Consider the following 53,045-nt stretch of genomic DNA (forward strand, 5'->3'; position numbering starts at 1 on the left):
GCACTCGCGCGGCCGGACGACGAGGTCAGTTGGAATCGTGTCCTCCTGATGCGGTACCGTTTGTGCGACAAAGACCTCCGCACGCTCAACGCGGGCGATGACTCGCTCGTGGACACGCTCCGCGAGACACCGCTCGACGAGTTCGAGGAGCCTGACCGCGTCGCGGAGGCCCGTAAGCACGTCACGGAACTCCTCGACATCCGGGATTCAGCGTCGCTCAGTCACCTGTACCGCGAGCTCACAGACGTCACGAATATCGAGTGGTATCTCAGCGAGCAGGAACGCCGGGACCTCGCCCAGCTGGAGGACATCATCGAACAGTACGGAGATAGCACTGTTCAACCACCGCTCACCCCGGAGTTCATCGACTCGCTCGAACACTACGACTCCCTGTTCGACGAGAGCGGTTCTTCCCCGACGAGTCAGCCGGATGTTGCCGATGACGCGGTCAACGTGATGACCGTCCACAAGAGTAAGGGCCTGGACTTCCCGGTCGTCCTCATCCCGCAAGTTACGGCCGACGAGTGGTCACCGAGCTCACGAACCTACGATGCGCTCGAAACCAGCCTCTCGGACGGCGCAGAAGCGGCGTTCGCCGAGGACTTCGTCGAGCGTGACGCCCGTGAAACACGTCGTGTGTTCCACGTCGGGATCACGCGCGCCGAAGACGTCCTCGTCCTCCAAGGCGGCACCGAGGGCGACGACGATACTGCGGACGTACACCCGGTTTCAGAGGCGGTTGACGAGATACTGCCATCTCGAATCCCGTGGCAGCCAGAGCGAGGACAACTCCCGATCTGGACCGACGTGCTGGAATGCCTCCCGGATAACGCCGTAGACTGGACAGACACGCTTGCCAGCGGGACCGTCGGGAACATTGGTGGGACCGTCAATCACGACGGCGAAGAACTCACCGTCGAGGCAGCGCGCGACCGCGTGTTAGCCCTCGCAACAGCCAGCCTCAGCGGCGATCTCTCTCCGAGAACCGAGCGGGGGACACTCCAAGTTGCGTCGCTGACCGGCCCGTCAACGCCGTCACCGTCGCTCTCGCACAGCTACACTTCCCTGGCAGCCTACGAGGAATGCCCGCGGAGTCACTACCTGGACTACGTGGTCAACGCGTTCCCTGACTATCAGGACACCATAGGCACGAGCGGTGCTGGGGACGGTGTCTCACAACGCGAAATCGGGTTGTTGTTCCACGACACTGCAGAGCAAGCCGCAAAGCAAGATGCGGAACGCCGTGAGCAGTGGTACGGAATCTGCGAGCGACTCGCCAGTCACCGCCGCGCTGCGGACGCGCTCCCAGGGGCGATACAGTGCATCGACCGGTACTTCGAGTTAGATCTTCCCAGCTACGAGATTGTTGACGCGGAGCGGGAGTTCGAACTCGACATCGATGGACACGAACTCGTCGGCTACATTGACGCTGTCTACCGGACGCCAGACGATGAGCTGGTCGTCATTGACTACAAGGCGACCGAACGCCACCGCGATTTGGAGGACGACAAGCAACTCCCAATCTACTTGTTAGCATGTCGTGACCTGTACGACGACCCAGTGATGCGTGCTGGGTACGCGTACGTCGGCGAAATCGGGCCGAAGGTTGAAACGCGAACGTTCAGTGGCAGTGATCTGCAAGCGGTCAGGGACGACGTGACGACGTCGATGACTCGCATTGCCGAGTTCTCGTTCGGACGGTACACTGCTGGTGAGCACTGTCAGTGGTGCCAACACAACCAACTAGCCTGCGCGCCGGACTCGTTCACTGTCGGTCCAGGGTTCGAGGAGTGACCAGTCGAAACCGGGGAATTGGACGGACGGTAGTCCCGGCTCTCCGGCCTTGTTTTTCCCGAATCTTTCACCGGGCTTGATTCGGTACTCTGTTCACAGTCCAAGCAACTCTCGGTTGGGTCTGGTTGAGTCGTTTTGAGTTCGTGTCGTCTGCCAAGTTCCGCGCATCCTCGGCGGTGTGGTGGCATTACAAAGATTTCATCGAGGAAAGGAGGGATTCCCGGTGGTGCGCGCAGTGTGTTGATCGATTCACTGTCTTTCCGTGGGTGAAGTTACAGATAAATTGACATTATTGGCGATATGGTCGTGCTGTCAGTCGGGCAGGCATGCTGTCAGTCCGGATTTTGCCTTTTAACGGGCTGTGACGTTAGAAATGACGGTATCTCAGGGCTAACCCTTTAATACGACCAGATAATTTCCCGGTTTGCGATGAAACGCGTCATCGACCGGAAACTGTACGACACGGACCGAGCCGAAGAAATTGCCCAGCATACCCCAAACAGGGATCGAGGTGACTTCTACTACCTCATCGAAACGCTATACAAGACCTCAAGCGGGGAGTATTTCCTCCACGGTGAGGGCGGTGCGGCGACCAAATACGCCAAGGCGTGTAGCGGGGGCGGCACGACTGGCGGTGCGGAGATCGAAGCTCTCGACGAGGAAACAGCGCTGGACTGGTGCGAAGAACACAGCATCGACGGTGAGATCGTCGTCGATGAATTCGATCATCTGATCGAAACGTAGCTCCAGCGGCTGCCTCGGAAATCCACTCCTCTCTGAGTGGCGGCGCACTGTGGATCGTTCCCGCAGCGAGGTGTATGATAGACCCAGAAGTCAACAGACTCCACCGTCGAGGAGCGAGTTCCAACGCTCGTGCCTATACGTCGACACCCAGCCCGTCCCTGGTTACGAGCGGCGGGACAGATCACTCACCGGTCACCCCAGTGGGAGTAGAAGCGCGTCACAACGAACAGATCAACGCCGTCATCCGGCAACTCACGACTGACGGCCACGACATTCCGTCGCCGTTCTCGAAGAGGGAACTGTACCGTACTGCTGCCAGCGAAGGGTTTGAAGTGTGGAAGCCAGCGGTGAAGGACCGGTTCACCGACCGTGTGCTTGACCGACTCAACTACAAGTGGGATTCAGTCTCCCAAACATTCACTCCCGTCGTCACGCAGGAACTCACCGAGGATATTCGAAATGCGGCGGGGACAATCACTCCTGCGTTCGACACTGGCCTGTCGGCATCACTTCGCAAGCAAGTTGACAAGTGGTGTGATTTGCATGCTTTCGATTCGTTCGCAACTGGTGCGGCACAGCGAACTGTTGCGCGCCACGGCGTCCTAAGTGTACTCTTGAAGGCGGTGCTCTACGAATGGTATCAGCGTCGCGGCGTCGTTGACCCCCTCTCAGATGCAGAACCACAAGCGTTCCAAAACGCGCATGAACGGACAAATGACGTAGCGTTCGATACGTTTGTTCTCGATCACATTGCAGAGCTAGCTGATAGGGACGAACTGGCATCCGTGGTTGCTCACCGGGACCGGTTGCTCTACTCCACCCGACCAGCTGAAGACATTGGGCGAATCTACGCAGCACTCACGCCAAACGAGTACCGACAGTCACTCGGCCAGTTCCGGACCCCACCCGAAATCGCAGAGACGATGCATTCCTGGGCTGGCCGGGATGGGGGTCATCTCCTTGATCCGGGGATGGGGGCAGGTGTCCTGTCGAGCCCGTACCATCCACGTTGGGAGCTGAACACTGGTCCAGCGCACGTCGATGGGGTTGATCGCAGTTACCTCTCACGGCTCATGGGTGCTACCGCGTTAACCCTCTCCGGGCAGTCAAATACACCACACGCACGTGACTTCCTCAATCTTGAGCCGGACGACCTGCAACGTGACATCGGGGGGATCGTCTGCAATCCGCCTTACACGAGTGGCGATGCGCTGCCCAAAGAATACAAAGACCAGATGAACGCGAGGCTGGAGGAAACGACTGGGATTGACATCAGCGCTCGATCAGCGCTCTATACGTACTTCCTGTACCACTCTCGGTCGTTTTTGTCTTCAGGTGACCATGCAGCATACCTCACACCGGATAGCTTCCTCACGACTGAGTATGGAACACAGCTCAAGCAGTTCCTGCTGGATGAGTTCGCACTCAACGCGCTCGTGCAATTCGATCCTGAAGGAGAATCGGTCTTTGAGGACGCTCAGGTCACTGCCCTCATCAGCTTCGTAGAAGCGACCACTGACGATCCGGACGGAGTCACGCGCTTCATTCGCGTGGACGAGTCTATTGATTCGAGTGCGCTTCGTGAAGCAGTTCAACATGGTGACGAGGGCGAGACAGACTGGGGATTCATCAATCACGTCCAGCAACAAGCGCTCTCACCGGACCGGAATTGGGCTTCGCTGTTCAATCCATGTGACGTCGATACATCCGGACTGACGCCGCTTGATGAACTCGTTACCATCCACCGCGGGAAGTCAACCGGGGACGTAGACCTCTTCTGCCTGACCCAGGATGATGTTGATGAGTACGGCATCCCCGAGCAAGACCTCGCCCGGCTCATCCGCCAGCCAAAACTCGTCAACGGATATGACTTCCGCGACGAGGACTGGGAGAGCTTACGAACTGCTGGAGAGGAAGTGTGGCTCTTAGACCCCGATGAACTACCTGCTGTCCGAGAGTCACAGTGGGAATTCAATAAGCAATTCCACTACGACGCAGATTCGTTGCCACGGAACAGCGCCGGTGAGGTCACAAGCACCGTGTCATATCTGCGGGACGGCGTACGCAAATGCGGAACAGCGGGGGCGAACGTACTCAAAACCCGTCCCTACTGGTATCGCCCCCGTCGACAAGCCTCGCCTCGGGTGTTGGTCCAAGACGCAGGCAGGGACGAATTCACCTTCGTGCTCAACGAGACGACAGCGAGGAACATCCACAACTTCCGCGGATTCTACGACGTGCCCCTCGACGAAACTGAACTGAAAGCGTTGCTCGCATACTTGAATAGTCCCATTGGACAGCAAGTGATTCAAACACAGACCCAGACGCAGCAGGGCGGCTACGAGAAGCTCAGCATCAGCGCGCTCAAAACACTCCCCGTTATCGACCCGAGATCAATCGATGGGTCACTCGTAGAGACTCTCGCAGGACTGTTTGACGAACTACGTGAAACTGCCAGAGAGAGCGGAGACCGTGAGGTGGTCTTGAATCGTCTCAACAGTGTGGTTCGGCAGGTGCTGTGAATTCAACTAATTACGCTTTGTCGACAAGACCTATATTTGTTGCCGGGGAAGTCGTTCTTAGAAAATAGTTCCATGCCAAACCACGTTGCGACGTACCCGACCGACGATCAGTTGGAGCGCTGGAAGCGTGAGGCCAACAAGATGGATATGTCGTTCTCCGAATGGGTACAGGGAATGGTCGAAGCGGGGATGAAGAACTTCACCCCCACGGTCGAACGTGACGAGGGCGTTCACGAACTCCGGGAACAACGGAACGACCTCCGTAAGGAATTAGAAACCACGCGGACGCGCGTCCGGGAGTTAGAAACCGCGCTCTACCAAGGAGAACGAGAAGCGATAGCCGAGTACGTCGAAAACAATCCAGGTGTCGAGTACAGCGAGATCGTCCAGCACATCATGAATTCGACTCCCGAACGGGTGAGTCGTCAATTGGACGTTCTTGACGGTGAACGTGTACAGCGCGATGGGGAGACATTCTATCCGACTGAGGGTGGAGAGTAGTGGTTTCAACAAAGATTGAGGAGCGGTTAGGAGTGTACAAGTCGATTTCAGAGGTGCCGACTGAGTACCGTCTGGAGTCGTTTGCCGCCGGCATCGAAGGCCAAGACGTCTGGTCGGAGTGGAACGAGATCCATTCTGATTCCAAGTGGAAGCGTGCGGAGGCACGTCGCGTCAAGGACCGGTGGAACGACCATCTCGAAAGTACGGGGAGGCACTACGCATTGGCAACGCCGGAAGACGTGGAGTCGTTCGTCGCTGGACTCCTCGACGAGGTTCAGCTTGAACGGGCGTACAAGCCGTACTGGTTGTTCCTTAAGCGGTTCTATCACTGGCTTGTTTGGCACACCGAGTACCCGCACAGATATAATCCAGTACTGATGGCTTCGGCCAACTATCCGGCGTGCGGTGAAGTCTGGGACTACGTTATGTCATTCGACAGAGATTCATTCAAATGACAAACGAAAAACGAAGAGAGATCGCTGACGCCTTCGGGAAAGACTTAGATCCTCTCTCGAAGTTAGAGCAGACCTTCGTCGAACACGAACTCAAACCATTCGACGCGGCACTGGACGATCTCATCGATTACGAAACAACGCCACAAGGAACCATCAACAACTATACGACGCCAATCAGACAGTGGAAGACCTTTATGGAACGCCATAATCGGCACCCAGCATGCCCGGCTGAACGCCACGTCGTCGAGTTCATCACCTACCTCCGGAACGAACGCGAAAATTCGGACAACACGATCAAACCGAAGATTCGGCATTTGAATAGCGTGTTCAAATACTGGCAGTCCGACTCGGCGTTCCCACACGACGACGCGTTCAACCCGTTCGAGAAGGAGTTGCAGAAAGGGTACCTGTCACCCGAAGAGGCGAAAGAACCGCCGCGAGTCTCAGTACCTGACCTCCGCGAGAAACTGCAAGACGTGAACCACTGGCGAGACCGGACCGTCATCGTGACGCAGCTGAAGCTCGGTCTCCGCGCAAGCGAACTGTGTAACATCAAGCTGTCAGAAATTAATATCCGGCATCAAGAACTGCGGGACCACTACGATGAGATGGGGACACACAGGCGAGTACGCGACCGACCAAACTCGGTCTACATCCCCCCAGATCGAGAGCTGAACAAATCGAGTGTCCCCCGAGTGCTCCCGTTAGACGACGAGCTACGACTCCTCCTCATCGAATATCTACTAGTGAGGCCCGACAACGGGAAACCATGGGTGTTCCTCTCCCCGACCCGTCACAACCAGATGAACAACTCGAAGGTCAACGAAATCTGGAAAAATCACTTCCACCCGGAATACCAATTTGACGAGGACGACCCATACCGAAGTATCACCTCCCACTTTGGCCGGCACCGGTTCTCGACCTTCTTCCGGAACGAACGGGGTTGGCAGGAAGAAAAAGTCCAGTACATGACGGGGCACAAAGGCAGCTACGACAGCGACGAACACGACTCGCTCTCCACGTACGTCCACACGTACTACGAAGACATCAAAGATCGATACCTCGACGAGGTGTATAAGTTCGGACTCGGTGTCTAACTCTCAGACGGCCCGAGGTATCCCCACGCCAGAAGGCGGTCGCCGTCCCCCTCGACCCATCGCTCACCGATATCGTCACGGTAGTACATATTCGGCATCACGATGTCATCGATCCGGTCGTACGCCTGCTCACGCGCCGCCTGCATCGTCTCTCCTTTGCCCGTCACGACGATTGGCATCCCGTTATCCCCCGCAGCGCGCCACTGCCCGTCGATCTTCTTCGCGTCTTCAAGATGGATTCCCTCCCGACTCTCAGTCTGAAAGACCACGGCCGCATTCCGGGAGTTCTCATCGTACGTCTTCTCGTCATCGAACGGGAAGGGTGGCAGGACGACGCGGACGCCGATCTGGTACCCATTGTGGACTTCCAATTCTGGGTCATTTCCATGCGCGAGGTCGTAGAAGAACTCCCCCGTCGACGACTCAATAGACTCTTCCTGGAGTGCGATTGTCGGGTACCCGAACCGCGGGGTGAACTCCAACGGATAAATGCCGTTCTCGTTCACGATGCAGTTGATGTCGATGCTCCCAACGTAGCCTTCGTTAGCCAGCCAACCTTCGAGCTTGCCGAAGGTCTCTTGGAACAATTTGTTCTGAGAAGCCCAGAACATCGAGGTTCCCATCTCTCCGGTGGATGGTCCGATGTTTCCTGGGAATAATTTCTTATGCTCAAAATTGAAATTGACCTGATCAATGAACTCCTCACCGTTGAAGAACCCACAAATAGCGATCTCGACGCCCTCGACTTTCCGCTGTAACTGGAACCCTTTCATCCGATGCCCCCACGCCTTCTTGTAGGCCTTCAAGACGTCAACAACGTCACTACCATCGTCTTCGTTGCCGACATAGAGGAGCCGTTTGACGTTCTGGACTTCTCCGAGTGGTTTGATGACGTAGGGGGCTGGGTTCTCCTGGACATGCTGGATACCCGCATCGAAGTCGTGGAAGATGTGGTGCTCGATGGTATTGACACCGTGATCTTCGAGGATCTCCATCGCGTAGCCACGGTCTTCTTCGAGGTGGTCAGTGTTCGGCGTTCCTCCAACGACGGCCTTCCCTTGCTCACGGAGTTCGTTCGCAAGTTGACCTGTGCCGACATCCGAGCCAACCCAGATGTCGTCGAAAATGATGACATCAGCCCACTCAACATCTGCCCGCCAGTCATCCGTTTTCGGCACGAAACCATCGCCGATCTCCTTGTCGCTCTCGGCTTCGATGTGGTACTTCACGTCATGGCCCTCGCGGTGAACCTGCCACGCGAGGTCGGTGATCAGTGCGGCGTCGGCGGAAATGAACAGGAAGTGCTTGGATTCCATTGTTGAGGTTTAAGCAGCGGTAATTTCGGTTTGTGTAGCGACACTCTGCGGCGAATTATATAATAGATCCCGGAAATGGTGTTCGAAGTTGACGCAGACCGGCGTGACGAACCGTCTCCCGTCGAAGAACGCACCCACCGCGACTTCGACGCCGTCGGCACGACGCTGGAGTTCGAACCGCTCTATCTTCTCGCCCCACGAGCGTTCGTACGCCTGCAGGACGCGAATCACGTCCGACCCGTCGTCCTCCTCGCCGACGAACACCAGTCGCTTCACGTTCTGGACCGTCCCGCTCGGTTTCACGACGTACGGCGCGGGGTTCTCGCGAACGAATTCGACGGCGTCGCCGAAGTCGGTGAACTCGCGGTGCGGCAGCGTCTTCACCCCCACCTCGCGCAGTTGCTCCTGTCCGAAACTCCGGTCGTCCTCCAACCGGTCTGTGTACGCCGTCCCCCCGACGACGTGGTGGCCCTCCTCTCGCAACCGCTCTGCGGCCTCTCCGTGACCGAACACGTCGTCGAAGACGACGGTGTCGGCCCAGTCGACGTGCGCCTCCCAGTCGGCGACTTTCTCGACGAAGCCGTCGGCGATGGACGCCTCGTCGTCGTTCTCGATGAAGTACCGGACGTCGTGACCCGCTCCCCGAACCCGCCACGCGATATCGCCGATGAGTCCGTCGATGGAGACGAACAAGAAGTTGGACATGGACGGAGCCACGAGCCGTGTGCGCAAAAATACATACGTCCGGTGGCGAGCGAACGATAGCCGCGTCTGCACCCGATTTCTCGTCCGACCGCACGAGGCCGTACGGTCGAGTGAGTGACGACTTGCAGATGCGACGATACCCTCAACGGCCCGTCTCGACGGTCTCATCGCCGGTGAGACGACGTAGTTGCAGCGAGATTCCGAGGGCGGCGACGAGGAGAACCGCGAGGTTGAACGCCGCCATCACCGGCGCGCGATACTCGGGCACGACGAACGTCGTGACGGTGCGTCCAATCGCGGCGTACAACTGCACCGCAGACACCGCCGCGAGGAGGAGCAGTCCGCCGAGAACGGCGTAGTTCAACGCCGTCGTCAGTCGCTGGACGGTCGAGGGGGCCTCACCGCTGCCGCCCGCGTCCGAACTGGTCTGTTCGCGGTTGGCGTCGTCCGTCTCGTCGTCTGCTGTCTCGGTCGTCATGGCTGGTGTCTCCGTGCGAGTAGCGCGGCCGCGAGGAGGGCGACGAACGCGGCGACGACGCCGAATCCGGGTTGGGACGTGCTCGTCTCCGCGGCGTACGCGGTTCCCGCTTCCGTCGCGGTCCGACCGGCGGCCCCGCCGGACTCGAAGTCCTCCACGCGGAACTCGACTGCCTCTTCGGTCTCGTTCACCGAGATACGTTTCGTCGGGTCGAGGTTCGCGGCGGTGCGGGCGGTTCCGAGGACGACGCCGTCTCGCATCAGCACGGCGTCGAGGTAGTAGTTGTACTCCGCGGGCACCGTCGCCGTCGCCGTCGTCGTCGCGGTTCGGCCCGGTCGAATCGCCTCCACGTCGGTCGTCGTCCGCGCGGCGACGACGTTCGAGTCCGCCTGTCGGAGGACGAACGTGACCGAGAGGTCCTCGGAGGGCGAGTCGCCCGCGTTCGTCAGCGACGCCGACAGTTCGAGCGTCGTCCTGTTCTCGCCGGCGTCGGCGACGGAGAACGCCAGCGGCGGGAGCGCCTCGCGGTCGCTGAACGAGACGGTACTCCGCGCGTACGTCGGCGTCAACGCCTCTAACCCGCGGACGGTTCTCGCGCCTTCGTCGATGCGTTCGTCGTCGCGAAACAGCACCGTCTCGATGCGGTAGCCACCGCTCCGCTCGACGGTGACGTTCGCCGTAACGGGCGTCTCGCCGTCGCCGCGGAGCGTCCCCACGTCGACGGTCTCCGTCGTCTCGACCAGCCCCGACTCGGCGTCGACGACACGGACGAAGAGCGTCACGTTCTCCGTCGGGTTCCCCCAGTGTCGAATCCGCGTCTCGACGCCGAGGGTGACCGTCTCCCCGCGGACGGCCGACTCGTCGTACCCGATACTCGTCTCGCGGAGTTCCGCGGCCCCGGGGCGAACCGGCCCGTTCTCCGTGGGGTCTGCGAGGACACCGGGGACCGTGAGGACTCCGAGGAGGGCGACCACGACGACCCCGACGGCGGCCCCTGCGAGGGCGGCGTCGCGGTTCATGTCTCGATAGAGACGAGAATCCGGCATAGGTTTTGTGCCGCTGACACGTTCTCGTTTCCGCTCTCGCCGAACCGGTCGCGGAAGCGAGGATTTTTGTCGTCTGCCGACGCGTCGTGCGATATGACAACGTACGTGCTGGCGACGAACCACGTCGACACGAGCGCCGTGCTCTGTGACTACCTCCTCCCGCGCCTCTCCGAAGACGACGCGGTCCACGCCGTGAACTCCCACCCGGGCGGTGACGACACGACGAGCGAGGACGTGCGCGACGGCGAGGACGCGCTGAACGTCGTCACCTCGCGACTCGGCGGGTTCGCGACGGTGGAGACGCACCAGTTCGTCCGGGGCAACGAGGTGGTCGAAGACGTCCTCGGCTACGTCGAGGACGTCGACGCCGACGAACTCGTCCTCGGAATCAGAAAGCGGAACCCGACGTCGAAAGTCGTCTTCGGCAGTACGGCCCAGAAACTCCTCTTGAACTCGAACGTTCCGATGGCCGTCGTCCCCCTCGAACAGGTGGAGTGAGAGCGTCGGCCGTCGGCGGCGGGGTCGCTACGCGTCGTTCGCGCCGTCTGCTCCGGCCGTGCCGTCCGCACCGGCCGCGTCGTCGACGCCGCCGTCGGTGACGGAACTCTCGCCCTCCAGCACTTCGTCGGCCAGCGTCGGGACGAACGTCCCGATGTCGGTCACCATCCCGATAGCCTGCGAACTGCCACGGTCCAGCAACTGCGTCACCGTCGCGGGGTTGATGTCCACGCAGACGACTTTCGTCGTGGACGGGAGGCAGTTGCCGACGGCGACGGAGTGCAACAGCGTCGAGAGCATCAACACCATGTCGGCCTCGTGGGCCTGCTTACGGATGGCGTTCTGCGCCTCGACGGCGTCGGTGATGGTGTCGGGGAGGGGACCGTCGTCGCGAATCGACCCCGCGAGGACGTAGGGGACGTCGTTCTGCACGCACTCGTACATGATTCCGTTCTGGACGAGGCCGTCCTCGACGGCGGCCTCGATGCCGCCCGCGCGGATGACCTCGCTGATGGTGTAGATGTGGTGTTTGTGACCTTTCCGCGGGTGTTCCATCGTCTCCATGTCCATCCCCAGCGACGTGCCGTAGAGGCCGCGTTCGATGTCGTGGGTGGCGAAGCCGTTCCCGGCCGATATCATGTCGACGTAGCCCTCGCGGACGAGTCGGGCCAGGTCGTCGGCCGCCCCGGCGTGGATGAGGGCGGGCCCGGCGACGACGAGTATCTTCCCACCGTTCGCCTTCGTCTCGACCATCGCGTCGGCGACCTGTCTGATGAGCGACTCGGAGGGTCGTTCCGAGGAGACGCCGCCCTGCATGAAGCCGAACGGGCCGGAGGAGTCGCGGGGACGTTCGGGGGGGTCGACGCGCACGCCCGCGTCGTCGGTGACCACGAGGTCGCCCGCTTCGATGGCGTTCAGCACTTTCGTGTACGCGCGGACGCCATCGTCCGTCTCCTCGATGACTATCGCGCAGTCCATCTCGATGTCGTGCACGTCGATCCACTCCCCGTCGTAGCGGACGGTCGTCGGGTGGTTCGTCGTCGAGTAGAACCCGTGCGGGACGACCTGGTCCGCGGGCGCGGGTTCGACCCGCGCGTCGACGGGGTCGGTGAGGTTCGCTCCGATCTGGTGGAGTTCGTGCAGAATCTCTCGCAGGTCGTCGGTGCTGTCGGCGACGACGGCCATCCGGCAGTACGACGTCTCGTCTTTGTGCTTGCCGACGGTGAACTCCTCGACTTCGAAGTCGCCGTCGAGGTCCATCACCAGTCCGAACGCTCGTTGCATCATCCCCGAGTCGATGATGTGCCCCTCCAGTTCGACAGTTCGTGTCGCGGTCATCGTCGAAGGTGCGCGCGGGCGTCCTAAGAAGGTCACGCACCGGGAGTCGGTCCGCCCTACAGTTCGGCGTCTAAGAACGCCCGAGCGTGGCCGAAGACGTGGTCCAGCCCGGACCCCTCGTACGCGTCGAAGTGTCCGATGGGGAGGCGGACGAACGTCGCGTTCGCGAAGTCGTTCGCGGCCGACTCCACGGCGTCGACCGGCACGACGTCGTCGCGCGTCCCGCCGAGGAGGAGAACGGGGCAGGTGACCGCGTCCGCGTCGTCGCCGGCGGAGAACCGGAGGAGGTTCGAGAGCGACCGCGCGGGCGTCTCGTTCGTCCACGCGCTGTCGGCGGGGACGGTGTCGAGGTAGCCCCGCCGGGCACCCGGTGCCGAGACGAGGGCGAACTCGTCGGAGTCGCCGACGACGGGGACGGTGTGCGGCGAGAAGACGAGCGATTGGAGTCGGTCGCGGACCCCCGCGAGGAGCGACTTCACGAGGAAGCCTTTCCCGCGCGTGCCGAGGAAGGCGCGGCCCGAGAGGACGGGCGTCTGCGCGACGACGGCGCGGACGCTCGGGTCGTCGGCGGCCACGTCGAGGGCGTGGCCCCCGCCGACGTCGACGCCCCAGAGGACGAGTCGAGAACCGTCGACGCCGTCGGCGTCGCGGGCGCCTGCTATCGCGGCCTCCCAGTCGGTTCGCTGTCGAGACGGCGAGACGAGGTTCCGCGGTTCGCCCTCGCTGTCGCCGTGGTTTCGATAGTCGAACAGGAAGACGGCGTAGCCCGCCTCGGCGAGGCGTTCGGCGTAGGCGGGCAGTCCGAACGACCGTTCGCCCGCGAGGCCGCCGGCCATGACGACGACGGGTGCGTCGGCGGGCCTGTCCGGGCGGTAGAGCCAGCCCGTACAGTCGCCGTCGCCGCTCTCGAACTCCATCGTCACCTTCGAGAACGACTCTCTGGAGGGTCTGTCGGACCCCTTCGTCGTCTCCCCGTCGTTCTCGTATCGCTTCGCGCGCTCCCACTCGCGACTCGCCGTCGGTCGGGTCACGCCGACACCTCCTCGTCCAGCGTCGACAGCACCAACTCGGAGAGGTCCTCGTCGCTCAGCGAGTAGTCGAGGTACCGGCGGAGCCAGTCGGCCTCCGCGTGCCACGTCCCCTGTACGTCGTTCTCGTGTCTGAGCACCGTCGCCTCGACACGCGCGGGGTCCCACTCGCCCGCCTCGGCGCGGTCGATGAAGGTCGTGAGGACGCGACCCATCTCGGTGTGGTTCACGTGCACGTCGGGAAACGTCGTCAGATACGACAGCGTCACCCGGTCCGCGTCGACGTGGAGTGACTCCACGCTGATTCCGTTGCTCCGGAGGTCGCCTTCCACGCCCGTGATGGCGTCGTTCATACACTCCCCTTCTGGGGGGAGCGGCTAAACGTTTACCGCGAGACACGTCTCGCCGGGCGGTTTCGAAGAGAGAAACCAGCGCCGTCGCACCGAGAGTGGTGGACTCATCGGGGGTGGGTCTCACCGGGGTGCGAGCGCTATCGGTCGACTCGGTGACTCGACCAGGTGGGCGTCGGCCGGGGGGTAGGCAGGCCCCGGCTGACACCCGTTCTGACCTCGTACGGGGGTAGGCAGTCCCGCGTGAGCGCTGTCGAGCGCCGACGAGGCCCTCGGGGGGAGCCCCGCCGAATGTAGCCGTCGTCGGACGGCCCACCGTCGGTGCCGATAGTGGCGTGGTGGATAGTGTGTGCGGGGCCCGCGTAGACGGGACGCCCCCACACGTCGGCCCGCGAGGCGGGCTTCGGGAGACCGCGCCCTCGCGCCGACGATATCCGATTAGATAACGCGTGATATAAGTTTTCCTACGAGAGTATCAATAGTGATAGCTGTCCTCTCACCGCTCTAGATACGGCTTTCCAGACGCCTCTGGGGCGCTATCGACTGTCTCGGCGTCGGCGTTCTCGCTCTCCCGTACGATAGACACGAGTTACCAGTTCGCAATCCGAGTCCTCACGGTCGATACCGTCGTCAGGGGTGAACTATACTTACTCGAAGCACGACGACTCGCCTATGACGCCGATAGAGTTCGACGACGTACGCGTCGACGCCTACATGACGACGGACGTCGACACCGCTCGCCCCGACGAGTGGGTCACCGACGTCGTCGACAGACTCAAAGACGGCGTGGAGTACGGCGGACTCCCGGTCTGCGACGACGACGGACGCCTCCTCGGGTTCGTTGGCGCGATAGACCTCTTGGAAGTGCCGGGCGACGACCCCGTCGAGGCGGTGATGAGTCGCGACGTCGTCGTCGTCCGCCCGGAGATGAAAGTGAAGAACGCGGCGCGCGTCATCCTCCGGAGCGGTCACCAGTTCCTCCCCGTCGTCGACGACGACCACGAACTCCTCGGCCTCTTCTCGAACGGTGACGCCGTCAGAAGCGGGATAGAGCGGACGACGCCCTCGAAAGTCGAGAGCACGAGAGAGATGCTCGAACGAACCCACGGCGCCTCCGTCGGCGTCTCCGAGCGGTCGGTCGTCGTCTCCTCTCTGATTCCGACGCAACGGGAGGTGTACGCCGACGAACTCGAAGGGCGGAAGTACGAACTCCAACACGGACTTGCCGAACCGCTCATCGTCCTCTCGTACGGGTGCGAGACGCTCCTCGTCGACGGCCACCACCGCGCCCTCGCCGCCAACGAACTCGACGTCGAGCGGATGCAGGCGTACGTACTCACCGTCTCGCCCGACGAAGTCGGCGAACTCGGCCTCCGTCGGATGGCCCGCATCGGTGGGCTCGTCTCTCTCGCGGACGTGACAGTCAACGATTACCTCACTCACCCGCTCGTAGAGAAGACCGAACCCAGTCGGTGACGACGCTCGACTCGTTCGCCGACTACCGTCTCCGGTCGAGGGTGTCGGTGACGGCGTCTGCGGGGTAGTGGTACGTCTCGTCCAGTTGCGCGCCCCCCAACGACTCGTACAGTCTGAAGAGGTCGACGACGTCGCTGAGACTGTAGTCGGTCAGGAGTCGCCGGAGTTCTCGGTGCGTCCGCGTCTCGTGCAGTCCGGCGGCGACGCCGTCGACGTACCGTTCCCCGAGAACTCGCCCGACGTGCGCGCCCTTGACCATCCGGTCGTCGATGCCCAACTGCTCGAAGAAGTCCGGGTTGAAATCGTAGTCGCGGTACCAGACGGTGTCGTTGTCGATTCCCTCCAACTGGTACGCCTTCCAGTCGGGCAAGACGACCTGTTCGTCCCACAGTTCCGCTTCGTGGACGTCCGCGGCCGCCTTCGCGACGTCGACGTGGTGTGGGAAACAGGTGAGCAGGTCCGAGACGGCGTCCCGCCGGACGTTCTTCGCCTCCAGCGACGCCGCCCAGTTCACGAGGTGCTTCACGTCGAACCGCGCGCCGTTGTACGTCAGCGTCCGGTCGATATCCCGTTCGGCGCACCACAGCACGAGACGGTCTAACAGGTCCGCGGTGTGCTCGTCGCGCCAGTCGCCCCGTCGAAACAACACCTCGGTGTCCGTCTCGCCGTCGTCGCCGACGAACGCGACGGCGACGGAGAGCCACTCGAAGTACTCCGTCTCGTTCTCCTTCGGCTCTTCGAACGGACTCGCGGTTTCGATGTCGAGGACGAGCGTGCCCATCTCACCGGGAGGTGACGACGGAGTGCTATACGTCGTTCGGTGTCTCGACGCCGGTACGGCGGGTACGACGGACGCTCGCCTCGTCGTGTCCGCTTACCGCAGAAACGTTCTGATGCGGTCTCGCGTGGTCGTCCCACACTACGACGGTGGCTCGAACAACCCCAGAACCACGCGTCTCGGCCCTTCCGGCCGTTCGGAACGACCTCCTCACCCGTCGAGACCGCTCCCGAAATCGCTTGGTATGACTTAACTCGGTCCGAAGTCGTATCTCTAGCATGGCTAGCTCTCCACTGAGCGAAATAGCTCCGTTCGGCAGAGACCGTGACGGAATCTCGGTGCTCCTCGTCGACGACGACGAGGCGATGGTCGAGATGTCCGCGGCGTTTCTGAAACGAGAGCTACCCAGCGTCGAGACGACCGCCGTCACCGACCCCGAGGTCGCCTTAGAGCGACTCTCGGAGGGGGAGTACGACTGTATCATCAGCGACTTCGACATGCCGGGGATGGACGGCTTAGAACTCCTCGTCAGGGTGCGCGAACTGGACAGCGAACTGCCGTTCGTGCTCTTCACGGGCAAGGGAAGCGAGGAGATCGCCAGTCAGGCGATCACCGCCGGCGTCGACGAGTACCTCCAGAAGGGCGGTCCCGAGGAGTACCCGGTACTCGCGAACAAAGTCGAGATTCTCGTCGAGAAGTACTGGGCCGAAGAACAGGTCCGGCGCGGGTTCTCGGCCATCGAATCCGCCGAGGAGGGAATCGGCATCATCGACCAAGACGGTGTGTACCGGTACATGAACCGGGCGTACGCCACCGTGTACAACCGCGACCGTTCGGAACTAATCGGAGAGCACTGGGAGGTGCTGTACTCGACCGAGGAGGCAACGCGATTCCACGACGAGATTCTCCCGCAACTCGAAGCCGAGGGGACGTGGCGCGGCGTCTCGACCGGACTCACGAGCGAGGGCGACCCGATTCGGGAACGACTCGTCCTGACGCAGATGGACGACGGTGGACACGTCTGCATCGTCCAAGCCATCGAAGAGACAGACGAGATCGAAGCCGAACTGGCGCTCAAGAACCGCGCGCTGGACGCGGCCCACGCGGGGGTCATCATCACCGGTCCGGCGCGAGACGACACCCCCATCGTCTACCTGAACGAGCGATTCGAGGAACTGACGGGCTACGACGGCGCGGACGTGTTGGGACGGAACTGTCGCTTCCTCCAGGGGGAGGACACCGACACGGAGACGGTCGCCGAGATACGCGATGCCGTGCGCCGCGGCGTCCCCATCTCGACGGAAATTCTCAACTACGACGCGGAGGGGACGCCGTTCTGGAACCGTCTCGAAATCGCACCGATTCGCGACGTCGACGGCCGCGTGACGAACTTCGTGGGGTTCCAACGCGAGATTCCCGGTCCGGACGCCGCCGATTCGGCCGAAGCGCAGTTCGACTGGCTCGGCGACTTCGGGAGCGTCCTCTCTCACGACCTCAAGACGCCACTGGCCGTCCTCAAGGGCAACCTCGACCTCATCGAAGAGACGGGCGACCTGGACTACCTCGACGCCGCTATCGACGCGACGAACCGAATCGAGTCGCTCGTCGACGACCTCGCGAACGTGATGACCCAGCGGAACTTGGTCTGCGACGTGACGACGGTCGAACTCGCGGACGCCTTCCGGTCGTGGGACGTACTCGGGGGTGACCGGGCGTCGTTCGAGGTTGTCGACTCCAAACCGATCCTCGCCGACGAACGGGCACTCGCTCGACTCGCGGACAACCTCGTCAAGAACACCGTCGAACACGCCGGGCCGGACGTGCCGATGCGAATCGGGACGCTCCCGGACGGGTTCTACTACGAGGACGCCGGCCCCGGAATCCCGCCCGAGAACCGAGCGGACGCGTTCGAACCCGGATTCTCGACGAAAGCCGACGGCACCGGGTTCGGGATGGTGAGCGTCGAACAGATCGCCGCGGCACACGGCTGGGACGTTTCAATCGCCGAGAGTCCCGAGGGCGGGGCGCGGTTCGAGTTCACCGGCGTCGAAGACCCGACCGAGGAGAGCGTCCGTCGGTAGCCACCTGTCTCGGAGGTGTGGCGTGGCCGTCGCTACGGCACTCGAACCCGATAAAAGATAGTCGACGGTGGTTAGTTGCCGAACATCTGGCGCATCATCGGATGCATCTCCATCAACTGCTCTTCTGCGATCTCCTCGTACAGTTTGTACGTGATGGAGACCGTCAGCAGCAGTCCCGTTCCGGAGACCTGACCGATGGTGCCGAGCATGTTCGCCGCGACCGCGAGCAGTCCGACGAGCGCGCCGCCGATGATGGTCACTTGCGGGATGTACCGCTCCATCACCTTCTCTATGACCTGCGGGTTGCGTCGGAAGCCGGGAATCTGCATCCCGGAGTTCTGAATCTGCTGGGCCGTGGACTCGGGACCCATCCCGGTCGTCTCCACCCAGAAGACGGCGAAGATGGCGCCGCCGACGACCATGAACGTCAGGTCGACGAGCACGCGCACTAAGATCTGCGCCGGTTCCTGCGAGGTCAGCCCGAGGAACCACATCCAGTCACCGCGCGACTGGATGGGTGCGAGGTAGTAGAACAGGCCACCGGTGACCTGTCCCTGCGAGTACTGCCCCAGCCACGCCGGGAGGCCGGTCCAGTTGTTCAGGATCTGCCCGAGGAACTGGATGTTGGCCTGCAGGGCGCGGACGAGGATCATCGGCAGGACGCTCGCGTAGATGAGCTTCACGGGGAAGCGACCGCGGGCGCCCTTCACGCGGGCGTGCGAGAGGGGAATCTCGACGCGGACGCTCTCGGCGTACACGACGATGCCGAAGATCAGAAGCGTCGTGAACAGCGCGAGCAGTTGGCCCTGTCCGAGGAAGATGTCGGACAGACCACCCGGTGAGAGCGGCGAGCCGATGTCGACGGCACCGGTGATGATGCCGATCCACGTCGGGAAGAACCCGGACGCGCCACCGAGGGAGCTCCAGCTGAACAGCCCGGCGACGAGCTGCTGGCTGACGCCCGCGATGATGAACAGGCCGACACCGGACCCGACGCCCCACTTGCTCACGATCTCGTCCATGAACAGGATGAGGATGCCGCCGACGAACATCTGCGCGAAGATGATGGTCTTCACGCCACCGACGCCGACGCCGAGCGACTGCGCGACCTGCTGGTCCGCGGGCAGGAAGCCCCCGGCGAACACCATCGGGAGCCCGGTGAGACAGATCATCACGACCACCAGGAGCTTCTGGAGCCCCTGATAGAGGATCTGGTCACGCGGGTCGTTGGTGTCTAAGCCGAGCAGGTCGGCACCACCAAGCAGCTGTAAGACAATGCTCGCCGTGACGATGGGCCCGATACCCAGTTGGAGTATCGAACCCGCGGACCCGGCGAGGATACTACGGAACTGACCGTAGAAGTCGCCGGACGCGGTCTGTGTCTCCAGACCGAACATCGTCACGTTCGTCAAGAAGAAATACATCACGAGGATGCCTGCGGTCCACGCGAGCTTGCGGCGGAACGGGACGTGTCCCTCCGGTCTCGCGACTGCGGGCATCCGCGTCAGCACCGGTTCGGCGGCCTCCTTCCATCCCATAGGTTACTCGTCCGAGCCTTCCTCGTCGTCCGTGTTATCTTCTTCGGCTTGCGCTTCTTCGGCGCGCTCGGAGAGGTCGGCGCTGCCGCCGGCCTCTTCGATGAGTTCGACGGCACCGGCCGTGAACGCGTCCGCGACGACGTGCAGTTCCTGTCGGACCTGCCCGCCGCCGAGCACCTTCACCACGTCCGCCTCGTAGCCGTCCTCGGCCACGTCGCGGGCGTCGATGTGGTAGGCGTCGCCGTCCTTCTCTGCGAGGTCGTCGGCCGCGAGGAGTGCGGCGTCCTCGTCGAGCTTCTGGACCTTCACTTCGACGACGGTGTCCTGCGCCGCTTCGGGGCGCGTGAAGCCGTGTTTACCGAGCGGTTCGTAGTTGTGGAACTCGTGCTTCGCGCGACCCGCGCGACCACGGCCACCACGGTGTCCGGCACCGCGCCGGTTCTTGTGGGTGCCGCCGCCGTGCGTGCGGGAACCGCGCTGTCGTCGTTTCTTCGAGGTCATCGCATGTCCTCCAGGAGTTCGTCTATCTGGTCGGTCGTGTGCTTACCGAGCTGACCGCCCTCTTTCGTGACGTGTTTCTGGCCCTTGTGACCGCCGCGGGCCGGGTGGAGTCGGAGCACCGGGGAGAGACCCTGCTCGCGCAGCGTCGTCTCCTCGTCGACGAGTGCCTCCGCGAGCGCGGAGACGTCGGCGTAGTCGGTGTGCTCCGACAGCCAGTCGTCGTCGACCGTCGCCGAGCCCTCGTCGGGCTCTGCGCGGGTCCGAAGCAGCGTCTCGACCACGTCGACGCTCGGCTCGCCGTGCGCGACGTAGTCGTTGACCTTCGTGATCATCCCGCGGTAGGTGTCCGTCTCGGGGACGAACGTACAGTGGTTGACGCTGTGGATGTTGAGCATCTTGAGCGTGTCGTGGACGCTCTGGCTCATGTTCACGTCGCCGCGGAGTTGAACGACTGCTTGCATCAGTCACTCGCCTCCTGCTGTTTCTCGCGTGCGCGACGCGGGGTACGCGACTGCGACGCGTTCTTCAGCGCGTTGTACGTCGCCTTCGCGAGGTTGACCGTCGTGCGCGTGTTCCCGTTCGAGCGGGTCCACGCGTCCTGCACGCCGGCCAGTTCGAGGATGTTCCGAACCGTCTCTGCCGCCGCGAGGCCGAGGCCCTGCGGTGCGGGCATGATCTCGACCGTCACGGAGCCAGCTTTCCCTTCCGCCTTGCGCGTGAGGGAGTTGACGCCGCCGGCGGAGTCTTCCCACGAACCGGAGCCGCGGTCGACCTTGATGATGTTCAGTTTCGCCACGTCGATGGCCTTCTGGATGGCCGAACCGACCTGGTCGTCTCGGGCCTCGGCGTAGCCGAGGAACCCGTCGCGGTTCCCGATGGCGACGACACAGCGGAACTTCACACGCCGACCGGAGTCGGTCATGCGCTGAACCATGTTGATGTCGAGCACCTCGTCTTCGAGACCGGGCAGCAGTTGGTCGACGATCTGGGGTTCCTTGAGCGGAAGTCCCGTGTCGAGCGCCTGCTGCATCGAGGTGACGTCGCCTTCCTGTACCATTCGGCCGAGCCGCGTGCGCGGTTCCCAGCCGTTGCTGTTGCGTTGGCTCATGCGTCCTCCTGAAGTCGCTCGAGCACTTCGTCGAAGTGCTCGGGCAGGTTCGTGGCGTCGAAGTCACCGCTGTAGAGCGGTTCGTCGAGCTGTGCTGCGTACTCGGCGATGTGCTCGCCGCGGTTACGCGACCAGTCGGCCAGCACACTCTCGTTGTGCGGGATTTCGAGGCCAGCGTCTATTGCTCCTTCCTGAACTGCGAACGCCTTACTACCGGGCGTCGCCGTGTTCAGGCCGATGTCGAGGACGGCCTCTTCGAGGCCGGCATCGAGCGCCCGCACACCCGCGAGGTAGCCCGTCAGGTACGCGCTGGGGAGGTTGCCCGTGGGGGCTTCCCAGCCGTACTCTGCGAGGTCCTCCGAGGAGGCGGCCGCGTGAGTGTTGTCTCCGTCAGGTCCGGGGGTGACCAGCTGCGCCCTGATGTGCTTGTTGCTCAGGCGAGCAACGAGGCGGGGCTTGCCCGATTTCAGCAGGCGCAACCTCTGGTGGTAATCCGTCCGAACTTCACGGCGACGTCGCATCGGCACCTTGTAGCGTGGTCCTGTCGCCATTATTCTATCTCCACGTCGTAGTTGTTCTTGATGAACGCTTCGAGCCTGTCCACGCTGTCGAACTCGCCACCGGACGCCTTGTTGTACAGTTCGCGGTACTGCGTGGGCGTCAGGGGGCCGTCGTCGCGAAGCTCTTTCAGGCGACGACGCTGTGCGCGGATTCGGCTGATCCATTCGTCCTTCGACTTCTTCCGACCGCCGGACTTCCCTTTGCGGGTGCCGGGGCCCTTTCGGTGACCGTAGGAACGCTTCGCGGCGCGTTCGCGGGCACGGCCCTTCGAGTTGGCCTTGGCGTCTTTGACACGAATCGTGCCGTCGTCAACGAGTTCGCGGATGTCTTCGCGCGTGATGGCTTCCGCGATGTCGGACTGTGCCTCTGGGTCGAACCAGACACGGCTCTTCCCGACGTCCAAGACGTCGGAGGCCATGCGGCGCTGGGCTTTCAGGTCGGTCATTCGTCGTCCACCTCGACTTCGACGTAGGTGGGGTTGAGAACGCGAATCTCACGGTCCTCGGCCTCTTCCTCGATACGCTCGCGCTTGCGAGCGCCGACGGACGAAGCGATGCGGACGGCCTCCGTGTCGCCGTCGACGCCTTCGAGGTCGTTCACGTTGTGCACGTGCACTTCCTCGAAGCCGGACGGGTGGAGTCCGCGGGCGGCCTTCGGCGAGCGGTACCCCGACTCGACCATGTCGCCCTTGCCCTTGATGCCGCGTCGCTGCTTCGAGAGATTCCCTCGAGGCTTGCGCCACGACGTGGGCGTCCGCTTCTTCTTGTGGTAATCCTGCCGGTTGAACTGCGGCTTACCCTCTCGGTGCTTCTGTTTCAGGGCTTTCTCGGTGCCCTCGTCGAGTTCCGGCGTCTTGTCCGCGTGACCGCGGGGTCGGAGTTCGGTCTCGACGGCCTCTTCGGCCTCCTCCTCGGCGTCTTCGGTCTCGTCTTCGACCTCGGCCTCGGTGTCTTCGGACACTTCGAGTCCGCCGACGTCGGCTTTGATACGCGCCGCGAGGGCGTTCCCGATACCGGAGACTTCGGCGAGTTCAGACTGACTCGCGGCCTTCACGTCTTCGACCGTCTCGTAGCCGGCCTCGCGGAGGGAGTCGGCCTTCGACGGGCCGACACCGCTTATGTCTTCCAGTTCCTGAATCTCGTCGTCGGACATTTAGGCACCTCCTGCCGTCGGTTTCTGCGTGATGTAGACACCGTCTTGGAAGACGCGCGTGTCTTTGTCCTTCACGCGAGTGAGTTGTTCGATGTCGGCGGCGGTCTGGCCCACGTCCTCTTTGTTGGGACCCGAGAGGACCAGTTCCTCGCCGTCTATCTGTACGTCGGTGTCGCCGCGAATCGTCGCGTGTCGCGGCGACTTCTCGCCGAGGAAGTTCTCGATGACAACTTCGTCGCCCTGCACGTTCACCTGCATCGGGAAGTGAGCGTAGAAGACTTCCATCTTGTACTCCCACCCCTCGGTGACGCCGTGGAGCATGTTCTCCACGTGGCTCTCGAAGGTGCCTATCGTCGCGTTCGTCTTCGCGTCCGTCTCGTCGGACTCGATGACGACCTGTCCGTCTTCGACCGTCACGCTGACGGCGGGGAACCAGAGGCGCTTCGTGACGCTCCCGTTCGGCCCTTCGACGGTCAGGTCGAGGTTCTTGACCTCGGCAGAGACGTCGTCCGGAATGTCGATTTCTACTCGGTTCATTTTCAGTACACGTAGGCGATTACTTGGCCACCGATGCCCTGTTCGCGGGCGTCGTAGTGGCTCATGACGCCGTGACTCGTCGTGACGATGAGCGTCCCGTAGTCACGGGCGGGGAGGTATCGCTTCTCCCACTTCTCGAACTCGTCTGCGCCCGCGGAGTAGCGGGGCTTGACGACGCCACATTCGTTGATAGCGCCATTCAGTTCGACCTCGAACGTTCCGGCCTTGCCGTCGTCGACGAACTCGAAGCCGTCGACGTACCCGCGGTCGTAGAAGACCTCGAGGACGGAGCCGATGACGTTGGAGGCGGGCTGTATCTCGTGCGACAGATGCCCCACGCTCTCGGCGTTGTTCACACCGGCGAGCGCGTTGGCGAGTGGATCGTTTCCTGCCATTATCGGTACTTCTTGAATCCCATGTCGCGGGCGACTTCGCGGAAGCACTGACGGCACAGGTTGATGTCGTACTTACCGACGAGGCCTTGCTTTCGACCGCAGCGACGGCACTCGTTCTCCTGTCCCGTCCGTCGGGTCGCGTGCTCGCCCGTCTGTTCTGTCTCTGATTCGCTCATTGTTCAGCAACCTCCACGTCGAAGTTCGCTTCGAGGAAGGGAATCGCGTCCTCGGCGTTCATGCGGTGACCCGAGGGGATGCTGCGCGACACTTTGTCGCGCTTTTTCACTCGGTAGCCGGGGCGGACGAGGTTGACCGTCACGTCCAGTCCGTAGATACCGATCTGCGGGTCGTACTCCTGCGAGGGGAACTCGGTGTGCTCTTCGACACCGAAGCTGAAGTTCCCCGTCTCGTCGAACTGCTTCGCCGAGATCTCTGCGAGGGGGAGTGCCGTGTCGAGGAACTCGACCGCGCTATCGCCGCGAAGGGTGACCTTCGCGCCGATGGGGTCGCCTTTGCGTGCGCCGAACTGCGTCGCCGCGCGCGTGGCGATAGTCTGGACGGACTTCTGGCCCGTGATCTCCTCTAAGATCTCTTCTGCGTTCGCGAGTTCGCGACCGCCTTCGCCGACGCCCATGTGGACGACGACCTTCTCGATCTGCGGTTCGCGCATCTCGTGGAAGTCAGCGCTCTCGCTCATTCGTCATCACCCACGAAGTTCTCGTCGATGACGACGACGTACTGTTCGACGGTCTCGAACGTACGGTCGTCCTCGGTCTCGACGGTGACGGAGTTGTTCCCGCTGCCGGGCGTGACGGTGATCTCGGTGACCGTTCCGACTTCGCCGGCGTGCGTGCCGTCGACTGCGGTGACCAGCGCGCCTTCCTCGTACGGGAAGTGCGCGACGATCTCCTTCGTCTCGTTGTCGATAACGAGCGAGTCTTTGCCGTGGTACTGTTCAGGGTCTTCGTCCGCTTCGACGCGGACGTTCGCGCCGTCGTGCAGCGTGAGCTGCGTGGCGCCGCCTTTGACGCTCTGCTTACCGACGATCTTGCCGAGTCGGCTGTCCGCCGACGAGGCGTCGATAGGCGTGAGCGAGAGGCGTCCACCCTCGTCGGGGAAGACGCGGAAGAACTCGTCTCGCTGCTCGAACGCGAGGATGTCGAACATCCCGATGGGGCGCTGCTCGTCGGAGATAGCGTCTCCGTTGACGAGAACGGACCCCTCGTTGAGCGCGTAGCGAGCTTCCTTCTTCGAGTCGACGTAGCCGAGCACGTCCCGAAGCAGGATGACGAGGGGGACCCCCGCCTTCCCGTGCGGACCGGCGTCGGCTTTGACCGTGAACGTTCCTTCTTTGCGTTCTATCGGCCACGAGTTCGGTGCCGAGAGTCGCTTCTGGTGCTTCGTCATTCGTTGTCCTCCGCTTCGAGACGCTCCTCGCGACGCTCGTCTTCGAGGTCGAGTTCGGTCACGCGGACGTTGCTCGAGTCGAGGGGGCGAGGCACTTCCTCGCCGTCGGCCTTCGCGACCGTGACGTCCTCGACGTAGATGACCGCGTCCTTGAGGTCGACGTTGGTGACTTCCGCTTCGGTGCCCGCGAAGTCGCCGCGGAGCACTTCCACCGTGTCGCCGACGTTGACGCGGACGTTACGCTGTCCGTACTCCTCGCGGAGGTCGCCGGACAGCGTCGCGCGAACCTGCTTCTGTCGCTCGTGAAGCGGCGCGTTCTGCGTCTCGTTTCGCTGTTTGCGTGGTTGTTTCGTCATTGCTGTTCAGACGATCATCGTCGCCGTGGAGGCGATGCTCCCGAAGCGCTCTGCGACCTCACGCGCGACGGGACCCTTGATTTCGGTCCCTCGAGGCTCTTCCATCTCGTCGATGATGACGGCGGCGTTGTCCTCGAACTTCACGCGCGTCCCGTCCGGTCGGCGGATCGACTTCCGCTGACGGACGATGACGGCCTGCAGCACTTGGCGGCGCATCTCCGGCGTACCCTTCGTCACCGAGACGGTGACCTGGTCGCCGATGCCCGCCTTCGGGTGTCGGTTCTTGGTTCCTGAGTAGCCCTTCACGCTGATGACTTTCAGCTGGCGCGCGCCAGTGTTGTCAGCGCAGTTGATGAGCGAGCCTCGTGCGAGGCCCTTCGTGACGTCGGCCTTCAGCGCCTCCATCACTCCTCACCTCCGAGTATCTCGACGACGACGTGCGCCTTCGTCTTCGACAGCGGTCGGGTCTCTGCGATACGTACCGTGTCGCCTTCCTCTAAGTCCAGGCACGGGGGTGCGTGGGCCGGAATGCGACTACGCCGCTTCATGTAGCGGTCGTACTTGGGGACGCGAACGTCGTATTCGCGTTCCACAACGACGGTTTTGTCCATGTCTGTGGAGGCGACCGTTCCTTCGAGCGTCTGTCCGCGGACTCCAAGGGAGCCGTGGAACGGACAGTTCTCGTCGGAGCAGGTCTCCTCCGGTTCTTCTACGTTCAGTCCTATCGCCATGTTGTGTCACCTGCCTTCTCTGTTCGCAAGGCGGGTCGTGAGAGCAGACGTGCGCCATCCACCGTAACGTAGGCCACGCCCTCGCAATTCCCGGACGACATCCGGGAAGCGGCCGAGGGTTCCTCGGCCAGCCGACCAGACTGACTGGCTTCCAATCCGCCAGCAGTTTCCGACCGAAGTTTGGACGCGGTCCCCGACGCCTTCTCGACGTCGGCGGCTTCATCTGTACGCTGTGCGGGAGTCTCGTCCCGCGACGGAATCTCGAACTGCAGGGTCGAGCCCTGCTTCGGCACCTGACACACCCGTGTCTCACCGTCGGACGTGTCGCTCACGTCGACGTGGAGCGTCTGCATCGTCTCGACGACGACACGGCCCGCTATCCCGACCAGGTCGGGGTTGGGGGCGTCGACGACCTCCACGTGGAGGCCGTTGAGTTCGTGTCGCGTGAGGGTCTCGGGTGTCAGTGCCATCGTGATTCGTTATTCGTCGTCTTCGAAGTCGTCAGACTTCGTCTGGCGGCCCGACGAGCTACTGCTCGTCGAAGTCGCCTTCTTCGCCCTGAATCGTCTTGATTCGGGCGATGGTTCGCTTCAGTTCGCCGACGCGACCCGGGTTCTCCGGTGCGCCACCCGCGGCCTGGACGGCTTTGGCGTTGAGGAGCTCGGTTTCGAGCTCTTCGACTTCCGCCTCACGCTCTGCGGGGGTCATGTCGCGAATCTCTTCGGCGTAGAGGATTGCCATGTATTACTCCTCCGTTTCCTCGTCGGCTTCGTCTTCGTCGGCTTCTTCCATCTCGGCGACGAGGTCTTCGGCTTCCGCCTCGACCTCCTCGTCGAGTTCGGTCTCTTCTGCGTCGGCCTCGTCGTCGTCCGGCGAGACGTCTTCGTCTTCGACGTCGCCCGTCTCGACGGCCTCTTCGTCGGAGGCGTCGACGACTTCCTCGACGATCTCCTCGTCGATGACCTCGGTCGGGTCCTCGTCGGGGACCTCGACGTCCTCTTGGTCTTTCGAGACGTCCGGAATCTCCTCGGGTTCGTCCTCGAGGAGTTCCTCGACGCCCTCGCTTTCGACGGCCTGCTCGACCGGTTCGACGTCGGCGTCCTCTTCGATCTCGAAGTCGTCGGGAAGCTTGGCTCCCGGCGGGATGATCTTGACGGTCACGCCGATGGTGCCGAGTTTCATGACGGCGACGCCCTGGCCCTCGTCGACGATCTCCTGGGCGGGTTCGCCGTTGTGCTTGATGTAGCCGCGGTTGAACTTCTCAACGCGCGAGCGAGCGCCCGTGACCTTCCCGGAGAGGACGATTTCGGCGCCGAGTGCGCCGGCGTCCATGATCCGGTCGATGGTCGTGTGGCCCGCTTTGCGGAAGTACCAACCGCGTTCGAGCGCGTTCGCCAGACGGTCCGCGACGATGCGTGCGTTGAGGTCGGGTTCGTCGACCTCCTGCACGTCGATCTGCGGGTCGTCCAGGTCGAAGCGCGTCTGCAGTTCCTTGGTCACCTTGCGGATGTTCTTCCCGCCTTTCCCGATGACCATCCCGGGCTTCTCCGCCTTCAGCACGATCTGCGTGCCCATCGGCGTCTTGGCGACGTCCATGCCGCCGTAGCCCGCGCGACCGAGTTCGTCCGCGAAGAACTCGTCTATCTGCGAGCGCTGGAGCCCGTTCTCGATGAACTGGTGTTCGTCAGCCATTACTCCTCGACCTCCTCGATGATGAGTTCGACGTCACAGAGTGTGGTGTTGAATGGGTCTGCACTCCCGAACGCTCGGGGTTTACGACCGGGTCGTTCTCCGACCTTGTGCGCGGCGACGTGCATGATCTCCATCGAACGACCGTCGAAGCCAGCCTCGTCGGCGTTGGCGGCGACGTTCTGCAGGAGTTCGAGGAACGCCTTCGACGCCTTCTCGGGGTAGCGGCCCGCGTCCCAGCCGTCGATGTCGGAACGGTGTCCGACACCGGTGTTGTGCTGGCGGAACGGAACGGAGCGCTCGCCCTCGATGACGGCATCGAGGTAGTCCTCGGCGTCTGCGACGGTCATGCCCTTGATTTCGCGCGAGATGGCCTTGCTGTGCTTCAGGCTGATGGGCCGGTCACGGAGCATCCCCTTGGCGGTGGTGTCCGGGTCGGCCTCGACGCTGTAGTTGATTCCCATGGGTTATTTGAGCGGTACGAACTTCGAGGACCGGGTCGCACCGATACCGGCCTGACCGTGTTCGACCGAGTTACGGGTCAACTGGAACTCGCCGAGATAGTGACCGATCATCTCGGGCTGGATGCGGACGCGCTGGAACTCCTGCCCGTTGTAGACGGCGAACGTCTTGTCGACGAACACCGGCAGGATGGGCATGTCGCGGAGGTGCGTCCGAATCGGGTCGTTCGCAGTCTCCTCTGGGTCCGCGTCGCGGACCGCTTCGAGGAGCTTCTCCTTCTGGAGCGTCAGTCCTCGGTTGATGCTTCGCCGCTGTCGTGCGGGCAGCAGTTCGACTACCTCGTCGAGCTCCATCGACTGGAGTTCGTCGAGCGTGTGACCGCGGTAGGTGAACTCCTCACCGTCACGGCCGGTTCGGTATTCCGAGCTCATGGTTTCAGTTCCCTCCCTTGCCACCGCGACCGGTGCGCTTGGAGGCGATGTCGCCGACCTTGCGGCCCGGCGGTGCGTTGCGCGAGACGGACTTCGGGCGACCGGGGTGCTGACGGCCACCGCCACCGAACGGGTGGTCGACCGCGTTCATGGCGACGCCGCGAACCCGCGGCCACTTGATACCGCGTGCGCGCATCTTGTGGTGTTTCTTTCCTGCCTTGACGAACGGCTTCTCCGTTCGGCCACCGCCAGCGACCACGCCGATGGTGGCGCGGCACTGCGGGTTGAGGCGCTTGACTTCCCCGGAGGGGAGCTTCACGACGGCGACGTGGCGGTCGTGGGTGAGCAGTTGCGCGCTCGTACCCGACGCACGAGCGAACTTGCCACCGTCACCGACCTGCCGTTCGACGTTGCACACCGGGACCCCTTCCGGGATCTCGGCGAGCGGAAGCGTGTTACCGGGCTTGATCTCCGCGGAGACACCGACCTGAATCTGGTCGCCGACCGCGACGCCCTCGGGCGCGAGGACGAGTCGCTGGTCGTCGTCTTCGAACTCGACGGCCGCGACGGGCGCGCTGCGGGCCGGGTCGTGTTCGATGTCGACGATGGTTCCGGAGATCGTGTCCTTCGATTCTGCCTTCTTGTGCGAGAGTTCGGCCTTGTAGCGGTGCGACGGCGCCCGGAACGTGGGCGTACCGCGACCACGACGCTGGCCTTGAATTCGACGTCCCATTATCAGAACACCCCGATGCGCGAGGCGACTTCCTGCGCGTCGTCGTCCTCTGCGAGTCGGACGGTTGCTTTCTTCGTGCCCTTCGGCGTGACCTGCGTGTTCACTTTCACGATGGACACCTCGTAGCGCGATTCGATCTCCTCGACGATCTCGGGTTTCGAGGCGTCGAGGTCGACGACGAACTGGAGCTTGTTGTCGAAGTCCATCTCGTTCATCGCCTTCTCGGTGACGAGGGGGTGGCGAACGACGCTCATCGGTCGGCCACCTCCTCGACTGCGCTCTCGGTGAAGATGGTGAGGCGACCGGCGTGCGTACCGGGCGCGAGGTCCTCGGCGTTGACGTTCGCCGCGGTGACGACGTCGACGCCGGCGAGGTTGCGAGCCGCCTTCGAGGGCTCGCCCGCGGTCACGAAGAGGATGGACTTGGGACGCTTGTACTTGCGTCCGCGCGCCTTCCCCTGACCGGCACGGACCTTCTTGCCGTCTTCGGAGCGCTCGATGTCGGCGTAGAGGCCGAGCGCTTCGAGCAGCGAGACGACTTCCTTCGTCTTCACCAGGTCCTCGAAGTCGTCGGAGACGACGAGCGGAAGTTCGAGGTCCTCGTCGAAGCGGTGGCCGCGTTCGGCGACCAGTTCGGCGTCCGTCGTGGCGGCGAGCGCCGAGCGGACGGCGAGTTGCCGCTCCTTCTTGTTGATGTTCTTACCCTGGTCCTTCTCGGCCTTCGGCGGGTGCGCTTTGCGCCCGCTGACGGCGTGAGGGACACGTCGGGCGCGGCCGTTCTCACGCGGGTCGTGAGACATACCGCGACCGCTGCCGAGCGATTCCGCGGGGGTTCGCATCCCCGCGTAGGGGTCGGCTCCGTACGCCTGTTTTCGGTTTGCCTGCGCGGCGAGGACGGCACGCTTGATGAGGTCCGGACGGTACGTCGTCTCGAACACCTCGGGGAGGTCGAGCGTACCCGCGTCGTCGCCGTTCAGGTCTCGGATTGTTGCCTGCATGGTTTATCCTTGGTTCGATGCGGTGGAGACGAAGCGCACCTCGGGGTCGAGGCGCGGTTGGTCGTTCGGCCGGATGGCCGGGCGGAAGCGGAGGAGGCGCTTGTCGGGGCCCGGGAGCGAGCCCTTGACGAGCGCGTACGGACCGTCGACCTCGCCGTAGCCGACGAAGCCGCCGTCGACCGACGCGTCGGCACCGTCGCCGAGGTCGATGAGACGCTTGTTGAGTTCGGTCCGCTGGTGGTAGCCCATCTGTCCGAGTTGCGGAACGGTCGAGCGAACGCGCGAGGGGTTCCACGGGCCGAGGTTACCGATACGGCGCCGCCATCCCTGGCGTGCGTGCTTACCCTTCCGCTTCTGGACGCCCCATCGCTTGACGGGGCCCTGGGTCCCTTTCCCCTTCGTGACGCCGGCGACGTCCATGTACTCGCCTGCGCGGAAGACGTCGGACATCGCGTGTTCGCCGCCGTCGCCGACGAGTTCGAGCGCGAAGTCGACGCGGTCCTGAACGGACCCGCCGCCGACGCGCGTCTCCATGATGTCGGGCTTCTTCTTGGGGATGTTCTTCATCCCGGACGGGACGGTGTGGGTGATGACGCGGACGTCGTCGACCTCGCCAGCCTCGAGGGCGTCGCGGAGGTCGTCGGCGTCTTCGTCGAAGGTGTCTTCGTTCGGAAGGTCGAGAGCGCGGTCGAGGTGCTCTGCGAACTCCGAGGCCCACACTTCCGTCAGGGGCTTCATACCGTACGGCGTGTCTTCGTAGGCTCGAAGGGCGACGGCGCGCATCGGTGGCGTCTCGACGACGGTCACCGGGACGGCCTCCTCCATCCCTTCGCGGGGGGAGTTGGCTTCGTCGTTGACCATCATCACTTGGGTCATTCCGGCCTTGTAACCGGCGAACCCTTGCAACGCTGGTGACCCGTCGTCGTCGGGCCACGACTTGATGCGTGGGACCTCTTTGGCCGCACGCTTGCGCGGGCCGAAACCCATCGAACCCTTTCGTGGTCTGCTTGGTTGTGGCATGTTTACTCCGTGAGTGTCAGGGACGCGAGGGAGGCGAACATCGCTTCTTCAGTTCGCACCACCTCGCTGCCCTGTCGCGGAATCGTATTGAGCCAGAGGTCGAACCCCGGACCGTCGGAGGGTTCGACTGTGACTTCCTCGGCGTCGATGCCGAAGATGTCCGGAAGGCCACGGCCGGGTGACCCGAAGACGACGGTGGCTCCCTCCCGCTCGATTCGCGGGGAGAGTTCCGCCAACTTCGGCACCGTCAGCGACTCGCCGAAGCGGGACGTCGCGATTGTGACGCCCGCGTCGGCGCGGCCGAGTGCTTCCTCGAGGCCCGTGCAGGAGACGGAGAACCCCGGAACGGGTTCGTCCACGATCCGTGCACGGACCGGTTCTCGCGAAGAGATCCTGATAGCGACGCGCTCTCCCTCTTCTGCCTCCATCTCCGGAGGCGTGTAGAGGGAGATCGGGTGTTGCAGTCCGCAATTGACCCGAACGCGGCCGTCAGGTCCGACCTCGGTCACGATTCCCTGTTGTAACGACCCCGAATCGTCTGATTCGGAGCCGGTCGTAGACGAGACGAGGAGGGGCGGTAAGATACCGGCGTACTGCAGTTCGTCGCGATGGCCCCAGACCTCCTTTCGGAGGTAGGGCGGCGTGGCGGTGTACCGCAACACCGTTTCGACGAACTCGCCTCCCCATCGAGTCTCGCCTTCCCGGTCGGGGAAGACGACGAGTCGGTCCGCCCGAAACACCGTCGCCGCGCGGGCGACGTAGCCGAGTTTGCGAGTGGCCTCGCGTTTGTCCTCGGCTTCTCGGACGACGGAAGACGGTACGAGTACGCTGAGTGTCATACCGGTCCCTTCATCGTCACGTCTAGACTGTATCGCTTGTACCAGATGCCTCCCTAAAAGGGTAGCGAATGATGGGCGGCGTTGTGAAGGCGTAACACCCTCGTAGACGGGAGTTTCGCAGGTTTTGAAACTGTGCGTATCGTCACCACGAACCGGGACCGACTGACTATGTGTTCGCCACTCGGTCGCCGACCGGTCGCTCGTCGTCGACGCTGGGGGACCGAGCGTCGGGGTCCGTGCCGGCGGAGTTCTCGGCGTGCGCCCGACCGTACTGCACCGCCTTCGAGTTCATCGCCTCCAGTTCGACGTCCAGACTCCCGTCTTTGCCCTCGAAGTGATACGTCCCGCGGGCGACGACGCGGACGCCGTACGGGCGACGCCGAATCGCGTGCGTCCCCGTGTAGGCGGGATGCGAGACGCGCACCTGTCCGTCCTCGACTCGGTACTCCGCCTCGCCGCCGGAACTGATGGCCGCCTGAATCAACTGCGTCATCGCCTCTCGGTCGCCGTCCCGGTACAGTTCGTGGATTCGCGTCTCCAAGTTCATGTCCCGAGGGAGGGGTGCAGTCTGGATAGGGGTTAGCCCGTCGTAGTTAGGGTAGGCGTCGCCGTCTGTCGTTCCGTTTCTCCGACGGATTCGACCCCGTTCGGACGTCCCGAAGTCCGCCGCTATCGTTCGATTTGCGCCGATTCGCAAGTCTTATCAATCGACCTCGCATTACGAAGTAATGCAGCAAGACACGCGCTGGTAGTGTAGTGGTATCACGTGACCTTGCCATGGTCACAACCTGGGTTCAAATCCCAGCCAGCGCACTTCTCCGAACTCCACGCCACGAGCGACCGCTTTGCGTGTCGCTCGGTACCTCCGAAGTTCGGTGTACTCTCTCGGCGCGCGCCGCCGAAACCTCGTTCCTGTGCTCTGAACCCGTGTCACTCGTCGCCGCCACAACGTAGTTTACGCTCCCGCAAGACACGACTCGACGGAGGGTACTGACGTGTTCAAAGACGCCTTACGCGTGTTCTTCGACGACTACGAGTGGATACACACCAGTCTCGGCATTATCGGGAACTTCCTCTTCTTCGTGGGCAGTATCATGTTCTTGTACGAGTCGCTGAAACGGCTGGGTATCTGGCTGTTCATCGTGGGGTCGTTCCTCATGCTCGTCGGTGCAGTCGGGCAGGGGTTGGTCAGATACGCGCGAGACTAACCTTTGGTTCTTCGCGCGCACGCGAGGCGGCCAAGTCGTGTGTTATTTGTACCGGCGTCGCCTCGGCTTGAATGTAGACGAACGCGCTGGTAGTGTAGTGGTATCACGTGACCTTGCCATGGTCACAACCTGGGTTCAAATCCCAGCCAGCGCATTTTTCTGTCGAACGAAGTGAGACGAAAATCGCGACTGGGAGTTGAAGCAGGGAGCGAACGGAGTGAGCGAGTGAGGTTCAAATCCCGAGGAGTCGGAGACTCCTCGTCGTGTCTTTCGTTCCACTCACGACCCGCACCTCGGAACGCGGAGAGACGAGCGTCTCCCTACTCGCCGCTGTCGATACCCAGTCCCAGCGTATCCGCCGTCTCCACTCGCTTCAACCCGCCCGTCTCGCAGAAGGCGTCGACGCTCGTCTCGGGCATCGAGACGAGGACCGACCCCAGTTGGAGTTCGCGTTCGACCGCACCGTCCACGTCGTCGAGGGCCGCCTCGAGGTCCGACCGGTCGGCGTCGGCGAGTTCGACCACCAGCGTCGCCGTCTCGTCTTCGAACGGGTCGTCGCGCATCCGTCGGACGGGGTGTGAGAGGTACATACCTCGCGTTCGTCGCTTCCTCCGAAAAGTCGTTCGAGGTCTCGTCCGGAATCACGTTGGAAGAGGGACAGTTCTCGCGGCGAACACCGTCTCCAGAGCCGTAATTCTATTTAACTGTATCCTGTTCCAGCCGTACCTATGGCGCTCTCTCGCCGCGGGTCCGGTGCCGCACACGCCGCGAAGGCGTTCGCATCGCAGGTCCATCCGGTGTTCATGTTGCCGCCGCTCGCGTCGTCGCTGTTCGGTGCCGTCGTGGCCGGTGCGCCCTCGCTCGACGTCGCGTTCGTCCACGCGGCGGCCATGTTCTCCGCCGTCTACACCGCGCACGTGAAAGACGGCTACGTCGACTTCTACCTCCGCGGGGAGGACGACGACCACCCGATGACCAGACGAGGCTGTCGGGTCGGACTCGTCGGAGCGACCCTGGGCTTTCTCGTCTGCGTGGGTATCCTCTGGACTACCGTCGGCGTCGGTGCCGCCCTCATCACTCTGCCGACGTGGTTCGTCGGCTACTTTCACGCCCCGCAACTGGACACGAACCCGGTCACGGTCACCGTCGGCTACCCCCTCGGTATCGCCCTCGCCATCGTCGGTGGGTACTACGTCCAGGCGAACGCGCTCGCAGCGGAACCGCTGGCGTACGCCGCCGTCTTCTTCGTCCTCCTCACCGGCGTGAAGGTGATAGACGACGCGAAAGACTACGACTACGACGCCGGCATCGACAAACGAACCGTCGCCGTCGTCCTCGGGCGACGACGCGCCCATCGCTTCGCGCACGCGCTCCTCGGCGTCGGCATGGTCGCCGTCCTCTTCGGGACCGTCGACGGCTTCTTCCCGCCGTTCGCCGTCGCTGCCGCCGTCGCCTTCGGTACCGTCGCCGTCGTCGCTCGACGGGCACCGCCGACGCTGGCGACGATGTTGCTCGTGCGGGGGACGTACCTCTTTCTCGCGGGACTTCTCGTCGCTGTCTGGTTCCGCCCCCTCGCGTCCGTCCCGCTACCCGACATCGGCGTCCTCGGACCGTTCACCTACCTCGCGACGGAGGTGGTGTTCGGGGCCGTCGCCCTCGCACTCCTCGTCCGCGCGGACGCACTCGGACGCGCCGCGACGACCATCGCCGTCGTCTACCCCGTCGCCTATCTGTGGGACTGGTACACGCTCGAAGTCGGCGTCTTCGCCATCCCGCTCCGAACCGGCGTCGAACTGTTCGGCATCCCCGTCGAAGAACACCTGTTCATGTTCGTCGTCCCCGCGTTCGTCCTCGGCGTTCACGAGACGTTGCGGTCTCAGTCCTCCAGCCAGTAGAACAGCGCCTCCCGGTCGGCGTTGCAGTCGGGGCAGTAGACGGGGAACTGCGCTAACGACCCCGTCTCACCGCAGTCCGCACAGCGCCAGACGAGGTACGACTCGCCGAAGTACTGGTTCGCGATTCGCTTGTTCGGGAGCGTGACGCCCGGGAGGACGGCCCGCGAGGTGGTCTCCGCGCTGGTCTCCGGCGGTCGAGGAGTCAACTGAGCGTCCGGTTCGGCGGGACGTACCGGTGTTTCCGTCCGAGCGGTCTTCGTCGATTGCTGCGTGATTTCGGCGGCCATGCGAGAGATACGCTCGCATTTGACTTAACTTCGACAGCGACGCCCGCCGTCGCCGCTTCCCACTCTCATACCTCGGTCTCACTCCTCTGCGGGCGACCAGCGGAGTTCGATGCTCACGGCGCCGCCCGGGAGGAATCGGAGCGTCTCGGTGTCGGAGACGACTCGGTCGGGAACCGGAACCGACACCTCCTCGCCGTCGACGACGACGACGACTTCGTCTGCGTCTCTGAGGTTCCGTTCGAGGCTCTCGACGGCGGCGACGAGTTCGCGTCTGGAAGCGGTGCCGTGGGTCTTCTCGTCCAGTGGAATCCCGCCGACGAGGGGTTCGACGTTCACGTCGCGACTGCGATTCGAGAGGACGGCGTTGACGGCGGCGCCGAGGAGGATGACGAGGCCGCTGAAGTAGAGCCACGTCAGGAGGACGAGGATACCGGCGACGGCGCTACTGTCCGGCGAACTACCGGACGTCGAGGTGTACACCTGAAACAGCGACTCGAACAGCGTGAGACCGACGGCGGCGGTGAGCGTCCCCGGGACGACTTCGAGAACGCCCACGTCGGTGTCGGGGAAGACGTAGTACATCGGGTAGAACGCGAGGGCGAGGCCGAGAATCAAGAACAGGCGGCCGACGACCCACGCGGCGGGACCGGTGGCGACGACGCCGACGACGTCGTCGACGAACGACCCGAACACGAGGACGACGGCGAACGTCCCGAGGACGAGGAGGCTGTCGCCGAGTTGGTCGCCGAACGTGTTGGACGCCTCGGACTCGTAGATGTCGGAGAACGCCGTGTCGAGGCCGCGGAAGATGCGCAGCGTCCCCCAGAGGAGGACGGCCCCGCCGAACAGCGACACGCCCGTGGACTGACTCGCGCGCGTCGCCTCCTCGAAGAACTGGTCGCGCGTCCCCTCGGTGAGGACGACGCCCGCCAGCGTCCGGACGCTGTCGTCTAACGTCTGGTTGCCGACGGCGGCGGCGACGGCGAGGAGGAGCAAGAACAGCGGGAGCAACGAGACGAACGCGTGGTAGGCGATGCTCCCGGCCATGAAGGTGAGCTTCTCCGTTCGGACTTCGTGGACGAGTGCGCGGAGGAGCGAGACGCCGCGTTCGACGCGGGGCGTCGAAGCGACCGACGGGACGTTCATGCCGCAGAGACGACAGCGAGAGAGAAAAACCCGGAGGGCGACTGACACGTACCGTTTTCCTCCGTGCGTGCGTTGGTTCGAGTGACCATGACAGTCATCGCGATGTTGAGCGTCGCGCCCGTCGTCGAGGGCAGCATGTCCGGTGAGGTGGCCAAGGCCGTCGCCGCGTTGGACGACTTCGACGTCTCCTACGAGACGAACCCGATGGGAACCGTGATAGAGGCCGACGATATCGACGAACTGCTGGACGCCGTCGCCGCCGCCCACAAAGCGGTCGACGGCGACCGGGTGAGCACGTTCCTGAAGATAGACGACAAGCGCGCGAGCGACCAGCGCGCGCGGGACAAAGTCGACGCCGTGGAGGAGCATCTGGGGCGGGAAGCGAGGAGAGAACGCGAGGAGTAGTCACACGGTCGCTCCCGGACTACCAACGTCTTTAGGAAGTGACGACCAATCCGCGGGTATGGACTCTATCAATCGGATGGCCATCGAACTCGTCGACGAGGCACTCGACTTCGCCGACGAACTTCGCGTGGTCCCGTACGAACTCGACTCGGGCGCGACGGTCGTCGACTTCGGCGTCGAAGCGGAGGGCGGAATCGAGGCGGGACTCCTCCTCGCGGAGATTCAGACCGCCGGTCTGGCCACCGTCCAGACGCGGATGGACGAAGTCGCCGGCGCGCCGATGCCGCACGTCGAACTCCAGACGGACCACCCCGCGCTCGCGCTTCTCTGCTCGCAGAAGGCCGGGTGGGAACTCGCCTTCGACGACCCGGCGTTCGAGGGACTCGGCTCCGGCCCGGCCCGCGCCCTCGTCGCCGAGGAGGACGAGTTCCACGAGGTGGAGTACTTCGACGAGTTCGACCTGACCGTCCTCGGCGTCGAGAGCATCGAACTCCCCACCGACGCCGTCGCCGAACACGTCGCGGAGATGGCGGGCGTCGAACCCAGCGGCGTCTTCCTCCCGACGTACGCCACCGGGTCGCCCGTCGGGAGCGTCACGATGGCCGCGCGCGCGCCCGAACTCGCGATGTTCCGCCTCTTCGAACTCGGCTACGACCCGCTGAACGTCCTCTCGGCGTTCGGTTCCGCCCCCGTCGCTCCCGTCAGTTACGACGAGGGCGTCGCGATGGGCCGAACGAACGACGCCCTCGCTTACGGCGGCACCGTCCACCTCACCGTCGCCGAGGACTCCGACCTGTTCTCCGAAGTTCCCTCCACGGCCGCCGACGAGTACGGCACGCCGTTCGAGCAGATATTCGAGGAGTCGGGCTGGGACTTCTACGACATCCCCGAGACGGTGTTCGCGCCCGCGAAGGTGACCATCGACGTGGTGGACGGCCCGACGTACGTCTACGGTGAGACCGACGAGGAACTCCTCGCGGAGTCGTTCGATATCCAGTCGTGAAGTTCAAACTCGTCCCCGAGGCCCCCGAGACGCTGGCGTTCGTCGCCGACGCCCAGCGTGCGGTCCCGCTGGTTCCGGGTTCGGAGGACGACTGCTGTGCCCGACTGATGCGCCGTCTCGACTTCCCGAGCAGGGACGTGGCCCGGACGTGGCTCACGTTCCTCCGCGCCGTCGAGTTAGCCGACGAGACGGACGACGGCAGTTTCGTCCGCCAGGATACCGACCCGACGCCGGACCACCTCCGCGACGCGTTCGTCCGCCGAATCTACGGGGCCTCGGACGTGCTTGCGCTCCTCGACTCGGAGCCGAAGTCCGTCTCGGAGGTGTTCGAAGGCTTCGAAGAGCGCGTCCCTGTCTGGGAACACCACCGCGCCGCCGAAAGTTGGCAGGACGTCTGGACCGAACGGGTCGAGCGGATGCTGGCGTGGAGCGTCCTCCTCGGACTCGCGGAACGGCGCGAAGGCGGATACGTCGCCGCCGAACACGCCTGAGACGGGTGTTTCAGACGCTACTCGCCGGACCGGTCGGCCCGTCGTCGGACTCTCCCTCGCCGCCTCGCTCCCGCAACCGCCGAATCCGCTCGGGAATCGGCGGGTGCGAGTAGTGGAACGCCGCGTACCACGGGTGCGGGAACGGATTGCTCAGGTTCTCTCCGGCCAGCGTCGTCAACGCCCGCGCCATCGACTGCGTCTCGCCCATCGTCCGCGCGGCGAAGTCGTCCGCCTCGCGTTCGTGCGCCAACGAGAGCTTGTTCGTCAGCGGCGAGACGAGCGAGAACAACGGGCCCGTGTAGAGGAGGCCGACGCCGAGGGCGGCGTACGTCACCTCGGGCAGGTCGAACGCCGCGTACACCCACTGGGAGGTGGTGACCCACCAGAGGAAGGCGAAGACCAGACCCATCTGCACCGCCGACGCGCCGAGTTGCTTCCAGATGTGGCCGCGCTTCCAGTGGGCGAGTTCGTGCGCCAGCACCGCTTGGACGGACTCGCGGTCCATCTGGTCGACGAGCGTGTCGAACAGGACGACGCGTTTCGTCCGCCCGAACCCGACGAAGTAGGCGTTCGAGTGCGAGGACCGCTTGCTCGCGTCCATCTCGTACACCTGCTCGCACTCGAATCCGGCCCGGTCGAAGACGTCGTCCACCGAATCGCGAAGCGGCCCGGACTCGATGGGTTCGAAGTCGTTGAACAGGGGGGCGATAACGCGCGGGTAGACGACCATCATCAGGAGCGAGAAGCCGACGACGACGGCCCATCCGGCGACGGGCCACAGCGTCGGGAGGCGGTCGATGACGAGGAGGACGACGCCGCCGAGGCCGCCCGCGAAGACGACGCCGAGGACGGTTCCGACGAGGAAATCGCGAATCCAGAGCGCGGGCGTCTGGTTGTTGAAGCCGAAGCGCTCCTCGACGACGAACGTCTCGTAGAGGTCGAACGGCACGCTCAGAACTCTGGACGCGACGACGGCGGCGACGAGGAGCGAGACGCCCTGCGCGACGGTGGGAAGGCCCGTCTCTGCCAGCGTCGCCACCCAATCACCGAACAGACCGGAGACGACGACGGCGAGGACGAGGGCGACGCCCAGCCACGACTGTGCGCGAGAGAGCGTCGTCTTCGCGCGCTGGTACGCCAGCATCGCGTCGGGGTCGTCCACGCCGAGGGAGTCTCTGACCCACGACTCGGACTCGCGGACGGCGCGCGCGCCGTGTCTGAGGTTCAACACGTCCAGTCCGGTGTAGAGCAGTTCCGTCCCGACGAGGAGGACGACCAACGTGAGCGCCGCTTGCGACACCATATCACGACGTAGGGGGTCGATACGGGATAAACGACGCGTCGTGCCGCGCCGCAATGCAACGCCCGCGACACCGGGAGCGAAACAGTAGTGTGGCCCGGCGACGACGCACGCCGTGTGATGCCGCAGTCGTTCGACGCCGTCCTGTTCGACGCCGACGACACCCTCCTCCGATACCGCCGGTCGCCCGGTGCGCTCCTTGAGGAAGCGTTCGAGGCGTGCGACACCGACCCGCTGTTTCCCGTCGAGGCGTACTACGACCGGTTCGACGAGTTCGCCGCGGAGACGGAGACGATGGCCGAACTCCGCCGCGAGTGCTTCGCCGCCCTCTGCGAGTCGCGGGGGTACGACGCCGACACGGGGAGACGGGTCGCCGACGCGTTCGCGGCCGCGCGCGACCACCGGAACGTGGAACTCCTCCCCGGCGCGCGGCGCGTCCTCCGGGCGTTCGCCGACCGCTACCGTCTCTGCGTCGTCACCAACGGGCCGCGAGACGCGCAGGCGCAGAAACTCGACGCCAGCGGCGTCGACGAGTACGTCGAGACGGTGGTGTACGCGGGCCACGAGACAGCCGCGAAACCCGACCCCGAACCGTTCCTGCTCGCTCTCGACAGACTCGGGGTCGCTCCGGCGGACGCCGTCCACGTCGGCAACTCGCTCGACTCGGACGTGCGGGGCGGGAACGCCGCCGGCCTCTCGACCGTGTGGATGTCGGCGTCGTCCGCGGGCACCGACCCCTCGGCTCCCGCACCGGACTACCGCATCGACTCGCTCGCGGACCTACTCCCGCCGCCGTGGTGAGGCCCGCGGCGTCGCGTCGCGCGCCGTCGATTCCGAGCGCTCGAACGCGATTCGGCCCTCCTGTAACGACACGTCGGTCACCTCGTATCCCGCCGCCAACCACGCCCGAGCGTGGGGGTGAGTCGCCGCGTCGTTCGTCCACCAGCGTCGCCACCGGCGGGCTTGCGTCGGGAGGGCGTCGTCGACGACGACTTCCAACTCGGCGAACGTGCGCTCGACCCGGTCGCGGTCGTGGTTCACGAGGTAGTCGTACAGGCCCGCGAACTCGTCTGTGAGTCGGTCGGTGTCGCCTCGGGCGTCGACGCCGCGGTCCGGTTCGGTTGTCGGCGAGTCGGGTCCGCCGTCTGTTTCGCCGCCGCGGTCCGTCTCGTTGTCGCCGTCCGTCTCGTCGCCGCCGCCGTCGCCCGCGTCCGCACCGCCCCCGTCGCCTTCCCTCTCGTCGTCCGCGCCGGTCAGGTTCCACGCCGGACTGCGGGCTTCGAGCACGTCGCCCTTGATGAGGCGTCTGAGCGTGCGGTTCTCCTCGTCGGTCCCGTCGAAGTCGTCGGTGGCGTGGAGGAAGACGGTCACTCGGTCGCCCGCCCGAGCGGCGTGGAATATCTCGGTGTTCAGCCGGCAGTTCGTCCCCTGTCCGCCCTCGAAACAGTTCGCCGGCGAGATGCGGCCGTAGCCGTTCGCGAACCGTTCGTAGAGGTCCGCCGTCTCGCCGACGTACGTCACTTCGTCCGCGACGACGACGGCGTAAACACCCGGACGACGCGTCCCGTCGTCGGGCACGTCGAACGTGCAGAACGGCCCCCATCCGTGGTCGTGGACGGCCTTTTCGTCCCGTCTCGCGTACTCCGGTTGCGGGACCGAGACGTCGAGCACTCCCCTGTCCGTTCGGTCGGGTTCGACGTCGCACACCCGGTCGAACGCGTACCCACTCAGTTCCATGCGTCGCCTCTCGGCGGCACCGACAAAAACGTTCAGGAGGAGAGACGGTCAGTCGTGATGAACCGCGGTGACGGTGCCGACGCCCTTCGAACTTCCCTCTCGGAAGACGAATCGTTGGCCCTCCTCGACGAGGTACGGGCGGAACTTGAACTCCACCGTCGCCCGCCCGGTGTCACCGGGGAGGAGTTGACCGCCCTCCGGATGGAAGACGACGGCTTCGCTCGCCGTCTCCAGGTGGACGACCGGTTCGTAGCCGTCGCCGATGCGCGTCGGGTGGTTGAGCACCATCACCTCCGCCTCGAACGACCGCACGGGTCGCGGGTCGGCGTCCGCCGGGAGCAGCACCATCCCGCGCTCTATCTCGGACTCCTTGACGCCCTTGAGGGCGATGCCGACGATGCGGCCGGACTTCGCCTGGTCGACGCGGTGGTAGTGCATCTCGATGGAGCGCACCTCGACCTCTCGGAAGGACCCGTCCGCCATCGGTCCGACGAGGAGTCGGTCGCCCGCCTCGACGCTCCCGGAGTTGACGGTGCCGGAGGCGACGGCGCCGACGCCCGTGACGCTGTACGTCCGGTCGATGTACATCCGGAAGTCCGCTCTTTCCTCGGAGGTGGTCTTCGGCAGTTGCTCGAAGAAGGCGTCCAACTCGTCGAGTCCCCGCATCGTCACCGCACTGGTCTGGACGACGGGGACGACGGACGGGCTAATCTCCTCGACGGCCGCCTCCACGCCGTGGCGTTCGACTCGCAGAGGTGTCCGACCCACGTCGCGCAGGAGGCGTTCGACCTCCCTCTCGACCGCTTCGACGCGTTCGTCGGCGACGGCGTCGACTTTGGTGAGTGCGACCACCGTGGGCAGTTCCATCGCGAGGAGGATGCCGAGGTGTTCGCGCGTCGTCTTCGTCGGCCCGTCGTCGGCGGCGACGACGAGGAGGCCGTAGTCCAGTCGCTGGCCGACGAGGCCGCGAATCGTCGTCCGGAGCCACGGTTCGTGTCCCACGGTGTCGACGAAGGAGACGAGGCGGTCCGACTCCTGCACGACCCGCGCTCGGTCCGACTTCCGATGCGGGTTCTGGAGGTGAACGGGGCCGTCGTCGCCGAAGCCGTAGACGGCGTACGAGAGGTCCGCCGAGAGGCCGCGTTCGACTTCGTGGGGTTGCACGTCGAGGAAACCCCGGGTGCTCCCCTGCCCGTCGTCCGCCTGTCCGGTGACGAGAGAGCCAACGAGCGTGGACTTCCCGTGGTCGACGTGGCCCGCCGTGCCGACGACGATGTGGTCGTTGTCGACGTCCAGGACGCTCCCCTCCTTGACGGTGGCGACGCCGACGAGTCCGCGCGAGGCGGCGTCGCCGACGCCCCACGTCTCCACGTCGTCGATGTGTGCGCCTGCCTCCTCGGCGAGAAGCGAGAGCACGTCCATCGATTCGGAGAAGGCGTCCGCGGAGATGCCCGCGATTCCACCGTCGTCGGTGACGCCCACGACGTACGTCGCGGTACCGTCGCCGGACAGGACTCGGTGTCGGAGTTGGGCGGCCAGACTCTCTAACCGACCGTCCGAGAGGTGGACCGAGCGGGAGAGTCGCTCTTTGAATTCGATGTTGCCGCCTTCCTCTTCGCCGCGCTCGAGGGCCTCGTTCAGGGCGGCCCGGTCAGCGCTCATGGCCGCGGATAGGGAAGGGGTAGCTAAAACGCTTTCCGTGATGTGGGTGTCCATACCACAAGAGAGATACCCTCTCTATAGCGCCCTACCGATAGAACTCACCCGAGGGAGTGAGTGACTCTCACGAAAACGAACTGGCCCGGAGACGAAACGGCGCGTTCAGGTCGACGGTCGAAACGCTCAGTTCGGCCGTTCAGTTCGACAGCCGTTCGTACGCGCGGTTGACCCGCTTGAACGCCTCTTCGCTCCCGGATTCGGTGTCGGGGTGGACGTCTTTGACTTTCGAGCGGTACGCGGCTTTCACCTCGTCGCTCGTCGCCGAGGGGTCGAGCCCCAGCGTCCGGTACGCCTCCCGCGAGGACAACCGACTCGCTGCCGTCGGTTGGCTTCGCCGAGAGCGACGCCGTCGACGCCCGCCGGCGTTCGCGTTCGCCTCCGCCTCCGCCGCCGAACGCCGTCCGGGCCCGAAGCCGCGGAAATCCCCCGGTCCCCGGCCGGCATCGTTCGGGCCGCGGCGAGTGCCCCGCCGCCGACTCTCCCTGATTCGCGCTTCGAGGCGGCCGCTGGCGTGGTCCCACATCAGGTAGGTGGCGACGACGAAGGGGACGGCGACGACGAGGAGGAACAGCTGGTAGACGAAGCCGAGGACGACGAGTAGCATAGAGATACCCGCAAACACCGCTGCGAGCCCCAGCACGAGCGTATCTCTGTCCACGGCCGACGTTAGACTCGGAGGACCGTAAGCGTCTCGCCGTCGGCCCCAACACGTAGGTACCCGCTCCGTGTAGCGTCGCCTATGAGTGTCTCGGGACTCTGTCACGTGTGCGAAGCGAACGAAGCCGAACACACCTGTCCGCAGTGCGGGACGGCGGTGTGCGACGACCACTTCCGCCAGACGCGGGGGCTCTGCGTCCGCTGTGTCGAGACGGCGGGGCGAGACGACATCGCGAATCCGGGCGACGGGCCGGACGACGATGACATACATCGAATCTGACAGACACAACGACTACCCTCGTCGCGAGCGTACCGACGGTATGGAAGACCGACCGACCGAAGACGAGACGACCTGTCAGTGTTCGGCGTGCGGAGACTCTTTCGCCGACGAGGGCGAACTCAGAGACCACGTCAAGTCGGTCGGACTGGTCTACTGAGACGGACTTTCGGGTCGATTCGGACCCTCAGTCGCGGTAGCGGTTGAGTCGCTTTTTCAGTCGTTTCGCCGCCTCGCCCGCGGCCTTGTCGAACGCCTCGCCGCGGTCCTCGCCGGCGAAGATGATTCCGCGCGAAGAGTTCACGAGGCCGACGCCGCCCGCGAGGCCGAACTCCACCGCCGCCTCGGCGTCGCCGCCCTGCGCGCCGATGCCGGGGACCAAGAACGGCAGGTCGGGCACCTGTTCGCGGATGGACTCCAGTTCGTCGGGGGCCGTCGCGCCGACGACCAGGCCGACGTTGCCGTGTTCGTTCCACAGGTCCGCGAGGGCGGCGACCCGTTCGTACACTCGCTCGCCGGAGGCGAGTTCGAGGTCCTGGAGGTCCTCGCCGCCGGGGTTGGAGGTGCGACAGAGGACGAAGACGCCTTTCTCCGGGCGGTCGAGGAACGGTTGGAGCGAGTCGCGACCCATGTAGGGGTTCACCGTGATGGCGTCGACGTCGTCGAGCAGTTTCGCGTACTGTCGCGTCGTGTTGCCGATGTCGGCGCGTTTGGCGTCTAAGAGGACTGGCACGTCCTTGCCGTGCGCGTAGGCGATTGTCTCGCGGAGCGACCGCCAGCCGTCGGCGTCCTCGTAGAACGCGGCGTTCGGCTTGTAGCAGGCGGCGTGTTCGTGCGTCGCGTCGATGATGCGGCGGTTGAACGCCCACTGCGGGAGGTCTTTCTCCCGGAGGTGGTCGGGGATGCGAGACGGGTCGGCGTCGAGGCCGACGGAGACGACGCTGTCGACGCTGTCGATGCGGTCGGCGAGGCGGTCGAAGAACGCTCCGGTCATCGGTTGACGTGCACACCGCGCCGCCGAGAAGATTGCCCTTCGCACCGATAGATTGATACCGACGTTCGTGATAGTTCGGGCGAACGAATGACGACCGACCGAGAGCGCGCCGCATCGCCGGACGACGGTGTCGACTCGACGTCCGCCGATGGAGACGACGCCGGGAGTCCGGTCGTCCTCGTCGTCGGCGACGGCGGAGACGTCGCCGCGGCCCTTCGAACCGCCGGCCTCGCCGTCAGGCGGGCCCCGACCGAAGACCGCGCGACGAAGGCGTTCGACTGCCTCGTCGTCGTCGCGGACGCGGTTGCCGCACTCGACGACGTCGAGTCGGTTCACTCCGCCGTCCCCGTCGTCTTCGTCGGCGGGGGCGAGACGGCGGCGGAGGCGGCGTTCGAGGCGGGTGCAGACGAGTTCGTCGCGGCCGCCGACGCCACCGCTCCGGCCGTCGTCGGCGCTCGCGTTCGCGGCGTCCTCGCTCGGGCGGAGAACTCGCTTCTGGAAGCCGACCTCGCGCGCGAACGGAGCCTCCTCGACGCCATCTTCGAGACGGTTCCGGCGCACCTGTACGTCAAAGACCGCGAGGCGAAACACGTCCGCGTCAGCGAGGCGTACGTCGACGACGCCGACCGATTCCTCGGGAAGACCGACTACGAGGTGTTCCGGCACGAACGGTCCCGAGACACCTACCGCGACGACGTCCGCATCATGGAGCGAGACGAACCCATCTTCGACCAGGAGGAACCGGTAGTCACCTCCGACACGCACAAGTTCTCGCTGCGCCACCTCCTCGAAGAACACGGCGAGTTCGAGACGCTCACGGGCAACTGGGTGCTCACCTCGAAAGTGCCCTGGCACGACGAGGACGGCGAGGTGGTCGGACTCGTCGGATTCACCGTCGACATCTCCGAGGAGAAGGCGTACAGAGAGCGACTCGAACGGCAGAACGAACGGTTAGACGAGTTCGCCGGCATCGTCAGCCACGACCTGCGCTCGCCGCTGAACGTGGCGCAGGGTTACCTCGAACTCCTCGGTGAGTCGGTGGACGACGAGGCCGCGCGGGGGCACCTCGAACGAATCGAACAGGCGCACCGCCGAATGAGCGAACTCATCGAAGACGTGCTTTCGCTGGCCCGACAGGGGGCGGTCGTGAACTCGGCGACGCCGACGCACGTCGGCGACGCGGCGACGCGGGCGTGGCGAACCGCGGTCCGAGGAGACGACGCGGTTCTCGACGTCGAGACGGACGACCTGACGGTCGACGCCGACGCGGGACGGCTCTCGGAACTGCTGGGGAACCTGTTCGTGAACAGCGTCGAACACGGTACGGACGACGGGAACGTCACGGTCCGCATCGGGAGCCTCGACGACGGGTTCTTCGTCGAGGACGACGGGTCCGGTATCCCCGAGGACCGCCGCGAGTCGGTGTTCGAGACCGGGTTCACGACCGACTCCGACGGCACCGGGTTCGGTCTCGCCATCGTGAGGCGAATCGCCGAAGCGCACGGGTGGGCGGTGCGGGCGACGGCGAGCGATTCGGGCGGTGCGCGGTTCGAGTTCGACCTCTGCACGCCGTCAGACGGGCCGTTCGAGGACCCAGAGCGCGCCCGTACAGCAGAGGACGAGGACGCCGAACACCGCGAGGGCGCCGGCGGGTGAGACGGCGTCGGCGACGACGCCGCCGAGGAGTTCGACGGGCGCGACGGTGAGCCAGTACACCATCGAGGCGGCCGACAGCACCGTCGCGCGACCCACCGACTCGACTTCGTCGTTGACGTGTTGGTTTCCGAGCGTCAGCGAGACGACGGCGACGCCGCGCGCGAGGAGGAACACCGGTCCGGCGAGGAGGGGGACGGCCCAGAGGCCGACGTACGAGAGGCCGAGGACGAGTGGCGCCAGCGCGAACCACCCTCGGAGACCGAGTCGCTCTCGAATCGCGTCGGTGTGAAAACTCGCCACCGCGGTGCCGACGGTGAAGACGCCGTAGGCGAGGCCGACGGCCGTCTTCTCGGCCGAGGCCGGAACCCCGAGGTCGGCGGCGACGGCGGCCACGATTGGCTGGTCGAACACGTACACCATCTCGCCGAGGCCGAACACGAGCGCCACGTACAGGACGAACGAGCGAAGCGGCGGCCGCGAGAGGTGGCGACGAATCACGCGCGACGCGTCACGGACGGTGAACCGGTCGCCGCCCGCGTCGACTTCGGGGACGGTGAGGAGGATGGGGACGCCGAGCGCCGTCACCGCCGCCGTGGCGAAGAACGGAACGGAGAAGCGCCAGTCGGCCAACGCGCCGCCGACGGGCGCGGTGACGGCGCCGATTCCGAACCCGAGTGCGGCCGCCTTTCCGCGGACGGCGGCGAACTCGTGCGCTCTCTCCTCGCGAGCGAGAACGTCGTACAACCACGCGTCGTCGCTCCCGGAGCGGAACGTCTGACCGACGGCCCAGAGCGCGTAGACGACGGCGAATTCCCGAAACGTCGTCGAGAGACCCAGCGCGGCGGTGGCGACGGCGACGACGCCCGTCCCGAGCAACATCCCGTTCCGACGCCCGAGTCGGTCGCCGAGGTAGCCCGTCGGAATCTCGCTGACGACGAGCGTCACCCACCACAGGGCGTTCAGAACGCCTATCTCCGTGTAGGAGAGCCCCTGCGCTCTCACGAACAGAATCCACACCGCGGCGGTGAAACTCACACGCGTCGTGGCGGCGTAGGCGTAGTACTTCGCGATTGGCGACGAGAACCGCCCGCCGCCGAGTCGCTCGAGCATCGCTGGAAACCGTCCGCCGTGACGCGAAAAAGCCGTCGAAGCGCGCGCTCACCGCTCCGGTTCGAACACGTAGGAGTGACGCACGTCGGCGTCGTACAGCACCGTCCCGCGCGGCCGGCGGAGGAGCGTGACGACGGCGTATATATCGCCCGCCGCCCCCGCGGTGTTGAACAGGACGGCGACGAACGCGGCGAACGCGACGAGGGGAACGGGCACGAAGAACAACGCGAGCAGACACGGCGTGAGCACGGCGAGCGGAGCGGCGGTCACGACGAGCACCTCGTCCCGTCGCTGGAACTGCCCGAACGCGCACGCGTACGCCGCGCCGAGGTGCGGGACGACGCCGTAACGCACGTCGTAGCCGTAGTAGCGGTACACCGCGCCGTGGACGAGTTCGTGGACGACGACGGTGAGGAGGACGCTCCCGACGGCGATTCCCGCGACGAGACCGGACCGCAGGGCGAACGTGAACCCGAGCGCGTCCTGTTCGACGAGGAACACCGCCTCGAACACGGCTGACCCCTGCGCGACCCAGAGTACCGACCCGAACGCGGGAACCCCGAGGACGACGAGCACCGCGGCGAGGACGAACAGGACCGAGAGCGGATACTCGAACCTCGTCGGCGGCGCGTACCCCGGCGGCGTCTCCGGGGGGTGCGTCTTCGGTGACCGCTGGTCGTCGGTCCCCACGGTCACGAATATCCGTCAGTGCCACCGGTACTGGTCATGAGTCAGATACGGCGGCCGGAGGTTTCGGTGTTGCCGTCGGTTCGATGCGGTTCCGTGTCCGTTCGAGACGAGTCGAGTCGCGGTTCCGAACGCGCTACCGTTCGGCGTCGTACACCACGTCACCGCCGACGACGGTGGCGGACACGTCGATATCGCGTATCGAGTCGGTCTCCCACGGCGATTCGGCGAGGACGGTCAGGTCCGCGAGTTTGCCCGTCGCTATCGTTCCCAGACGCTCCTCGTCGAACCCGGCGTACGCCGCTCCCGAGGTGTACGCGCGGAGGGCGTCGGTGACGCTCAGTCGCTGTTCGTCGGCGGGGGCGTTCACCGCCCAGTGGACGCCGAGGAGGGGGTCCAACGGCATGCAGTCGCTCCCGAACGCGAGTGGAACGTTCGCCTCGGCGAGGGCGGCGTAGCGGTTCGTCTCCGTCCGCCTGTCGCCGAGTCGAGATTCGTACAGTCCACCCTCGTCTGCCCACTTCAGGAAGTTCGGCTGGACGGAGGCGACGACGCCCGACTCCGCGAACCGCGCTATCGCCTCGTCGTCGGTGAGTTCGGCGTGTTCGACGCGGTGCCGACTCGCTCTGGGGTCGTCGCACGTCTCGTAGGCGTCGAGGACGGCGCGAACGGCCTCGTCACCGATGGCGTGCGCCGAGAGCTGAAAGCCGTGCGCGTCCGCCCGCGAGACGATGTCCCGCAACTCGTCGGGGTCGACCACCCACGAACCGGTCTCGCCGTCGTCGTCCGTGTACGGTTCGGAGAGTTTCGCCGTCCGCCCGCCGAACGACCCGTCGGTGTACGTCTTTATCGCGCCGACGCGGACCATCTCGCTCCCGTGGTTCGTCCGCAACCCGGCGTCTATCACGCCGTCGAGGTGGTCCGCCCAGTAGTTGATGCGGACGCGGAGCGACAGGTCGCCCGCGGCGTCCAAGTCGCGGTAGACGCCCGGTTTCTCGGAGTTCCGGCACATGTCGTGGACGCCGGTGACGCCGCGTTCGTTCGCCGCCGACTGGGCGGCGCGAAGCAGTTCCGCCGTCTCCTCGCGGCCGGGTTCTATCTCGGCGTACACCACGTCGACGGCTTCCTCGACGACGACGCCCGTCGGGTCGCCGCCGTCGGTGTGTACGTCGGCCGCGGGCATCTCGTCGACGTGTCTGTCGAGGGCGACGGAGTTCACGGAGACGACGTGCATATCCTCGCGGAAGGCGGCGACGGGGCGGTCCGTCGAGACGGCGTCGAGGTCCTCGCGGCTGAGATAGCGCGACTCAGACCACGTGCTCTCGTCGTAGCCGAACCCGAGAATCCACTCCGCCTCGCTCTCGCCGTCGCGGGCGAGTTCGTCGGCCCGTGCCGCGAGTCGGTCCGCGCAGTCGTCCGGGCCGGACGCGCCCGAGAGGTCGGCGTGGACGAGCGTTCGCCCGACCATGTCGAGGTGGGTGTGCGCGTCCACGAACCCCGGGAGGACCACGTCGCCGTCGAGGTGTCTCGTCTCGGTGTCGGTGCCGGCGAGGAACTCCACGTCGTACGTCTGCCCGAGGCGGACGATTCGTCCGTCGCGGACGGCCATCGCCTCGTACGTCTCGTCGGGGTCGGCGAGCGTGTGTATCTCTCCGTCGAGAAGAACGAGGTCAGCGGCGTCGGTCATGTGTCACGAGGTGACGGGCACGAGCAAAACGGTTGGGGTGGCGGTCATCGCCGGCCGTCGCGGTCGGTCCGGAGAGCGCACGGAGGTCCGGAACCGGTAACGGTTAGGGAGGTGGCGAAATACTCCCGGGCATGAGCGACGCTACGCCGGCCGAGGAACTCGCCGAACGCGTTCGAGCGGGCGAGTTACGACTCCACGAACTCGACGACCACACCGACGCGGATACGGCGACGGCGGCCCGACGACTCCTCGTCGAAGAACAGTCGGGGGCCGCTTTGGACACCGTCGGCGACTACGGCTTCCCCGCCGAACGCGCCGACCCGAACATCGAGAACATGGTCGGCGCGGTGCAGGTACCGATGGGCGTCGCCGGTCCCGTCCGAGTCCGCGGCGGCAGTCTGGAGGGCGAACGCTACCTCCCTCTCGCGACGACGGAGGGCGCACTCCTCGCGAGCGTCAACCGCGGGTGTTCGGTGCTCAACGGCGCGGGCGGCGCGAACGCCCGCGTCCTCAAGTCCGGGATGACGCGCGCGCCGGTGTTCCGCGTCGCGGACGTGGTGGAGGCCGAAGCCCTCGTGGAGTGGGTCCGCGACAACGAGGACGCCCTCGCGGAGGCCGCAGAAGAGACGACGAACCACGGCGAACTGCTCGACGTGACGCCGTACGTCGTCGGCAACTCCGTCTACCTGCGCTTCCGCTACGACACGAAGGATGCGATGGGGATGAACATGGCCACCATCGCCACGCAGGCGGCTTGCGACGTCGTCGAAGCCGAGACGGACGCCTCGCTCGTCGCCCTCTCGGGGAACCTCTGTACCGACAAGAAACCCGCCGCTATCAACGCCGTCGAGGGTCGCGGACGCTCCGTCACCGCCGACGTGACCATCCCGCGCGAACTCGTCGAAGAACGCCTGCACACCACGCCGGAGGCCGTCGCCGAACTCAACACCAGAAAGAACCTCGTCGGTTCGGCGAAGGCGGCCAGTCTCGGCTTCAACGCCCACGTCGCCAACGTCGTCGCCGCGATGTTCCTCGCGACGGGGCAGGACGAGGCACAGGTCGTGGAGGGCGCGAACGCAATCACGACGGCGGACGTGCAGGACGGCGACCTGTACGTCTCCGTCTCCATCGCCAGCCTCGAAGTCGGCACCGTCGGCGGCGGGACGAAACTCCCCACCCAGTCGGAGGGACTCGATATCCTCGGCGTCCGCGGCGGCGGCGACCCCGCCGGGGCGAACGCCGACGCCCTCGCCGAAGCCATCGCCGTCGGCTCTCTGGCGGGCGAACTCTCCTTGCTCTCTGCGCTCGCGTCGCGGCATCTCTCCAGCGCGCACGCCGAACTGGGTCGGTAGGTCGGTAACGTCTCGACTCCTTCACTCGGCCGTCCCTGTCTCGCCGCGCCGCCGCCGGAGCATCGGCCACAGAACCACTCCCGTCCCGGCGACGAGGAGCGCGACACCTACCACGACGAGCGTCAGGCCCGTTCCCGGCATCGTCCCGACGGCGACGCCCGCCGCCACCGACATCCACCCGAGACCCGACAGCGAGAGTCCCACCCCGCGTCGACGCTGTCCCTGCACGACGGCGGCCGTCGCGAGCATCGTGTAGCCGACGAGGAAGGCGAACCCGGCGAGAACCAGTCGCTGCGAGTGGAGTGCGAGGACGCCGCCGCCGACGAAACAGCCGGCGACGAGCGCGCGGACGAGGACGCCGACGGGTCTGGGATGCGAGTCGGTCACACTCGCGACTCGGTCGGGTATCGGACAAAGCGTTTCGTTTTCGTCCGCTCTCGTGGCGTCTGCACCTGTCGACTCACCCGACTGCACGCCGTCGCGCGGTCGAGTGAGCGACGACTCGCAGACGCGACTCCAGTTCCGCCGAATCGCCCACTTTCACTCCGGACCCATGGCTCGGGTTTACCCGTCCGTCGGTGTTCTGTCGAAGTGCGTTCGCGGCGCCGCCCCGCCGCGGACGCCGTGTCATGTCCCCCCGACCGAACGCACCAGCGACGGCTCCGGACGCCCGCGCTGGTACCGGCCCGCCGAACGCGCCGACGGACGCGTGCGACGCCGACGCGCGTCGCTCCGACGGAGCGGACGACCGACCGAGCGACGACTCGGAC

At 64.8% G+C, this 53,045-nt stretch carries 65 protein-coding genes, 2 tRNA genes and 1 pseudogene (2 of these 68 running past the window's edge); 22 read left to right on the top strand and 46 right to left on the bottom strand.

The window, feature by feature from the left end; all coding sequences use genetic code 11:
• The 6 genes from BM282_RS10920 to BM282_RS10945 all read left to right on the top strand — a co-directional run.
• Positions 1–1,794, top strand: the 3' portion of a protein-coding gene (locus BM282_RS10920; protein ID WP_089880672.1) for an ATP-dependent helicase. The gene continues 1,668 nt to the left of window position 1, outside the view; the window shows 1,794 of its 3,462 coding nt (coding positions 1,669–3,462); its start codon lies off the left edge, out of view; its stop codon occupies positions 1,792–1,794.
• A gap of 429 nt (positions 1,795–2,223) precedes the next feature.
• Positions 2,224–2,538, top strand: a complete 315-nt coding sequence (locus tag BM282_RS10925) for a hypothetical protein (protein ID WP_089880675.1) — start codon at positions 2,224–2,226, stop codon at positions 2,536–2,538.
• A 200-nt stretch (positions 2,539–2,738) separates the two neighbouring features.
• Positions 2,739–5,060 (top strand): Eco57I restriction-modification methylase domain-containing protein, encoded by a 2,322-nt coding sequence (locus BM282_RS10930; RefSeq protein ID WP_217642701.1) that lies wholly within the window; start codon positions 2,739–2,741, stop codon positions 5,058–5,060.
• A gap of 72 nt (positions 5,061–5,132) precedes the next feature.
• Positions 5,133–5,561 carry a hypothetical protein gene (locus BM282_RS10935; protein ID WP_217642702.1) on the top strand — a complete coding sequence of 143 codons (429 nt, stop codon included), beginning with the start codon at positions 5,133–5,135 and terminating at the stop codon, positions 5,559–5,561.
• The gene (locus BM282_RS10940) at positions 5,561–6,016 is read left to right on the top strand and encodes a hypothetical protein (RefSeq protein WP_217642703.1); all 456 of its coding nucleotides are present in this window, start codon (positions 5,561–5,563) and stop codon (positions 6,014–6,016) included. Before BM282_RS10935 ends, BM282_RS10940 begins: the two co-directional genes overlap by 1 nt.
• Complete coding sequence (locus tag BM282_RS10945; protein ID WP_089880676.1) at positions 6,013–7,113, top strand: tyrosine-type recombinase/integrase; 1,101 nt, start codon at positions 6,013–6,015, stop codon at positions 7,111–7,113. Before BM282_RS10940 ends, BM282_RS10945 begins: the two co-directional genes overlap by 4 nt.
• Here the strand turns inward: BM282_RS10945 and BM282_RS10950 are convergent.
• The 4 genes from BM282_RS10950 to BM282_RS10965 form a co-directional block, all read right to left on the bottom strand.
• Positions 7,110–8,429, bottom strand: coding sequence for a phosphoribosylamine--glycine ligase (locus BM282_RS10950; RefSeq protein WP_089880679.1), 1,320 nt, complete (start codon positions 8,427–8,429; stop codon positions 7,110–7,112). The genes BM282_RS10945 and BM282_RS10950 overlap by 4 nt on opposite strands.
• A 9-nt stretch (positions 8,430–8,438) precedes the next feature.
• The gene (locus BM282_RS10955; protein ID WP_089880681.1) at positions 8,439–9,134 is read right to left on the bottom strand and encodes a phosphoribosylamine-glycine ligase; all 696 of its coding nucleotides are present in this window, start codon (positions 9,132–9,134) and stop codon (positions 8,439–8,441) included.
• A 142-nt stretch (positions 9,135–9,276) separates the two neighbouring features.
• A complete protein-coding gene (locus BM282_RS10960) occupies positions 9,277–9,612 on the bottom strand; it encodes a hypothetical protein (RefSeq protein WP_089880683.1) in 336 nt (111 codons plus the stop codon).
• Complete coding sequence (locus BM282_RS10965) at positions 9,609–10,631, bottom strand: DUF7490 domain-containing protein (RefSeq protein ID WP_089880686.1); 1,023 nt, start codon at positions 10,629–10,631, stop codon at positions 9,609–9,611. The genes BM282_RS10960 and BM282_RS10965 overlap by 4 nt, the downstream gene beginning before the upstream one ends.
• Positions 10,632–10,751: 120 nt before the next feature.
• Between BM282_RS10965 and BM282_RS10970 the strand changes: the two genes are divergently transcribed.
• On the top strand, positions 10,752–11,156 hold the full coding sequence (locus tag BM282_RS10970; protein WP_089880688.1) for a universal stress protein: 405 nt from the start codon (positions 10,752–10,754) through the stop codon (positions 11,154–11,156).
• A 27-nt stretch (positions 11,157–11,183) separates the two neighbouring features.
• Here the strand turns inward: BM282_RS10970 and BM282_RS10975 are convergent, their stop codons facing one another.
• The 3 genes from BM282_RS10975 to BM282_RS10985 are packed head-to-tail and all read right to left on the bottom strand — an operon-like array spanning position 11,184 to position 13,875.
• Positions 11,184–12,494, bottom strand: a complete 1,311-nt coding sequence (locus BM282_RS10975; protein ID WP_089880690.1) for an ornithine cyclodeaminase — start codon at positions 12,492–12,494, stop codon at positions 11,184–11,186.
• A gap of 56 nt (positions 12,495–12,550) precedes the next feature.
• Positions 12,551–13,525, bottom strand: coding sequence for an alpha/beta hydrolase (locus BM282_RS10980; protein ID WP_245758346.1), 975 nt, complete (start codon positions 13,523–13,525; stop codon positions 12,551–12,553).
• Positions 13,522–13,875: a hypothetical protein gene (locus BM282_RS10985; protein ID WP_089880692.1), complete on the bottom strand. Its 354-nt coding sequence runs from the start codon at positions 13,873–13,875 to the stop codon at positions 13,522–13,524. The genes BM282_RS10980 and BM282_RS10985 overlap by 4 nt, the downstream gene beginning before the upstream one ends.
• Positions 13,876–14,553: 678 nt before the next feature.
• Here BM282_RS10985 and BM282_RS10990 point away from each other — a divergent pair.
• Positions 14,554–15,348, top strand: coding sequence for a CBS domain-containing protein (locus tag BM282_RS10990; RefSeq protein WP_175501511.1), 795 nt, complete (start codon positions 14,554–14,556; stop codon positions 15,346–15,348).
• A 22-nt stretch (positions 15,349–15,370) separates the two neighbouring features.
• Here BM282_RS10990 and BM282_RS10995 read toward each other — a convergent pair whose 3' ends face one another.
• Entirely contained in the window at positions 15,371–16,129 is a 759-nt protein-coding gene (locus BM282_RS10995; RefSeq protein ID WP_089880696.1) for a hypothetical protein, read from the bottom strand.
• 275 nt (positions 16,130–16,404) lie between these two features.
• Between BM282_RS10995 and BM282_RS18850 the strand changes: the two are divergent.
• Positions 16,405–17,565: pseudogene (locus BM282_RS18850) on the top strand (PAS domain-containing protein); the annotation flags it as partial.
• The gene (locus BM282_RS18855; RefSeq protein WP_394327789.1) at positions 17,539–18,207 is read left to right on the top strand and encodes a sensor histidine kinase; all 669 of its coding nucleotides are present in this window, start codon (positions 17,539–17,541) and stop codon (positions 18,205–18,207) included. The pseudogene BM282_RS18850 and the gene BM282_RS18855, both read left to right, overlap by 27 nt.
• 71 nt (positions 18,208–18,278) lie before the next feature.
• Here BM282_RS18855 and secY read toward each other — a convergent pair whose 3' ends face one another.
• The 26 genes from secY to BM282_RS11130 form a co-directional block, all read right to left on the bottom strand.
• The gene (gene secY / locus BM282_RS11005; RefSeq protein ID WP_089880700.1) at positions 18,279–19,745 is read right to left on the bottom strand and encodes a preprotein translocase subunit SecY; all 1,467 of its coding nucleotides are present in this window, start codon (positions 19,743–19,745) and stop codon (positions 18,279–18,281) included.
• 3 nt (positions 19,746–19,748) lie between these two features.
• Positions 19,749–20,246, bottom strand: coding sequence for an uL15m family ribosomal protein (locus tag BM282_RS11010; RefSeq protein ID WP_089880702.1), 498 nt, complete (start codon positions 20,244–20,246; stop codon positions 19,749–19,751).
• Positions 20,243–20,707 carry a 50S ribosomal protein L30 gene (locus tag BM282_RS11015; protein WP_089880705.1) on the bottom strand — a complete coding sequence of 155 codons (465 nt, stop codon included), beginning with the start codon at positions 20,705–20,707 and terminating at the stop codon, positions 20,243–20,245. Before BM282_RS11015 ends, BM282_RS11010 begins: the two co-directional genes overlap by 4 nt.
• On the bottom strand, positions 20,707–21,354 hold the full coding sequence (locus BM282_RS11020) for a 30S ribosomal protein S5 (RefSeq protein ID WP_089880706.1): 648 nt from the start codon (positions 21,352–21,354) through the stop codon (positions 20,707–20,709). Before BM282_RS11020 ends, BM282_RS11015 begins: the two co-directional genes overlap by 1 nt.
• Positions 21,351–21,905, bottom strand: a complete 555-nt coding sequence (locus BM282_RS11025; RefSeq protein ID WP_089880709.1) for a 50S ribosomal protein L18 — start codon at positions 21,903–21,905, stop codon at positions 21,351–21,353. Before BM282_RS11025 ends, BM282_RS11020 begins: the two co-directional genes overlap by 4 nt.
• A complete protein-coding gene (locus BM282_RS11030; protein WP_089880710.1) occupies positions 21,905–22,360 on the bottom strand; it encodes a 50S ribosomal protein L19e in 456 nt (151 codons plus the stop codon). Before BM282_RS11030 ends, BM282_RS11025 begins: the two co-directional genes overlap by 1 nt.
• Positions 22,357–23,067: a 50S ribosomal protein L32e gene (locus tag BM282_RS11035; protein WP_089880712.1), complete on the bottom strand. Its 711-nt coding sequence runs from the start codon at positions 23,065–23,067 to the stop codon at positions 22,357–22,359. The genes BM282_RS11030 and BM282_RS11035 overlap by 4 nt, the downstream gene beginning before the upstream one ends.
• Entirely contained in the window at positions 23,068–23,604 is a 537-nt protein-coding gene (locus tag BM282_RS11040) for a 50S ribosomal protein L6 (protein WP_089880714.1), read from the bottom strand.
• 2 nt (positions 23,605–23,606) lie between these two features.
• Positions 23,607–23,999, bottom strand: coding sequence for a 30S ribosomal protein S8 (locus tag BM282_RS11045; RefSeq protein WP_089880717.1), 393 nt, complete (start codon positions 23,997–23,999; stop codon positions 23,607–23,609).
• The gene (locus BM282_RS11050) at positions 23,999–24,175 is read right to left on the bottom strand and encodes a 30S ribosomal protein S14 (protein ID WP_008384724.1); all 177 of its coding nucleotides are present in this window, start codon (positions 24,173–24,175) and stop codon (positions 23,999–24,001) included. The genes BM282_RS11045 and BM282_RS11050 overlap by 1 nt, the downstream gene beginning before the upstream one ends.
• On the bottom strand, positions 24,172–24,696 hold the full coding sequence (locus BM282_RS11055; protein WP_089880719.1) for a 50S ribosomal protein L5: 525 nt from the start codon (positions 24,694–24,696) through the stop codon (positions 24,172–24,174). The genes BM282_RS11050 and BM282_RS11055 overlap by 4 nt, the downstream gene beginning before the upstream one ends.
• The gene (locus BM282_RS11060) at positions 24,693–25,406 is read right to left on the bottom strand and encodes a 30S ribosomal protein S4e (protein WP_089880721.1); all 714 of its coding nucleotides are present in this window, start codon (positions 25,404–25,406) and stop codon (positions 24,693–24,695) included. The genes BM282_RS11055 and BM282_RS11060 overlap by 4 nt, the downstream gene beginning before the upstream one ends.
• Positions 25,403–25,762 carry a 50S ribosomal protein L24 gene (gene rplX, locus BM282_RS11065; RefSeq protein ID WP_089880724.1) on the bottom strand — a complete coding sequence of 120 codons (360 nt, stop codon included), beginning with the start codon at positions 25,760–25,762 and terminating at the stop codon, positions 25,403–25,405. The genes BM282_RS11060 and rplX overlap by 4 nt, the downstream gene beginning before the upstream one ends.
• 6 nt (positions 25,763–25,768) lie before the next feature.
• Positions 25,769–26,167, bottom strand: a complete 399-nt coding sequence (locus BM282_RS11070) for a 50S ribosomal protein L14 (RefSeq protein ID WP_089880725.1) — start codon at positions 26,165–26,167, stop codon at positions 25,769–25,771.
• Positions 26,167–26,493, bottom strand: coding sequence for a 30S ribosomal protein S17 (locus BM282_RS11075; RefSeq protein ID WP_089880728.1), 327 nt, complete (start codon positions 26,491–26,493; stop codon positions 26,167–26,169). Before BM282_RS11075 ends, BM282_RS11070 begins: the two co-directional genes overlap by 1 nt.
• A complete protein-coding gene (locus BM282_RS11080) occupies positions 26,484–26,963 on the bottom strand; it encodes a ribonuclease P protein component 1 (protein WP_089880729.1) in 480 nt (159 codons plus the stop codon). Before BM282_RS11080 ends, BM282_RS11075 begins: the two co-directional genes overlap by 10 nt.
• 58 nt (positions 26,964–27,021) lie before the next feature.
• On the bottom strand, positions 27,022–27,234 hold the full coding sequence (gene rpmC / locus BM282_RS11085; RefSeq protein WP_089880732.1) for a 50S ribosomal protein L29: 213 nt from the start codon (positions 27,232–27,234) through the stop codon (positions 27,022–27,024).
• A gap of 3 nt (positions 27,235–27,237) precedes the next feature.
• On the bottom strand, positions 27,238–28,185 hold the full coding sequence (locus BM282_RS11090) for a 30S ribosomal protein S3 (RefSeq protein WP_089880734.1): 948 nt from the start codon (positions 28,183–28,185) through the stop codon (positions 27,238–27,240).
• Complete coding sequence (locus BM282_RS11095; RefSeq protein WP_089880737.1) at positions 28,185–28,646, bottom strand: 50S ribosomal protein L22; 462 nt, start codon at positions 28,644–28,646, stop codon at positions 28,185–28,187. The genes BM282_RS11090 and BM282_RS11095 overlap by 1 nt, the downstream gene beginning before the upstream one ends.
• 3 nt (positions 28,647–28,649) lie before the next feature.
• Positions 28,650–29,075: a 30S ribosomal protein S19 gene (locus BM282_RS11100; RefSeq protein ID WP_089880740.1), complete on the bottom strand. Its 426-nt coding sequence runs from the start codon at positions 29,073–29,075 to the stop codon at positions 28,650–28,652.
• 4 nt (positions 29,076–29,079) lie between these two features.
• Positions 29,080–29,808 carry a 50S ribosomal protein L2 gene (locus tag BM282_RS11105; RefSeq protein WP_089880743.1) on the bottom strand — a complete coding sequence of 243 codons (729 nt, stop codon included), beginning with the start codon at positions 29,806–29,808 and terminating at the stop codon, positions 29,080–29,082.
• Positions 29,809–29,810: 2 nt separating this feature from the next.
• Entirely contained in the window at positions 29,811–30,062 is a 252-nt protein-coding gene (locus BM282_RS11110; protein ID WP_089880745.1) for a 50S ribosomal protein L23, read from the bottom strand.
• Positions 30,059–30,805 (bottom strand): 50S ribosomal protein L4, encoded by a 747-nt coding sequence (gene rpl4p, locus BM282_RS11115; RefSeq protein ID WP_089880747.1) that lies wholly within the window; start codon positions 30,803–30,805, stop codon positions 30,059–30,061. The genes BM282_RS11110 and rpl4p overlap by 4 nt, the downstream gene beginning before the upstream one ends.
• A gap of 3 nt (positions 30,806–30,808) precedes the next feature.
• Entirely contained in the window at positions 30,809–31,825 is a 1,017-nt protein-coding gene (locus BM282_RS11120) for a 50S ribosomal protein L3 (RefSeq protein WP_089880749.1), read from the bottom strand.
• 2 nt (positions 31,826–31,827) lie between these two features.
• Positions 31,828–32,664: a putative RNA uridine N3 methyltransferase gene (locus tag BM282_RS11125; RefSeq protein WP_089880751.1), complete on the bottom strand. Its 837-nt coding sequence runs from the start codon at positions 32,662–32,664 to the stop codon at positions 31,828–31,830.
• 166 nt (positions 32,665–32,830) lie between these two features.
• Positions 32,831–33,211, bottom strand: a complete 381-nt coding sequence (locus BM282_RS11130; RefSeq protein WP_089880753.1) for a hypothetical protein — start codon at positions 33,209–33,211, stop codon at positions 32,831–32,833.
• Between the two features lie 195 nt (positions 33,212–33,406).
• Here BM282_RS11130 and BM282_RS11135 point away from each other — a divergent pair.
• From BM282_RS11135 to BM282_RS11145, 3 genes are all read left to right on the top strand, one after another.
• Positions 33,407–33,477: transfer RNA gene (locus tag BM282_RS11135), tRNA-Gly, on the top strand.
• A 182-nt stretch (positions 33,478–33,659) separates the two neighbouring features.
• A complete protein-coding gene (locus BM282_RS11140) occupies positions 33,660–33,872 on the top strand; it encodes a YrhK family protein (RefSeq protein WP_089880756.1) in 213 nt (70 codons plus the stop codon).
• A gap of 83 nt (positions 33,873–33,955) precedes the next feature.
• Positions 33,956–34,026 (top strand) — tRNA-Gly (locus tag BM282_RS11145).
• A gap of 166 nt (positions 34,027–34,192) precedes the next feature.
• Here BM282_RS11145 and BM282_RS11150 read toward each other — a convergent pair.
• Positions 34,193–34,462 carry a hypothetical protein gene (locus BM282_RS11150; protein WP_175501492.1) on the bottom strand — a complete coding sequence of 90 codons (270 nt, stop codon included), beginning with the start codon at positions 34,460–34,462 and terminating at the stop codon, positions 34,193–34,195.
• A 138-nt stretch (positions 34,463–34,600) separates the two neighbouring features.
• Here BM282_RS11150 and BM282_RS11155 point away from each other — a divergent pair, with 138 nt between their 5' ends.
• Positions 34,601–35,767 carry a lycopene cyclase domain-containing protein gene (locus BM282_RS11155; protein ID WP_089880757.1) on the top strand — a complete coding sequence of 389 codons (1,167 nt, stop codon included), beginning with the start codon at positions 34,601–34,603 and terminating at the stop codon, positions 35,765–35,767.
• On the opposite strand, the gene BM282_RS11160 is transcribed toward BM282_RS11155, so the two are convergent.
• Both BM282_RS11160 and BM282_RS11165 read right to left on the bottom strand, forming a co-directional pair.
• Positions 35,749–36,054: a hydrogenase maturation nickel metallochaperone HypA gene (locus tag BM282_RS11160; protein ID WP_245758347.1), complete on the bottom strand. Its 306-nt coding sequence runs from the start codon at positions 36,052–36,054 to the stop codon at positions 35,749–35,751. The two genes, BM282_RS11155 and BM282_RS11160, sit on opposite strands and share 19 nt — an antisense overlap.
• A 78-nt stretch (positions 36,055–36,132) precedes the next feature.
• Positions 36,133–37,200: a YihY/virulence factor BrkB family protein gene (locus tag BM282_RS11165; RefSeq protein WP_089880760.1), complete on the bottom strand. Its 1,068-nt coding sequence runs from the start codon at positions 37,198–37,200 to the stop codon at positions 36,133–36,135.
• 87 nt (positions 37,201–37,287) lie between these two features.
• Between BM282_RS11165 and BM282_RS11170 the strand changes: the two genes are divergently transcribed.
• The 3 genes from BM282_RS11170 to BM282_RS11180 are packed head-to-tail and all read left to right on the top strand — an operon-like array spanning position 37,288 to position 39,099.
• The gene (locus BM282_RS11170) at positions 37,288–37,605 is read left to right on the top strand and encodes an MTH1187 family thiamine-binding protein (RefSeq protein ID WP_089881166.1); all 318 of its coding nucleotides are present in this window, start codon (positions 37,288–37,290) and stop codon (positions 37,603–37,605) included.
• A 58-nt stretch (positions 37,606–37,663) separates the two neighbouring features.
• Entirely contained in the window at positions 37,664–38,608 is a 945-nt protein-coding gene (mch, locus tag BM282_RS11175; protein WP_089880761.1) for a methenyltetrahydromethanopterin cyclohydrolase, read from the top strand.
• A complete protein-coding gene (locus tag BM282_RS11180; RefSeq protein ID WP_089880764.1) occupies positions 38,605–39,099 on the top strand; it encodes a hypothetical protein in 495 nt (164 codons plus the stop codon). The genes mch and BM282_RS11180 overlap by 4 nt, the downstream gene beginning before the upstream one ends.
• Positions 39,100–39,109: 10 nt before the next feature.
• Here the strand turns inward: BM282_RS11180 and BM282_RS11185 are convergent, their stop codons facing one another.
• Positions 39,110–40,402, bottom strand: coding sequence for a M48 family metallopeptidase (locus tag BM282_RS11185; protein WP_089880766.1), 1,293 nt, complete (start codon positions 40,400–40,402; stop codon positions 39,110–39,112).
• Positions 40,403–40,519: 117 nt separating this feature from the next.
• On the opposite strand from BM282_RS11185, the gene BM282_RS11190 reads away from it, so the two are divergent.
• Entirely contained in the window at positions 40,520–41,200 is a 681-nt protein-coding gene (locus tag BM282_RS11190) for an HAD family hydrolase (protein WP_089880768.1), read from the top strand.
• Here BM282_RS11190 and BM282_RS11195 read toward each other — a convergent pair.
• From BM282_RS11195 to BM282_RS11205, 3 genes are all read right to left on the bottom strand, one after another.
• Positions 41,180–42,136 (bottom strand): GIY-YIG nuclease family protein, encoded by a 957-nt coding sequence (locus BM282_RS11195; RefSeq protein WP_089880770.1) that lies wholly within the window; start codon positions 42,134–42,136, stop codon positions 41,180–41,182. The two genes, BM282_RS11190 and BM282_RS11195, sit on opposite strands and share 21 nt — an antisense overlap.
• A 48-nt stretch (positions 42,137–42,184) precedes the next feature.
• On the bottom strand, positions 42,185–43,798 hold the full coding sequence (locus BM282_RS11200) for a GTPBP1 family GTP-binding protein (RefSeq protein ID WP_089880772.1): 1,614 nt from the start codon (positions 43,796–43,798) through the stop codon (positions 42,185–42,187).
• A gap of 193 nt (positions 43,799–43,991) precedes the next feature.
• Positions 43,992–44,513, bottom strand: coding sequence for a J domain-containing protein (locus tag BM282_RS11205; protein ID WP_089880774.1), 522 nt, complete (start codon positions 44,511–44,513; stop codon positions 43,992–43,994).
• 81 nt (positions 44,514–44,594) lie between these two features.
• On the opposite strand from BM282_RS11205, the gene BM282_RS11210 reads away from it, so the two are divergent.
• A complete protein-coding gene (locus BM282_RS11210; protein WP_089880776.1) occupies positions 44,595–44,792 on the top strand; it encodes a hypothetical protein in 198 nt (65 codons plus the stop codon).
• A 184-nt stretch (positions 44,793–44,976) separates the two neighbouring features.
• Here BM282_RS11210 and pyrF read toward each other — a convergent pair whose 3' ends face one another.
• On the bottom strand, positions 44,977–45,783 hold the full coding sequence (gene pyrF / locus BM282_RS11215) for an orotidine-5'-phosphate decarboxylase (protein WP_089880778.1): 807 nt from the start codon (positions 45,781–45,783) through the stop codon (positions 44,977–44,979).
• 87 nt (positions 45,784–45,870) lie between these two features.
• Here pyrF and BM282_RS18860 point away from each other — a divergent pair, with 87 nt between their 5' ends.
• Complete coding sequence (locus BM282_RS18860; protein WP_089880781.1) at positions 45,871–47,439, top strand: sensor histidine kinase; 1,569 nt, start codon at positions 45,871–45,873, stop codon at positions 47,437–47,439.
• Here the strand turns inward: BM282_RS18860 and BM282_RS11225 are convergent.
• The 3 genes from BM282_RS11225 to BM282_RS11235 form a co-directional block, all read right to left on the bottom strand.
• Positions 47,356–48,549: an MFS transporter gene (locus BM282_RS11225; protein ID WP_089880783.1), complete on the bottom strand. Its 1,194-nt coding sequence runs from the start codon at positions 48,547–48,549 to the stop codon at positions 47,356–47,358. The genes BM282_RS18860 and BM282_RS11225 overlap by 84 nt on opposite strands.
• Positions 48,550–48,597: 48 nt before the next feature.
• Positions 48,598–49,245, bottom strand: coding sequence for a DUF3267 domain-containing protein (locus BM282_RS11230; protein ID WP_217642704.1), 648 nt, complete (start codon positions 49,243–49,245; stop codon positions 48,598–48,600).
• Between the two features lie 127 nt (positions 49,246–49,372).
• Entirely contained in the window at positions 49,373–50,923 is a 1,551-nt protein-coding gene (locus BM282_RS11235; protein WP_089880785.1) for an amidohydrolase, read from the bottom strand.
• Between the two features lie 131 nt (positions 50,924–51,054).
• Here BM282_RS11235 and hmgA point away from each other — a divergent pair, with 131 nt between their 5' ends.
• Positions 51,055–52,275: a hydroxymethylglutaryl-CoA reductase (NADPH) gene (gene hmgA / locus BM282_RS11240; protein WP_089880788.1), complete on the top strand. Its 1,221-nt coding sequence runs from the start codon at positions 51,055–51,057 to the stop codon at positions 52,273–52,275.
• 21 nt (positions 52,276–52,296) lie between these two features.
• Here the strand turns inward: hmgA and BM282_RS11245 are convergent, their stop codons facing one another.
• On the bottom strand, positions 52,297–52,662 hold the full coding sequence (locus tag BM282_RS11245) for a hypothetical protein (RefSeq protein WP_089880791.1): 366 nt from the start codon (positions 52,660–52,662) through the stop codon (positions 52,297–52,299).
• Between the two features lie 242 nt (positions 52,663–52,904).
• Between BM282_RS11245 and BM282_RS11250 the strand changes: the two genes are divergently transcribed.
• Positions 52,905–53,045 carry the 5' portion of a hypothetical protein gene (locus BM282_RS11250; protein WP_245758348.1) on the top strand. The gene runs 96 nt beyond the window's last position, so only the first 141 of its 237 coding nucleotides appear in the window; the start codon lies at positions 52,905–52,907; the stop codon falls past the right edge of the window.

It is taken from the genome of Halogeometricum limi (genome assembly GCF_900115785.1).
GTDB classification, from domain to species: domain Archaea; phylum Halobacteriota; class Halobacteria; order Halobacteriales; family Haloferacaceae; genus Halogeometricum; species Halogeometricum limi.

What these genes read in the sequence shown, in the direction of transcription:
- BM282_RS11120 (WP_089880749.1), bottom strand. Translation starts at nt 31,825, where the DNA reads ATGCCACAACCAAGCAGACCACGAAAGGGTTCGATGGGTTTCGGCCCG.
- BM282_RS11190 (WP_089880768.1), top strand. Translation starts at nt 40,520, where the DNA reads ATGCCGCAGTCGTTCGACGCCGTCCTGTTCGACGCCGACGACACCCTC.
- mch (WP_089880761.1), top strand. Translation starts at nt 37,664, where the DNA reads ATGGACTCTATCAATCGGATGGCCATCGAACTCGTCGACGAGGCACTC.
- BM282_RS11025 (WP_089880709.1), bottom strand. Translation starts at nt 21,905, where the DNA reads ATGGCGACAGGACCACGCTACAAGGTGCCGATGCGACGTCGCCGTGAA.
- BM282_RS10945 (WP_089880676.1), top strand. Translation starts at nt 6,013, where the DNA reads ATGACAAACGAAAAACGAAGAGAGATCGCTGACGCCTTCGGGAAAGAC.
- BM282_RS10975 (WP_089880690.1), bottom strand. Translation starts at nt 12,494, where the DNA reads ATGACCGCGACACGAACTGTCGAACTGGAGGGGCACATCATCGACTCG.
- BM282_RS10960 (WP_089880683.1), bottom strand. Translation starts at nt 9,612, where the DNA reads ATGACGACCGAGACAGCAGACGACGAGACGGACGACGCCAACCGCGAA.
- BM282_RS11055 (WP_089880719.1), bottom strand. Translation starts at nt 24,696, where the DNA reads ATGAGCGAGAGCGCTGACTTCCACGAGATGCGCGAACCGCAGATCGAG.
- BM282_RS10955 (WP_089880681.1), bottom strand. Translation starts at nt 9,134, where the DNA reads ATGTCCAACTTCTTGTTCGTCTCCATCGACGGACTCATCGGCGATATC.
- BM282_RS11095 (WP_089880737.1), bottom strand. Translation starts at nt 28,646, where the DNA reads ATGGGAATCAACTACAGCGTCGAGGCCGACCCGGACACCACCGCCAAG.
- rplX (WP_089880724.1), bottom strand. Translation starts at nt 25,762, where the DNA reads ATGACGAAACAACCACGCAAACAGCGAAACGAGACGCAGAACGCGCCG.
- BM282_RS11075 (WP_089880728.1), bottom strand. Translation starts at nt 26,493, where the DNA reads ATGGCGATAGGACTGAACGTAGAAGAACCGGAGGAGACCTGCTCCGAC.
- BM282_RS11150 (WP_175501492.1), bottom strand. Translation starts at nt 34,462, where the DNA reads ATGTACCTCTCACACCCCGTCCGACGGATGCGCGACGACCCGTTCGAA.
- BM282_RS10925 (WP_089880675.1), top strand. Translation starts at nt 2,224, where the DNA reads ATGAAACGCGTCATCGACCGGAAACTGTACGACACGGACCGAGCCGAA.
- BM282_RS11170 (WP_089881166.1), top strand. Translation starts at nt 37,288, where the DNA reads ATGACAGTCATCGCGATGTTGAGCGTCGCGCCCGTCGTCGAGGGCAGC.
- BM282_RS11100 (WP_089880740.1), bottom strand. Translation starts at nt 29,075, where the DNA reads ATGAGCTCGGAATACCGAACCGGCCGTGACGGTGAGGAGTTCACCTAC.
- BM282_RS11050 (WP_008384724.1), bottom strand. Translation starts at nt 24,175, where the DNA reads ATGAGCGAATCAGAGACAGAACAGACGGGCGAGCACGCGACCCGACGG.
- BM282_RS11035 (WP_089880712.1), bottom strand. Translation starts at nt 23,067, where the DNA reads ATGTCCGACGACGAGATTCAGGAACTGGAAGACATAAGCGGTGTCGGC.
- rpl4p (WP_089880747.1), bottom strand. Translation starts at nt 30,805, where the DNA reads ATGCAGGCAACAATCCGAGACCTGAACGGCGACGACGCGGGTACGCTC.
- BM282_RS11010 (WP_089880702.1), bottom strand. Translation starts at nt 20,246, where the DNA reads ATGACCTCGAAGAAACGACGACAGCGCGGTTCCCGCACGCACGGCGGC.
- BM282_RS11110 (WP_089880745.1), bottom strand. Translation starts at nt 30,062, where the DNA reads ATGAGCGTCGTTCGCCACCCCCTCGTCACCGAGAAGGCGATGAACGAG.
- BM282_RS11105 (WP_089880743.1), bottom strand. Translation starts at nt 29,808, where the DNA reads ATGGGACGTCGAATTCAAGGCCAGCGTCGTGGTCGCGGTACGCCCACG.
- BM282_RS11060 (WP_089880721.1), bottom strand. Translation starts at nt 25,406, where the DNA reads ATGACGAAGCACCAGAAGCGACTCTCGGCACCGAACTCGTGGCCGATA.
- BM282_RS11030 (WP_089880710.1), bottom strand. Translation starts at nt 22,360, where the DNA reads ATGACCGACCTGAAAGCCCAGCGCCGCATGGCCTCCGACGTCTTGGAC.
- BM282_RS10965 (WP_089880686.1), bottom strand. Translation starts at nt 10,631, where the DNA reads ATGAACCGCGACGCCGCCCTCGCAGGGGCCGCCGTCGGGGTCGTCGTG.
- BM282_RS11130 (WP_089880753.1), bottom strand. Translation starts at nt 33,211, where the DNA reads ATGAACTTGGAGACGCGAATCCACGAACTGTACCGGGACGGCGACCGA.
- BM282_RS11235 (WP_089880785.1), bottom strand. Translation starts at nt 50,923, where the DNA reads ATGACCGACGCCGCTGACCTCGTTCTTCTCGACGGAGAGATACACACG.
- secY (WP_089880700.1), bottom strand. Translation starts at nt 19,745, where the DNA reads ATGGGATGGAAGGAGGCCGCCGAACCGGTGCTGACGCGGATGCCCGCA.
- BM282_RS11165 (WP_089880760.1), bottom strand. Translation starts at nt 37,200, where the DNA reads ATGAACGTCCCGTCGGTCGCTTCGACGCCCCGCGTCGAACGCGGCGTC.
- BM282_RS11155 (WP_089880757.1), top strand. Translation starts at nt 34,601, where the DNA reads ATGGCGCTCTCTCGCCGCGGGTCCGGTGCCGCACACGCCGCGAAGGCG.
- BM282_RS10985 (WP_089880692.1), bottom strand. Translation starts at nt 13,875, where the DNA reads ATGAACGACGCCATCACGGGCGTGGAAGGCGACCTCCGGAGCAACGGA.
- BM282_RS11210 (WP_089880776.1), top strand. Translation starts at nt 44,595, where the DNA reads ATGAGTGTCTCGGGACTCTGTCACGTGTGCGAAGCGAACGAAGCCGAA.
- rpmC (WP_089880732.1), bottom strand. Translation starts at nt 27,234, where the DNA reads ATGGCAATCCTCTACGCCGAAGAGATTCGCGACATGACCCCCGCAGAG.
- BM282_RS11200 (WP_089880772.1), bottom strand. Translation starts at nt 43,798, where the DNA reads ATGAGCGCTGACCGGGCCGCCCTGAACGAGGCCCTCGAGCGCGGCGAA.
- hmgA (WP_089880788.1), top strand. Translation starts at nt 51,055, where the DNA reads ATGAGCGACGCTACGCCGGCCGAGGAACTCGCCGAACGCGTTCGAGCG.
- BM282_RS10935 (WP_217642702.1), top strand. Translation starts at nt 5,133, where the DNA reads ATGCCAAACCACGTTGCGACGTACCCGACCGACGATCAGTTGGAGCGC.
- BM282_RS18860 (WP_089880781.1), top strand. Translation starts at nt 45,871, where the DNA reads ATGACGACCGACCGAGAGCGCGCCGCATCGCCGGACGACGGTGTCGAC.
- BM282_RS10950 (WP_089880679.1), bottom strand. Translation starts at nt 8,429, where the DNA reads ATGGAATCCAAGCACTTCCTGTTCATTTCCGCCGACGCCGCACTGATC.
- pyrF (WP_089880778.1), bottom strand. Translation starts at nt 45,783, where the DNA reads ATGACCGGAGCGTTCTTCGACCGCCTCGCCGACCGCATCGACAGCGTC.
- BM282_RS11225 (WP_089880783.1), bottom strand. Translation starts at nt 48,549, where the DNA reads ATGCTCGAGCGACTCGGCGGCGGGCGGTTCTCGTCGCCAATCGCGAAG.
- BM282_RS11090 (WP_089880734.1), bottom strand. Translation starts at nt 28,185, where the DNA reads ATGGCTGACGAACACCAGTTCATCGAGAACGGGCTCCAGCGCTCGCAG.
- BM282_RS11185 (WP_089880766.1), bottom strand. Translation starts at nt 40,402, where the DNA reads ATGGTGTCGCAAGCGGCGCTCACGTTGGTCGTCCTCCTCGTCGGGACG.
- BM282_RS11020 (WP_089880706.1), bottom strand. Translation starts at nt 21,354, where the DNA reads ATGAGCCAACGCAACAGCAACGGCTGGGAACCGCGCACGCGGCTCGGC.
- BM282_RS11080 (WP_089880729.1), bottom strand. Translation starts at nt 26,963, where the DNA reads ATGGCACTGACACCCGAGACCCTCACGCGACACGAACTCAACGGCCTC.
- BM282_RS11040 (WP_089880714.1), bottom strand. Translation starts at nt 23,604, where the DNA reads ATGAACCGAGTAGAAATCGACATTCCGGACGACGTCTCTGCCGAGGTC.
- BM282_RS11195 (WP_089880770.1), bottom strand. Translation starts at nt 42,136, where the DNA reads ATGGAACTGAGTGGGTACGCGTTCGACCGGGTGTGCGACGTCGAACCC.
- BM282_RS11160 (WP_245758347.1), bottom strand. Translation starts at nt 36,054, where the DNA reads ATGGCCGCCGAAATCACGCAGCAATCGACGAAGACCGCTCGGACGGAA.
- BM282_RS10970 (WP_089880688.1), top strand. Translation starts at nt 10,752, where the DNA reads ATGACAACGTACGTGCTGGCGACGAACCACGTCGACACGAGCGCCGTG.
- BM282_RS10995 (WP_089880696.1), bottom strand. Translation starts at nt 16,129, where the DNA reads ATGGGCACGCTCGTCCTCGACATCGAAACCGCGAGTCCGTTCGAAGAG.
- BM282_RS11015 (WP_089880705.1), bottom strand. Translation starts at nt 20,707, where the DNA reads ATGCAAGCAGTCGTTCAACTCCGCGGCGACGTGAACATGAGCCAGAGC.
- BM282_RS11125 (WP_089880751.1), bottom strand. Translation starts at nt 32,664, where the DNA reads ATGACACTCAGCGTACTCGTACCGTCTTCCGTCGTCCGAGAAGCCGAG.
- BM282_RS11070 (WP_089880725.1), bottom strand. Translation starts at nt 26,167, where the DNA reads ATGGAGGCGCTGAAGGCCGACGTCACGAAGGGCCTCGCACGAGGCTCG.
- BM282_RS11045 (WP_089880717.1), bottom strand. Translation starts at nt 23,999, where the DNA reads ATGGCAGGAAACGATCCACTCGCCAACGCGCTCGCCGGTGTGAACAAC.